Raw genomic sequence first — 56,016 nt, forward strand, 5'->3', positions numbered from 1 at the left:
CTGTCGACATTCCAGAAGGGTTGATCACCATGCCCGAAGTGTCGCTTCACGATGCCCAGAGCCCGCCGGTCCCGGCAGTCACCACCTCCCACATCGGTCACGCGACAGCCGTGGGGGCGGCGGGATTCGCGTGGTGCTCGCTCATCCTCGGCCTGCACACTGCCGGCATCATCGACGCGGCCGACGGCACGATCGTGCTGGCGGGGACCTTCTTCTACGGCGGGATCGTCCAACTCGTCGCGGGCTTCTTCGCGTTGGCGTCCGGCGCGTCGTTCGCCGCAGCGTTCCTGACGGCGTACGGGGCGTTCTGGCTCGGCTACACCGTCATCGAGTTCTGGGCGGCGCCCCACATCGCGGGAGCCGCGGCAGCCGCGGCGAAGGCGGGCGGGGCGTCGGCGGAGGCCTCGGCGGCCGCGGGCGGACACGCGGTGATGCAGTCGCTGGGTCTTTTCCTCATCGCGTGGCTGGTCGTCACGCTGGTCTTCGCCGTCGCGAGTCTGGGCACGAACGCGGTGATCGTGAGCGCGTTCGCCCTGCTGACGCTGACGATCGTGCTGCTGGTGACCGCCTACCTGGGCGCTTCGAGCGCGGGTGTACCGAGCGATTCGGTGCTGCACACCGCCGGCTACGTCGAGATCGCGCTGGCCGCCGTCGCCTTCTATCTGGTCCTGGCGGAGCTGACCAACGACATCCGCGGACGCGACGTGTTCCCGCTCTTCGCCCTGAACCGCGACCGTCAGGCTGCCGCGCAGACGGCCTGACCCGGACAGCATGACGACGAACCCCCCACCCGTCTCCAGGAGCCGCATGAAAACGCCCAAGGCAACAGACCACCGGATCAAGCTGCCGCACAGAGTCACCGTACTGAGCAGTGCCTCCGCGGTACTCCTCCTGGTGGCCGCAGGCCAGACGACAGCCACCGCGCTCCCCGCGCACGCAACCAACTGGACCCCACCTGCGGCGAGTTACGCGGCGAGCGCGCCCGTCCACACCACCGTCACCATGGACGACGGCGTGCAGATCGCCGTCGAGGTCGTCCATCCGACCGACCCGAGCACCGGCGCCCGCGCGGCGGGCCCGTTCCCCGTGCTCCTGACCCAGAACCCCTACGGCGCCCAGCGCTCCGACCCCACCGACAACGGCACCTACTTCGTGCAGCGGGGCTACATCTACGTGGCCTCCGCGGTGCGCGGCACCGGTGACTCCGGCGGCCAGGTCGACTGGTTCGGGGACCGCCAGGGCAAGGACGGGGCCGACCTCGTCGACTGGGCGGCCCACTCGCTGCCGGGGTCCAACGGCAAGGTGGGGCTTGACGGTTGCTCCTACCTCGGGGTCGACCAGTGGTTCACGGCGGCGGCCGTGGGCAAGAACTCCGCGCTGAAGGCCATCACGCCGTTCTGCACCGACTCGGACTTCTACAACGACCTCACCGGCAACGGCGGTGTCCCGACGCCCTTCGTGGCCGGCATCGCCCAGGCCGAGCCGCGCGGCCCCGAGGACGACCCCGCCACCGACCCGCAGTCGGTGACCGTCGCCCAGCAGGCCTCGGGCGGTTCACGCTCGTACGACGACGCCTACTGGCAGTCCCTGAACGTCCAGAAGAAGCTCGTGCCGAAGATCGTGGGCAACGGCATTCCGGCACTGACCGAGGCCGGCTGGAACGACCTCTTCCCCGGGGGGAACCTCGGCGCCTATGTGTCCGCCCAAAACGCCTACTACCAGCGGCCGTTGACCGATCCGATCGCGTCGGACGACCGCGTCACCGGGCGGTACCAGGCGATCGTCGGACCCTGGACCCACGGCGAGCACGTCAACGAGGCGACGCTGCAGGGCATCCGCCTGGAGTGGTTCGACACCTGGCTCAAGAACGCGCCCACGGGGATGGCGAACACATCGACTCCCTTGCACCTGTTCGAGAACGGCGCGAACACCTGGGTCGACAGCGCCGCCTGGCCCCTGTCCTCCGACGCCCGCACCTACTACCTCGGCAACGGCTCCCTCACCCCCGGGGAACCGACGGACGAGGGCAGCGACACCCTCTCCTGGAGCACGGCGACCACAGCCGACACTCTGACCTACACCACCGCCCCGCTCACCAAGGCGGCCCTGCTCAACGGCCCGACCGACGTCACCCTCTACGCCAGGTCGACGACCCCGGAGACCGAACTCTCGGCCAAGCTGAGCATCGTCGCGCCGGACGGCACTACAACCAAGCAGGCCGACGGAATCCTGCTGGGCAGCCGACGCGCCCTGGACACCCAGGAGAGCTGGTACGGCGCCAACGGCACCCTGCTCAAGCCGAGTCACCCCTTCACCCAGGCGTCACAGCGCCCGGTGACACCCGGTCGGACCACGCGCTACGACATCTCCCTGCTGTCCAACTTCACCAGGATTCCGGCCGGTTACCGGATCCGGATCAGCGTCAACAGCCAGCCCCCGGCCGACTTCCACTTCCCCGTCGCACCGACCCCGCAGGAACTGGCGAACCTGGCCGGTGGCATCTACACCGTCGAACGCTCCCCGCGGGCGGCGTCCTTCGTCAACCTGCCTCTGACGACGCCGAGTTCGGCCACGCCCAGCGACACCGACTGGGGACCGTCCTCCTGAACCACGAGGGTGCGAGACACGGGTGGCAGGTCTGCGCGTACGGCAGACCTGCTACTCCTGTGTCGAGGCGGGCCTGACCAGACCCATCACCTGCTCCACCGTCTCGTTGCTCAAACTGGGTGTCGTCAGCGGGAGGTTGTCGGGACGCTGCCGGATGCCGTTCAGGATGATCTCGAAGTAGCGGCGCCAGACATCGGGCCGCTTGCCCTGGGTGAACTGACTGGCGGCGCTGAGCATCTGCACGATGACGGGGATGTCGGAGGGAGTGACCTCCGCACGCAAGTCCCCGCTCTCCTGCGCCCGTTGGATCAGAGCCTCCAGGAAGGGGAGCATCCCGCCCCGCATCGTCTCCATGGGCTCGGAGCTGTGACTGCCCAGCATGATCACTTCTTGGAGGCCACGGTTCTCGGCGAGGTCGGCCCCCATCTCCGTCAGGAAGTCCACGAACCCCTCCCATGGATCGGGATGCGTGAGCGCGCGCTCCGCGGACGCCTGCCGCATCCCGAGATCCTGCTCGAACAGGGCCCGTACGAGGGTGTCTTTGTCGGGGAAGCGCCGGTACACAGTCCCGACCCCGACCCCCGCGTGCCGGGCCACGTCGTCGAGCGTGACCTTCAGGCCGTGCCGGCCGAAGACCTCCCGCGCGGCACGCAGGATCTTCTCCCGGTTGAGGGCGGCGTCGCGCCTCAGCGGGCGGTCGCCCTCCATCGGGGTATCAACCCCGGAACCCTCAGCCATAACCTCATGTTAACTCTGGTGATCACAGGCAGGTTCGGCCACCGCACCCCTCTCTCGAAGGCACCCGGCGGAAAACGTTGCAACGACCATCGGGGTACACTGACGCCGCCCATCAGAACCGCGTCGTGCCTGGTAGCACGGCTGTCACAGCGAGGGGGTGGACGCCATTCAGGTTGGCCCCGCCCGCATTCAGGATGTCGCGGCCGCCGCGGGAGTCTCGGTCTCCACGGTGTCGAACGTCCTGAACCGGCCCGAGCGCGTCAACGCCCGCACCGCCGAACGGGTCCGCGACGCGGTCGCCGCCCTCGACTACGTGCCGCATCCGGGAGCCGCGGGCCTGCGCACCGGCCACTCGTCCTCGATCGGCCTGGTCCTGCCCGACGTCGCCAACTCCTTCTACTCCCGCATCGCCCGCGGTGCCGCCGACGCGGCCTACGACCACGGCTACTCCCTCGTGCTCTGCGACAGCGGCGACGCTCCCGAGCGGGAACAGGGCTACTTCACGATGCTGATCGAGCAGCGGGCCGTGGGCGCGGTGGTGGTCCCCCTCGGCGCCGACCCCACCCGTCTCACCCGGCTGCGCGAACGCGGCATCCCACTGGTCCTCGCGGACCGCGCGCTGTCGGCCCAGGACGGCTGTTCCGTCTCCGTCGACGACATCGCCGGCGGCCGGGTCGCCGTGCGGCACCTCCTGGACTGCGGGGCGCGCGACATCCTCGTCGTGAACGGCGAGCGCGGCATCGTGCAGTGCGCCGACCGCTACCAGGGCGCCCGCCAGGCCGTACGCACCCGCCGCGAGGCACGGGTCCGCCAGGTCGTCGCCGACGAGATGACGATGGCCTACGGCCTGGAGATCGCCCGCGCTCTCGACGACCTGCCCGACGGTGTCTTCTGCACCAACGACTTCCTCGCCGCCGGACTGTGCCGAGGCCTCGGCGAGCGAGGCGTACGAATACCCGAGGAGATTCAGGTGGTCGGCTACGGCGACCTCGACATCGCCAGCTTCGTCGGTACGACCGTGACGACAGTCCGGCAACCCGTCGAGGAACTCGGCAGAGCGGCCGTGGGAATGCTGCTCGACGAGGTGGAGGCCCGCGCCGAACACGCCCACGAGACACGGGTGTTCGCGCCCAACCTCGTCCTACGGGACTCCACTCGACCCCCGTCAGTCCCGAATCCGTAGCGTCACCGGCCCCAGCAGCCCCGACGAGCGCTGGGACGGGAAGGCCCAGGCGGTGGGGGTGGCTTCGGCGAAATACGGGGCCAGGGTGTTGTTCACGGTCACTTCCAGACGCACCAACCGCCCTGCGGTGCCCGGGAGTTGTAAGCGGTACGGAGGACAGAACGCCTCGCCGAGGCACTCCCCGTCGACGACGACCGACACGCTGCCGCGTACCCGCCCGAGGCCCAGCACCGGGTCCGGCCCGGCAGGAACCTCGACCTCCCCGCGTACGTCACACCACCGCTCCAGCCACCCAACCCGAGCAACTGCCAGTCACCCAAAGGCAGTTGTGCCGGAGCAGTGCGGACGCGCACCGGTCCCCGCCAGGCCGAGCCACCCCGTAGTACGGCCGTTGGTGCGGTGACGACCTCGACCTCCGTCGGTTCCGGGAGCGGCTGAGCCAGTGTCAGACTCGGGCCGTCGGGCTGTGTCTCAGCGCTGTCGCCGACCTGCACCGTCGCGGGCAACTCCAGTGGCAGTTCCAGCGATTCGCTGCCCGGCGGCAGGGTGCAGCGGAAACGCTGGGCGCGTTCGTGGACGGTGTCCGTGGATCGCAGCGGCAGTACGACGGTGCCGAGCACCGGTGCGCCGGTGAGCCACTCGGTGTCCGGCAACGGGTGGGGTCGTACGGCCGCGTAGCAGTGCTACAACTCTGCCCACCGGTCCTCGTGTTCGACGGTGCGACCGCGCCACTCCCCCGTCTCGGCCTCACAACCGGCCCCGCTCACGAGGGAGTTCACGGCCGACTCCGCGCGGGCCACGCAGTCGACGAACACCGCGTCGGCGGGTGACCGCGCTCTGGACGTTGGCGCCGGAGAAGCCGATCTGGTCGTAGAACCACAGGCGGGTGCCGATGTCCCGGGCGATCCGGCAGGTGTCGGTGAAGCGGTCCCACCACTCCTCGCCGAACCACGGCGGGTCGTCGGTCCGGGCGCCGAAGGCGGGGCCGGCCGGGGCCAGGTTGATGACGACGAGGTTGTGGACGCCGCCGTCCGCGAACCGGCGCAGCTGCCAGGCGAGTTGCTCGCGGGTGACCTCGGCGCCGGACCACCACCACAGCGGGGTGGGGCCGAAGTCCTGGGGCGGGGCGTCGAAAAGCTGCTGCAACGCGGGTGAGATCACGGTGTTGGTCCTTCCGGGTGCGGCTCGGTCACCCTCACGGATCAAAAAACGTTTTATGTCGGCTCTGTTGGCCTCCACCTGCGATGTTGGCACCGGATCCGAAGCTCGGGAAGGAGGCCGGCTCTGCTTGCCCCAAATTCCTTCGGATACCTGCAAGAAGGCTTGTTGGAACGTTTTTTGAACTCTATATTCACCGCGACCCCGGCCCAGAGCCGCGAGGAGCCGCATCATGATCCGATTCTCGTCTGCACCGGAACACGCGGAACAACCGCCCATCCCGAGGCACCTGTGGAAGGTCGCGGCCCTCTCGGGCATGGCCTCCTACCTCGACGCCGCGCTCATCGTCAGCATCGCCGTCAACCTGGCGATCTACCGCGACCACTACGACATGGGCGTGTGGATGGCCGGGGCGATCAGCGCGATCGTCACCGGCTGCATCGCCGTCGGCTCCCTCGTCGGCGGCCGGCTCGCCGACATGTTCGGGCGCCGCCGCGTCTACAACCTGGACATCGTCTGCTACGCGGTGGGCGCGATCGTCATCACCCTCGCCCCGAACGACATCGTCCTCTTCGTCGGCGTGCTCGTCGCGGGACTGGCCGCCGGCGCCGACCTGCCCACGTCCCTGGCCGTCGTCTCGGACGCCGCACCCCTGGACGGCCGGGCGCGGCTCGTGTCGTTCACCCAGGTCCTGTGGGTGCTGGGCATCGTCGTCGTCATCTTCCTCGGCTACGTCCTGTCGGACACCGGCATGGTCGGCGCGCGGATCATCACCGGCCATCTGATCGTCGCCGCGCTGGTCACCTTCCTGCTCCGCGCCCGGCTGGAGCTGGCCGAACCGTCCGAGGCGGTACAGCAGGAGGAGGCCGCCGCGCTGGACGCCCCACGCGGCATCGAGCTGAAGAACGTCTGGAACCGCGCCGCGCTGCTGCCGATGGTCGCGACCTTCGTCTACTACGTCACCTGGGGCATCGGCGCCAACACCTTCGGCCAGTTCGGCACCTACCTCCTGGTCACGGTCAGCGGCGCCTCACAGAGCCTGGCCACCGGCGTCAACCTGGCCTTCCTGCCGATCGCGCTGGTCCTGACCTTCGTCTTCGTCCGGGTCGCCGACACCCCCTGGCGCGACCGGCTGTTCTACGTCTTCACCGTCGTGCAGGTCGTGGCCTTCTGCATCGCCTCCCTCTCGGCGGGCGCCCTGGTCGGCATGCTCGTCTTCTTCGTGCTGTACCAGATCTCCAACCCCTTTGCCGGGGAGGCCAGTTACAAGGTCTGGTCGCAGCTCACGCTGCCGCCGGACACCCGCGGCACCACCCAGGGCCTCACCTACGCCCTGTCCCGCGGGGTCTTCGCGGGCGTCGCGTTCGTCACGCCCGCGCTGATGGACCACAGCGCGTCGCTCCTGCTGTGGCTGATCACGATCTGCATGGCGGCGTCCGGGGTCGCGGGTGTGTACGTCATCCATGTCCTCATCCGGCGCTCCCCCGAGACCGCCGTCGCCCCGGCGCCGGGTCTGGGCGTGGCCCGGACCTGATCCCGCGTCGGACACCGGAAGGAAGAGCACGCACCGCACACCCGAAGGAACGCCGCCCATGGCAACGACCGAACCCGCGACCGTGACCACCGAACCCACGACCATGACCGCGGAACGCGCCGCCGCCCTGCGCGAGTTGCTCCCCCCGGCGCCCCGCCGCCGCACCCGGATCGGGCTCGTCGCGGGCGGACTCGGCGCCTACTGGCCCCAATTCCCGGACCTACTACCGCAGTTGAGGGAGTCGTCGGCGTACGTCGCCGAGCGCTTCCAGCGGATGGACGCGGAGGTGACCGACGTCGGCTTCATCTCCGACGCCCAGGAAGGTGCGGTCGCGGCGGAGCAACTGCGGCGCGCGGACTGCGACTTGATCGTGCTGTTCCTGACCACGTATCTGACCTCGTCGATGGTGCTGCCGATCGCCCAGCGCTCGCACACCCCCGTCCTGGTCATCGACCTCCAGCCGTCCGAACGGATGGACCACGTCTCCTTCGACACCGGCGCCTGGCTCGCCTACTGCGGACAGTGCCCGGTGCCCGAGGTCGGCAACGTGTTCCGGCGGGCCGGCATCCCCTTCCGGTCGGTGTCGGGCTGGCTGCGCCAGGAGTCGGCCTGGCGGCGCATCGAGCAGTGGATCCGGGCCGCCCACGTACGCGCCTCGCTCCGGCATGCCCGGCACGGGCTGATGGGGCACCTGTATCCCGGCATGCTCGACGTGTCGACCGATCTGACGCTCCTCCCCGCGACGTTCGGCTCGCACGTGGAGGTGCTGGAGTTCGACGACCTACGGCACCGGGTGGAGCAGGTGAGCGAGGCCGAGACCCGTGAGCGCACGGAACTCGCCCGGCGGATCTTCGCCGTGGACGACAGCGTGGTCGACGAGGACTTCGCATGGGGAGCGACGGTGTCGGTCGCCCTCGACCGGCTCGTCGAGGACTTCGGCCTCGACACCCTCGCCTACTACCACCGAGGACTCGACGGCGAACTCCACGAACGGCTCGGCGCCGGCATGATCCTGGGCGCCTCCCTGCTCACCGCCCGGGGCGTGCCGGCCGCCGGCGAGTACGAACTCCGCACCAGTCTCGCCCAGTTGGCGACCCAGAGCATCGGCGCCGGGGGTTCCTTCACCGAGATCCAGGCCCTCGACTTCGAGGCCGGCGTGGTGGAGATGGGCCACGACGGGCCCGCCCACCTCGCGGTCAGCGCCCGCGACCCGCTCCTGCGCGGCCTGGGCGTCTACCACGGCAAGCGCGGCTGGGGCGTCGGCGTGGAGTTCGACGTCCAGCACGGTCCCGTGACCCTCCTCGGTCTCGGCCAGGACGCCGACGGCACCCTCTCCTTCGTCACGTCCGAGGGCACCGTCGTCCCCGGACCGCACCTCGCGATCGGAAACACCACCAGTCGCGTCGACCTCGGCCGCGATCCCGGCGAGTGGGTCGACGCGTGGAGCGCGACGGGCGTAGGCCACCACTGGTCGCTGGCGCTGGGCCACCACACGGCGGACTTCCGGGCGGCGGCGAGCCTGTTGGGGATCGAGCACCGGGAGGTGTGAGCGCGGGCTCCTGAAGGACACCCCGTCAGTAGGGCAACTTGATCCGGTGCTCCTCCAACGCCACGGAGTAGCGGCTCAGCAGCGCGTCGAAGCCCGCCAGCAGCAGCCCCGCCGCCTCCCCCGCCTCGGCCAGGTCGCCCCGCTCGCAGGCCTCCACCACCTCGGCCACATCGCCGCGGAGGATGTGCAGCGAGTCGCCCTGGATGAGCACACCGGGCAACCGGCGGCCTGGCAACCGGACCACGGCGTCGTTACCGCCGTCAGTGAACAGCTCTGCGTCTATGCGCTCCATGGAGCCATCCAACCCGACATCCCCGGCCGACACCAACGACTTGGCGCGCGACGGAACTTGGGCATCGCGGAGCGGCACCCGTGAAAGGACCCCCGTCGCATTCGGCTCGACTCCCGCCGCCCCCGTCATGCCCGCGCCCGAACCCTGGCGGCCGGTGCTCGACAACAGGACCTCTGTCGGCGGCCTGCTCGGCATCGGTTTTCGCCACCGATCCCGGCACCGGGCACGATCTCGCGATGGTGGTCTCGACCGACGGTCACGGCCTGTTCGACGCGTTCACCGGTGAGAAGATCGCCCGTGACCGGGACCCCGATCCCGGAACAAGCACGCCCGACCGCCACCCGGATCTCGTCTGCCCCGGCCTCGGACCGATCACGGGCGTCCCGGTACGGATCGCCGGTCTCTTCGGCGGCGGCCTGCGCGGCGGGTCGTCCGACGGCTGGACCGTGGACCTCGTCAGCCCCGAGTGGCCGCACGACCGGGTCGTCCTCTCGACGGGCCAGGGCATCCACAAGGGGCAGGCCGGAGAGCCCTGGCGGCCCGTCCTCGACACCGACTACTCGGAACTGCGTGCTGCGGGCTTCTCGCCCTCCGGTCAGACCCTCGCCGTCGCCACGAGCAGCGACCTCACCCTGTGGACCCGCCGCGCCCCGCACTGACGTAGGGCCGCCTCCCCGGCTCCCGGTCGCGGCCGTTCACCCAGAGGAGCAGGACCACCGAGGACACCGCGGCGACCGCGCACCACGTCGAGACGAACTCCAGCTCCCACAGCGTCCAGCAGACCATCGCGCCGGCCGTGACCAGGATCCCGAGCACCACCAGTCCGCGCTCACCGGACAGGAGCAGCGAGCCGATCGTCGCCACGAGGTAGCCGGCGATGACCAGTTGGGCGTAGGGAAGGTCCACGACGTAGCCGAGAGTGTGACCGCGGATCTCGGCCGTCACGGGGTGCACGGCGAGGGCGTGGGCGAGGGCCGCCGCGGTCGCCGCGCCGAGCGCGACGAGCACGCCGATACGGGGCCGGGCCCGGCGTGGCGCGGCGCACCACACGCCCACCGGGACCCACACCGCCAGCAGGGGCATGGCGATGACGGCCCAGGCGAGGGTGGCGGGCCCGCTGCCCCCGTCGGCGGCCCACACCGCCGACTCCACGATCTGATGGGCGCCGAGCAGCAACGGCAGTGCCGCCATCGGGAGATCGGTCCGCCGGCGCGCCCGGACCACACAGGCCACTCCTACGGCGGCGACCGCCGCGCCCGCCACGAGGTCGGCCTTCGCACTCCAGCACATGGCACCTCCACGGGATCCGTTCGCGTACGCCTCGCCACGCTACGTCTCCGCCGCGCCGCGTCCCGGGTGACACGACGGCCGCAGCGCGCGGTCACGACATACCCGCGAGCCCGCCTCCGGCGCCCGGACCGGACAACACACCGCTCCCCGGGCCCAGTTGACGGCCCTGCCACGAAGCCACCCCCGGCCTGCGCGGGAACGTCCCCCCATGATTGGCTGACCCCGCCCACCGCACACCGTGCGCACGCACAGGAGGACACCGCAGCCATGAGCAACGCCTACACGTTCGAGTACAAGGTCGTCAGCTTCCGGGAGTCGCTGATCGGCGACGCGCTGGACAGCGACAAGCTGGAGAAGGTCCTCAACAAGCACGCCGAGGACGGCTGGGGCCTCAAGGCCATCACCGCCGCCGACGTCAAGGGCCGCATAGGTCCCGGCGCGGTCGAGGGCCTGCTCCTCACCTTCGAGCGGCCTCGCGCGTAACGACCGATGCCGTACGCGGGACGGGGGACGGGACTCAGCGCCGATGCGTGAACGGCCTACCGGGGCCCGGGATCTCCCCCGACCCGCGCGGGATCAGCTCGGTCGGCATGACGACCCTGCGCGGCGGTGACGTGTCCCCGTGGATGCGGGCGAACAGCAGATGCGCGGCGCTCGTCGCGAGGGCGACCGGGTCCTGCGCGATGACCGTGACCGGCGGCGTCAGCTGCGCGGCCAGCGCGAAGTCGTCGAAGGCGATGAACGCGACGTCGGCGGGCAGCACGGCCCGCACGCCGAACGCGAGGACCTCGTTGCCCGCGAGGACGGCCGTGGGCGGCTCCGGCGCGGAGAGGATAGCGGTGACAGCCCGGGCGGCGTCCGCGCCGGACCCCAGCCCGTGCCGCACGAGCGCCGGATCGGCATCGATGCCGGCGGCGTTCAGGGCCGCCAGATAGCCGCGGTGCCGTTCGCCGAAGGTCCAGATCTCCGGCTTGTCGCCGAGGTAGCAGATGCGGCGGTGGCCGTGCCCGATCAGATGGCGTACGGCCTGCCGTACCGCGCCGAAGTTGTCCACCACCACGGTGTCCACGTCCAGTCCGGGCGCCACCCGGTCCACGCACACGATCTTCGTGCCCCGGGCCTGCGCCGAGCGCAGAACGCGGTGGTCGCCCGCGACCGGGGTGAGAATCAGCCCGTCGACCCTGCGGGCGGTGAAGGCCGCGATGACCTCACGTTCGCGCCGGAGGTCGGCGCGGCTGGAGCCGATGAGGACCATGTTGCCGCGCCGGTGGGCGACGTCCTCGGTGGCCGAGGCGACGGCGGCCATGAACGGGTCGGCAACATTGTCCACCATCAGTCCGATGGTCTGGCTCCATCGGTCCGTACGGCGTAACTGCCGTGCCACGTCGTCGCGTTGATACCCCAGCTTGCGGACGGCGGCCTCCACGCGGGCGGCGGTGAGGGGAGCCACGCCCGCCTCGCCGTTGACCACCCGGGACACCGTCATCACGCTCACGCCCGCTTCCGCGGCTACGTCTTTCATCCTGGGACGGCTGGCCACGCCGCGTCCTCCAGATCTCGCCCAGCGCGACCGGACCGGCGGACCGACAGCGTCCGCCCGAATCCCTGTCCGTCCCGACCCTTGACGCCCACTCATGGGCCTCCCAGAATCGACGAACTGTTAACGATACCAACCAGAAAGCACAGCATGGCCTCTGCAAGGGAACCACTTCTCGCGGCACACGGCGTGGTCAAGCGTTTCGGCCATGTCCAGGCGCTCTCGGGCGCGGACTTCACGGCGTACGCCGGCGAGGTCGTCGCACTGATCGGTGACAACGGCGCCGGCAAGTCGACGTTGGTGAACGTACTTTCCGGCGTCCTCACCCCGGACGAGGGCGAGGTGCGCCTGGACGGGGTGCCGGTCCGGTTCACGGGGCCGATGGACGCGCAACGGCACGGAGTCGAGACCGTCTACCAGGATCTCTCCCTGGCGCCGGATCTTGACGCAGCGTCAAATCTCTATCTGGGAAGGGAACTTGTACGCGGAGGCCTGCTCGGCCGACTGGGCGTGCTCGACCGTCCCACCATGCGCCGGCAGGCCATCGCGGCGTTCGGTGAACTGGGCGTGGAGCTGAAAGATGTGACGGCTCCTGTGACAACGTTGTCAGGAGGGCAACGGCAGTCCGTGGCCGTGGCACGCGCGGTGGCCTTCGCCAACAAGGTCATCTTCATGGACGAACCGACCGCCGCCCTGGGCGTCGTGCAGCGCGCCCGGGTCCTGGAGACCGTCCGCAGGGTCGCCGACCGGGGCATCTGCGTCGTCCTCATCAGCCACAACATGCCCGAGGTGCTGTCGGTCGCCGACCGGATCGAAGTACTGCGGCTGGGGCGCCGGGTCGCCTCGTTCAGCGCGGCCGACGCCACGATCGAGAAACTCGTCGGCGCCATGACCGGATCACTGGACGAGCCCGTGCACAACGGCGACGACGGCCCGGTCGGCGCGACGGAAGCGGAGGACGGGCGATGAGCGCCAACAGCCAGGACATCAAGCCGGCCGCCCCGGCACAGGGGCCGCCCCCGGCCGCCGACGGACGCCTCGCGATACCCCCGTGGCTCCGACGGGCCGCCGGAATCAGCGAGTTGTGGACCTTCGTGATCCTCGTCGCGCTGGTCGCGTTCTTCACCATCGCGGCACCGGGCAAGTTCTTCACCACGTACGACATCACGCAGATCGCCGTGAACGCGGCCATCTATCTGGTGCTCGGCGTCGGCATGACGTTCGTGATCATCACCGCGGGCATCGACCTGTCGATCGGCTCGGTGCTGGTGCTCGCGGCGGTGGCCGCGGGCGAGTACAACATCCACCACGGCGGCCCCACCGCCGGCTGGTTCACGGTCGCGGTCTGTGTCGTCATCGCCCTTGCGGTGGGAGCGGGTTGGGGCGCGCTGCAGGGTGCGGTGGTGGCGACCGGGAAGGTGCCGCCGCTGATCGTGACCCTGGGCGGACTGGGCGCGGCGCTCGGCATCGCCGAACTCGCCACCGGCGGCCAGGACCCGTCCGGCGCGTCCGCGGCGCACCTCCAGAACAGCCTGGGATTCGGCAAGTTGCTCGGCATCCCCTGGATGGTGATCCTCGCCGCGGTGGTCACCGCCCTGTTCGGCGCGGTGCTCGGCGCCACCAAGTTCGGCAGCCACACCCTGGCGATCGGCTCCAACCCGACCGCGGTCCGCCGCGCGGGCATCCCGGTGGGCCGCCACCTGATCAAGGTCTACGGCCTGATGGGCCTCCTCGCCGGTCTTGGCGCGGTGATGTGGCTGGCGTCGTACGGCACGACGTCGATCGCCGGGCACTCCACCGACAACCTGAAGGTGATCACCGCGGTGGTCCTGGGCGGTACCAGCCTGTTCGGCGGGCGGGGTTCGGTGCTGGGCACCGTGATCGGTGTCTTCATCCCCGCGGTGCTGACCACCGGGCTGATCGTCATCGGCGTTCAGCAGTACTGGCAGGACGTCGCCGTCGGTGTCGTGCTGGTCGCCGCCGTCTACATCGACCAGATGCGCAGGAAGACCCGGGAGCGCGCATGACCGCGACCCCTGCCGCAGCCTTCGCCCCAACCCTCGTATGACCCAGGAGGACACCCTTATGTCGAGCATCCGCATCACGCGCAAAGTACTGGTCGCCGCGGGCACCGTGCTGGTCCTGACCGGCGCCGCCGCTTGTAGTTCGTCGAGCGACAGCGGCAGTTCGGGGTCGAAAGGAGGGGCCTCCGGCAAGAAGGTTCGGCTGATCACCGGTGTGAAGAGCGACCCCTTCTACATCACCATGACCTGCGCGGCACAGACCGAGGCCAAGGCCAAGGGCATGGAGTTCAGCGCCGACGGCTCCGCCCAGTGGGACGTGTCGGTGCAGCGCCCGCTCATCGACTCGGTGGCCGCGACCCGGCCGGACGGGCTGCTGATCTCGCCGGTCGACACCAGCGCGCTCACCCCGTCGCTCAAGCAGATCCAGTCGTCCGGGACCAAGGTCGCGCTGGTGGACACCACGGTCTCCGACTCCTCGATCGGCATCACCCGGATCTCGTCCGACAACGAGAAGGGCGGCCGGGTGGCGGCCGACGCGCTCGCCAAGCTGATGAACGAGAAGGGCTCGGCCATCGTCATCAGCGTCAAGCCCGGCGTCTCCACCACCGACGCCCGCATCAAGGGCTTCACGGAGGAGATGAAGAAGTACCCGAACATCAAGGTGCTGCCCACGCTCTACGACAACGACCTGCCGGCCACCGCGGCCTCCCAGATCCAGTCGACGCTGGCGGCCCACCCCGACCTGGGCGGTGTCTTCGCGGGCAACACGAACACCGGCCAGGGCATAGCCACCGGTCTCAAGCAGGCGGGCAAGGAGGGGAAGGTGCAGGTCGCCGCGTTCGACGCCGAGCCGGACGAGATCGCCTCGCTCAAGGCCGGCACCCTTCAGGTCCTGGTCGCGCAGGACCCGGCGGCGATCGGCAAGGAGGCCGTCGACCAGCTCGCCGACGCCTTCGAGGGAAAGACGGTCCAGAAGTCGATCGGCACCAACATGGTCGCCATCACCAAGGCCAACATGAACCAGCCCGAGATCAGCAAGTACTTCTACAAGGCGGGGTGCTGAGCACAGTCCCACCGCCGCCGCTGCCGGGTGCCCTCCTGCGTCACGGGTGCCCGGCAGCGGCGTACCAGAAGAGGGATCGAGTCGTATCGAAAAAGGGGATCAGAAAGGGGACTTTGCATGACCATGCGCGAGGGTGCATAATCTTCCCATGTCTAAGGTCCTCACCTCCCTCCCCACCGGCGAGCGCGTCGGCATCGCCTTCTCGGGCGGACTCGACACCTCCGTCGCGGTCGCCTGGATGCGCGACAAGGGTGCCGTCCCCTGCACCTACACCGCCGACATCGGCCAGTACGACGAGCCCGACATCGCCTCGGTGCCCGGCCGCGCGCAGGCCTACGGCGCCGAGATCGCGCGGCTGGTCGACTGCCGTGCGGCGCTGGTCGAGGAGGGCCTGGCCGCGCTGACCTGCGGGGCGTTCCATATCCGCTCCGGCGGGCGCGCCTACTTCAACACCACCCCGCTGGGCCGCGCCGTCACCGGCACGCTGCTGGTGCGGGCGATGCTGGAGGACGACGTCCAGATCTGGGGCGACGGCTCGACCTTCAAGGGCAACGACATCGAGCGGTTCTACCGCTACGGCCTGCTGGCCAACCCGCATCTGCGGATCTACAAGCCCTGGCTGGACGCGGACTTCGTGACGGAGCTCGGCGGCCGCAAGGAGATGTCGGAGTGGCTGCTCGCGCACGAGCTGCCGTACCGGGACAGCACGGAGAAGGCGTACTCCACCGACGCCAACATCTGGGGCGCCACCCACGAGGCCAAGACGCTGGAGCACCTGGACACGGGTGTGGAGACCGTCGAGCCGATCATGGGCGTGCGCTTCTGGGACCCGTCGGTCGAGATCGTCACCGAGGACGTGACGATCGGCTTCGACCAGGGCCGCCCGGTGACGATCAACGGCAAGGAGTTCTCCTCCCCCGTCGACCTCGTCATGGAGGCCAACGCGATCGGCGGCCGGCACGGCCTGGGTATGTCCGACCAGATCGAGAACCGGATCATCGAGGCGAAGAGCCGCGGCATCTACGAGGCCCCCGGCATGGCCCTGCTGCACGCGGCCTACGAGCGGCTCGTGAACGCCATCCACAACGAGGACACGGTCGCCCAGTACCACAACGAGGGCCGGCGCCTGGGCCGTCTGATGTACGAGGGCCGCTGGCTGGACCCGCAGGCCCTGATGGTCCGGGAGTCCCTGCAGCGCTGGGTCGGCTCGGCGATCACCGGTGAGGTCACCCTGCGGCTGCGGCGCGGCGAGGACTACTCGCTGCTCGACACCTCGGGCCCGGCGTTCAGCTACCACCCGGACAAGCTCTCCATGGAGCGCACCGAGGACTCGGCCTTCGGCCCGGTCGACCGCATCGGCCAGCTCACCATGCGCAACCTCGACATCGCCGACTCCCGCGCCAAGCTGGAGCAGTACGCCGGCCTCGGCCTCATCGGCACCGGCAACACCGCGATCGGCGCCGCCCAGGCCGCCGCGACCGGCCTCATCGGCAGCATGCCCGAGGGCGGCGCCGAGGCCATCGCCTCCCGCGGCGAGGTCTCCGAGGACGACGCGCTCCTGGACCGCGCGGCGATGGAGTCCGGCACGGACTGATCGACTCCGGGGATCAGCATCGCCGTTGGGCCGGTTCGACGCGTTGGGCGTCGGGCCGGCCCCTCGTCGTTCGGGGCGGGATCGGACCGGTCACCGAGGCCCACGTACCCTTCCTCCGTGACCACGCACAACACCATCGCCGTGAGCGTCGACGCGATGCTCGACGACCTCCGGACCCTCGTCGAGGTCGAGTCCCCCTCCCGTGACCTGGATGCCTTGCGGGAGTCGGCCAAGGCTGTCGCCGCTGTCATCGAAGGGCGGCTCGGTGGGCGGGCCGAACTGGTGGAGAGCGAGGGCGGACCGCATGTCCACTGGTCCGGTGGTGGGACGCCCCGCGTGCTGGTCCTCGGTCACCACGACACCGTGTTCCCGCTCGGCACCCTCGCGCGTCGGCCCTTCCTGGTCGAGGACGGGCGGGTGACCGGGCCCGGTGTCTTCGACATGCTGGGCGGTCTGGTGCAGGCGATCCACGGACTGGCGGCGCTGGACGACCTTTCGGGCGTCGAGATTCTGGTGACCGCCGACGAAGAGGTCGGTTCCCGCTCCTCCCGGGCGCTCATCGAGGAACGTGCCCTCGCCTGCGGTGCCGTGCTGGTGGTCGAGGGGGCCGCCGACGGCGGGGGTGTGAAGACCGGCCGTAAGGGATGCGGCACGTTCGAGGTCTCCGTCGCGGGCCGGGCCTCGCACGCGGGCCTGGAGCCGGCGGCCGGGGTCAACGCGCTGGTCGAGGCGGCGCATCAGGTGCTGGACATCGCGGCGTTGGCACGGCCGGAGGTCGGCACGACGGTCACGCCGACCGTCGCGTCCGCCGGGACACTGGACAACGTCGTTCCCGCGCGGGCGACCCTAGTCGTGGACGTGCGGGTCGAGTCGGCCGGCGAGAAGGAACGGATCGAGGCCGCGTTCGCCGCCCTCGCGCCGCATCTCGACGAGGCGGTGATCACCGTGGAAGGAAGCGTCGGCCGGCCGCCGATGCCCGAGTCGGCCGCGGCCGAACTGTTCGCGGTGGCGCGGGAGTTGTTGCCCGGACTCGAAGGACGGGCGGTCGGCGGCGGGAGCGACGGGAACTTCACGGCCGCGCTGGGGGTGCCGACGCTCGACGGGCTGGGCGCGGTCGGGGGCGGGGCGCACGCCGACCACGAGTATCTGCTCGTCGCGTCGATGGCCGAGCGGGCGCACCTCGTCGCCGGGCTGGTGGACGCGATCCGGAGCGCCTGACCCCCGGGTTTGTCGGGTCCGTTCCGGCGGCATCAACAGGCCGTCGGAGAGACATACTTGACCATGCGGGGGATCATCCCGTGATGGCCTGATACGGGAGCGGCATTCAGTGAGCAGTGTCAGCACAGTTGCGGGGAAGGTCGAAGTACGGCTCCGTTGGGATCCGAGTCCCTGGGGGCAGCAGCCGCGCCATCTGGACATCGTCGCGGCGACCTACTCGGCCGAGGCCCCGCACGGACACCCGGTGTATGTCGTCAACTCCGAGAGCCGCTCGCCGGACGGCACGATCAACATGAGCCGGCACAGCGAGAGCGGCCAGGGGTACGGCTACATGGAGGTGATGGTCCTCGAACTCGACCGGCTCGCCGCGTCCTTCGCTCGGGTGGTCGTGGGGGTGGCGATCCACCAGAACGGCGGGCCAAGGACCTTCGGTGATCTGTCGCACGCCAGGACCCTGGTCGTGGAGGGGTACAAGGAGCTGCTGTCGGACGACTTCGCGGGGGTGGCAGGGTCCACCGCCGCGACGGTCGCGGAGTTCACCAAGGACGCCTCCGGAGCCTGGGAGTTCCGCGCGATGGTGCGCGGGTTCGACAGCGAACCGGCGGGGTTCACCGCGGAGATGGGCAGCGTGTCTCGGCCCTGACCTGCTGCTCCGCCTCGAACTGCGGAAGCAGCGCCGTGACGGTCGGCCGCCGGTGGCGCACCTCGTGGACCACGCCGAGGACGACGGCGGTGGCCACCGCCACCAGGTGCTCACGCCCGGCCAGGTTGGGTTTCACGATCGACTCCCACACCATCGACCCGCCGGTGAGGAAGAACACGACGGGCGCGCGCCGGACGACGGCGAGATACGTGAACAGTCCTACGACCGCCGCGGACGGCCCGGTGTCGAGGACGTGCCCGATCTCGGGCCGCAGCCCGATGCCGCCGCAGCCGGGCCCGATCAGGAGCATCACGCGCACCGTGAGCGTGCCGGCCAGCGTCGTCGCGTAGGCGACGACCAGCGTGCGGGCGCGGCCGAGGGCCAGCTCCGCCAGCGCGAAGGCGAGGAACAGCTGGGTGATGCCGGCCCAGACGGGCAGGTCGAGGGCGGGGACGTACAGCGATATGGGGGTACGCAGCAGGGCGAGCCACAGCGGCAGGTCGCCCTGGACTCCGCCGATGTCCCGCACGATCACGGCACCGGTCGGGTTCTGGGCGAGGGCGTGGAAGAAGATGACGCCGAAGGCGGCGACGAACGCCAGGGACACCCCCATCAGTCCGCGCCGCAGCAGCTGTCGTACCGGATCGACGACGATGCCCTGCCATTCACCCCGCAGTGTGCGCCAGATGAACAACGATCCCCAACTCCCCCATCATCGGCCAAACATACGGATCGGAATCTAGCCCCCTGTGCGCTTCTTGTGCGTCCCGGGTCGGCGGGAGCCGTTGGCGCGGCTCGCGGACGGTACGGGTGGGGCTGATATTGAAGAGTGGGAAGCTTTCCCGACGGTTGTTCGACGACTGAAGGAAGCGGAGGGCCGGTGCGCACCTCAAGAGATCCGGCCGGCTCCACCGTGGTAGACGCAGGGCAGCGCTCCACACCTCCGCTCAGCTGGGCCGTGGTCGTGCTCTGGCTCGTCTTCGTCACGCTGGTGGTGGCGGTGACCGGTATCGCGCTGGGCCGGGACACCCGGCCGGCCCCCTTCCTGGTGGTGCTGCCGGCGCTGCTCGCCGGGCGCGGAACCGTGCGGCAGACCACCGTCGCCTCCGCGTGGGTGACACTCGTCATCATCGGCTCCCTCGTCGACACCCCGCTGGGCACGGCGGGCGCCGACGCGGCGGTCGTCGCCTTCACCCTGGTGTTCAACGGCCTCAGCGTGGCGCGGGCGGCGCAGCGGATCCGCTGGGAGGGCGAGATCGCCCGGCTGCGGTCGGCGGCGGCCGCCCTGCAGCGCCAGATCCTGCGCCCGTTCCCCCTGATGACCGACCAGCTCCTGGTCCACGGCCTCTACCGGCCCGTGGAGGAGGACAGCCGGGTGGGCGGCGACGTCTACGAGGTCGTCTCCTCGCCGTACGGCAGTCGCGTCTTCATCGCCGACGTCCAGGGCAAGGGCCTCCAGGCGATCAGCGCCGCGTTCGCCGTGCTGAGCGCCTTCCGCGAGGCGGCCGTGGCCGAGCCCACACTCACCGCCGTGGTCGACGCCCTGGAGGAGGCGGTGCTACGGCACAACTCCTTCGCGGCGCAGACCGGTGAGCGGGAGCGGTTCGTGACGGCGCTGGTCCTGGGCGTCGACGGTGAGCAGGAGGTGCAGGCGATCAACTGCGGTCATGTGGCACCGCTGCTGCTGCACAAGGAGCGGGCCGATCCGGTGCTCCGGCAAGAACCCTGCGTGCCGCTGGGCCTCGACTCGCTGGCCCCTGAGCCTCGTACCGTCGAATGGTTCGACTTCCCTTCGGACGGCACGCTTCTGCTCTGCACGGACGGCGTCACCGAGGCACGCGATCCGTCCGGCGCGTTCTATCCCCTGGAGGAGCGGGCGGCGACCTGGGGCGAGGTTCTCCCGAAGGACGTGCCGGCCACCGTCTACGGCGATCTGCGCCGCCACACGGCGGGCATGCCCCGGGACGACACCGCGCTGCTGGTGCTGCGCAGGCGGGGCGACGCGGGCCTCGCCTGACGGAGTGGGCCGGTCAGGGCCGACCACCCTGGCGGGGGTCGCCCGCGGTGAGGTGTTCGAGGACCTCGGCGAGTTCCTGGCAGGCCTTCTCCACCGAGAGTCTGGTGTTGCGCTGCTCGGTGATGACCGAGGACAGCAGCAGGGCGGTGAGGGCCATCGTGCCGTTGAAGGCCTGCAGTTTCATCATGACCTCGACATGGGTCAGCCCGGCGAACGGGCCCGTCTCCTCGGTCGCCGCGATGGTGGCCATGACGGAGGCGAAGAGGGCGCACAGCATGCTGCCCGCGAAGCGGAACCGCAGTGCCGCCCAGATCAGCAGCGGATAGACCAGGAACAGCAGACTGACGCGGTTGTGGGTGACGAGGGGGACGATCACGCCGATGGTCGCCGCGAGCAGCAGGGCCTCCTTCCACCGGTGCAGGTCCAGGGGCAGGCGCACGGTACGCAGCATGAGCAGGAGCGGGGTCACGATCAGCACGCCCATCGCGTCGCCCACCCACCAGCCCAGCCAGACCGGCCAGAAGGAGTGCGCGGCCAGCTTGTCGGTGAGGACGAGCAGCCCGACCCCGCAGGTGGCGCTGATCAGCATGGCGGAGAGGGCGCCCAGGAACACCAGGGCGAGGCCGTCCCGCAGTCGGCCGAGGTCGGTGCGGAAGCTCACCCGGCGCAGCATGAGGTAGGCGCAGGCGGGTGCCACGGTGTTGCCCGCCAGGACGACGAGCACGGTCGGCTGGAGCGAGGTGATCGACATGATCACGAGGAGCACGCCGAGGGCGATGCCGGGCAGCACCCGCGGCCCGAAGATCAGCAGGCAGGCGACCGCGACACCGGTGGGCGGCCAGACGGGGGTGAACACGGCACCCTCGACGACGAGCTCCCGCAGCAGGCCGAGCCGCCCCGCCGCGAAGTAGCCGCCGGCGACGGCCAGCGTCAGGAGGGCGTACCCGGCCGGTCGCCGCAGATCCTCGAAACCCACCACAGCTGCCATCAGACACTGAGGCGGCCGTGTCGGCGAGGCGAGCGGGGCGGGGCCGGGCGGCGCGGAAGGGCATCGACGGCTGACCTGTGCCGGTGAGCGGGCGCCGGAGCGGACGGCCGTAATTCCATCAAGGCGCCCCGGGTGCGGCGTAGCGGGCGTAGCGGGCGTAGCGGGCGTAGCGGGCGTAGCGGGCGTAGCGGGCGTAGCGGGCGTAGCGGGCGTAGCGGGCGTAGCGGCAGCCGGGTCGTGCCCCCGCCGGACCGGCCCTACGCCCCGGTGTCGGGTCGGCGAGGCGAGCGGGGCAGGCAGGGCGGCGCGGGAGTCGGCAGCTGACCTGTGCCGGTGGCGGGGCGCGGGCGACCGTAAGCCCGTCCAGGCGCAGCGGCAGCCGGGTCGTGCACCCGCCAGGCCGGCCCTACGCCCCGGTGTCGGGTGCGTCGTGGCCCACGACCAGGACCGCCGCGTCGTCCTCGTGTCCCACGCGCTCGGCGCCCTTGATCACGGCTGCCGCGAGGGAGCCCGCCTCCATGCCCGCCACGGCGGCGACTCCGGCGAGGCGCATCACCTGGTCGAGGCCCTCGTCGACGCTCATCGAGGGGCCCTCCACGACGCCGTCGGTCACCAGGACGAAGACGCCGCCGGTGGTGAGCCGGTGCTCGGTCACGGGGTACCGCTGTCCGGCGACGATGCCGAGGGGCGGGCCGCCTTCGTCGTCGGTGATGCCGGAGCGGCCGTCGGCGGTGGCCCAGACGGAGGGTATGTGTCCGGCCCGCGCGCTCTCCAGCACCCCGGTGATCGGGTCCAGGCGCATGAAGGTGCAGGTCGCGAAGAGTTCGGTGCCGAGGGACAGGAGCAGGTCGTTCGTCAGGGAGAGGAGTTCGCCGGGCTCGCTGGTGACGGAGGCGAGGGCGCGCAGACCCACCCGAACCTGGCCCATGAACGCGGCCGCCTCGATGTTGTGGCCCTGGACGTCGCCGATGGACAGGCCGATGCGCCCGTCGGGCATCGTGAAGGCGTCGTACCAGTCGCCGCCCACGTTGAGGCCGTGATTCGCGGGCGAGTACTTGACCGCGAGGTGGAACCGGGGAGTGACGGGCATGTCGCCGGGCAGCATGCCGCGCTGGAGGGCGACGGCCAGTTCGACCAGGGAGCGCTGGAGCTCCGCCCGCTCGCGCGCCTGGGCGGTCAGCGTCCCGAGTCTGGCCAGCAGTTCGTCACCGTCGTCCACGGGGTGCTTGCGGGACATTGACCACTCCAAGGGGGTTGGTACCGCTATAAGCATAAAGAACGGATTTTCTTCCCTCGGAAAAGCCCAAAAACAGGACGCAAAACAGGACGCACACGAAGAGGTACGACAACGGCCCGGCCACCGCGGGAAGCGGGGCCGGGCCGATCGGTCGTACGCGCGGGGTCAGCCCTGGCGGGCCTTGAAGCGCGGGTCCTTCTTGTTGATCACGAACGTCACGCCACGACGGTGTACCACCTGCGCGCCGGGCTTGGCCTTCAACGACCGCAGCGAGTTGCGAACCTTCATGACTGCCTCCCATACCGGCGCTCGAAGCGCTCCACCCGGCCCGCGGTGTCCACGACACGCGTGTTGCCGGTGTAGAACGGGTGGCTGGCCGACGAGATCTCGACGTCGATCAGCGGGTAGGTGTTCCCGTCCGCCCACTCGATCGTGCGCGCCGACCGCGCGGTCGAGGTGGTCAGGAACTCGGTGTCCGCCGCGCGGTCGCGGAAGACGACCGGACGGGACACGGGGTGGATGCCAGACCTCATGGTGCTTCCTTCCTCAGGCCGTCCGTTGCCGGACGGCCGCTCTGCCGTGTTCGTGGGACAGTCGCTCGGCTTGGCTCGCGGGACTGCCGCTCAGCTTGGTTCGTGGGACTCCCGCCGCGCTGGGCTCAACGCTCCTCGCGGAAGTCGACGTGCTCCCCCGCCACCGGGTCGTACTTGCGCAGGACCAGCCGGTCGGGGTCGTTGCGACGGCTCTTGCGCGTCACGTAGGTGACGCCGGTCCCGGCCGTCGACTTCAGGGTGACGACGGGACGGTTCGTGGTGCGTGCCATGAGGACCTCCTTCCGCCCACATCCCGGGATCTTGTCCCGAGCATGTCAGCTACGTACGTCTCAACACAGGCACCCCCCGGTCCATTCCCGGCCCCGTCCCCCAGTACGAGACGGTCTCCGACCAGGGCACGACGGCCTACGCCGCCACCACCGCCGCCCGCTCACGAGCCGCCCGTACGGCCTGCGAGAGGCCCTCGATGTCGTACGCGCCATGGTGCCTACGACCGTTCACGAAGAAGGTCGGCGTTCCCGCGACCCCGCTGAGGTCGGCCGACTCCACGTCCTCGGCGACATGGCCCGAGCCCTCGTGGGCCCGCATGTCGCGCTCGAAGCGGGCGGTGTCCAGGCCGATCTGTTCGGCGTAGGCCCGCAGGTCCTTGAAGCGCAGGGCGCCCTGGTGGCTGAGGAGCAGGTCGTGCATCTCCCAGTAGCCGCCCTGCAGCGCGGCGGCCTCCGCGGCCTCGGCGGCGAGCTGGGCGTGCTCGTGGACGTCGGTGAGCGGAAGGTGCCGCCACACATACCGCACCTCGTCCCCGAAGGAGCCGAGCAGCTCACGGACGACCGGCTCGGCCTGGCCGCAGAAGGGGCATTCGTAGTCGCCGTACTCCACGACGGTCACCGGCGCGTGTCGCGGTCCGCGCAGGTGGTCGCGGTCGGGGTCGACGGGGACGGACAGGTCGACGATGGTCTCGGCCCGGCCGAACAGGACCCTGGGCCGGATCTGCGGCGGCAGCAGTCCGATCACACCCGTGACCAGCCGGCCGACCAGGAACGAGCAGATGACGGCGCTGAGGATGCCCGTCTTCGCGTCCTCCAGGGTGGCCCCGTCGAAGGCGAGGGTGGCGATCAGCAGGGAGACCGTGAAGCCGACGCCGGCCAGCGTGCCGCCCGCGGTGACCGCGCCCCAGCCGACCGGCGGCCGGATGCGGCCCCGGGACAGGACGCTGGTCAGCGCGGTCGAGGAGATGATGCCGAGGGGCTTGCCGACGACGTATCCGATGAGGATGCCCAGCGCGACGGGCGAGGTGAAGGCTCTGGACAGCTGCTCCCCGCTGAGATGCAGACCGGCGTTGGCCAGCGCGAAGAGCGGGACCACGGCGTAGCTGGCCCACGGGTGGTAGATGCGCTGGAGCCGGTCGTTCGGGGAGATCGACGCCGCGATGCCGGCCCGCACGTCGCGTTCCAGCTCGGGGGTGGGCTGCTCGCGGAACAGTCGGAACAGGCCGGTCGCGCGCTCCAGGTCGTCGCGCCCCGCCGGGTAGGCGTACGTGATCAACCCCATGGCGAGGCCGATGACGACGGGGTCCACGCCCGACTTGAGCAGGGCGACCCAGGCGACCAGCCCGAGCAGCGCGTACAGCGGCCCGCGACGCACCCGGAACCGCCGGAGCAGCACGACGACGGCGAACATGCCCACGGCGACCAGGAGTGCCGGTACGGCGATGTGGTCGCTGTAGAAGACGGCGATCACCACGAGCGCCAGGAAGTCGTCGACGACGGTGATGGTGAGGAGGAAGACACGCAGCCCGGGCGGCATGTGGCGGCCCACGACGGCGAGCATGCCCAGCGCGAACGCCGTGTCGGTGGACATCACCGCACCCCAGCCGTCCGCCGTCCCGTGCCCGCTGTTGATCGCCAGGTAGATGGCGATCGGCACGAGCATCCCACTGGCGCCCGCGACCACCGGCAGCGCCAGCCGCCTGCGTTCGCGCAGCTCGCCCATGTCGAACTCGCGGCGCGCCTCCAGCCCGACGACGAGGAAGAACAGGGTCATCAGCCCGCTGTTGACCCACTCCCGCAGGTCGAGGGAGATCCCGTGCGAGCCGAGCCGGACGGAGAGGTGGGTCTCCCAGAACGACTCGTACGCCGACGGGGTGACGTTGGCCCAGACGAGCGCGACGAGCGCCGCCGCCACCAGGACGGCGGCACTGCCGGTCTCGGTCCGCAGGAAGTCACGCAGCGGGGTGCGGGCTTCGTCGCCGCACGTGGTCTGCCCCGTGTAGTCGGTCGTTTCGAAGGACATACGGGGTTCACTTCCGTCGTGCGTCATGGCTCACGTGTCGCCCCAACACCGGCTGCCACACCGTTCATTCCTGTGGCAGCCGGCCACACGGCCGACGGTCCGGTCAGCCGCCCAGCGCCGCCCCGACCACGGCCTTCGCCTCCTCCTGCACCTGGCCGAGGTGGTCGGGGCCGAGGAAGGACTCGGCGTAGATCTTGTAGACATCCTCGGTGCCGGAGGGCCGCGCCGCGAACCAGGCGTTGGCGGTCGTCACCTTGATGCCGCCGAGGGCCGCGCCGTTGCCCGGTGCCTCGGTGAGGACGCCGGTGACGGGCTCACCGGCCAGGGTGTCGGCGGTGACCTGCGCGGGCGAGAGCTTGGCGAGCAGCGCCTTATCCTCGCGGGACGCCGGGGCGTCGATCCGGGCGTAGGCGGGCGAGCCGAACCGGTCCGTGAGCGCCGCGTAGTGCTGGGACGGCGTCTTTCCGGTGACCGCCGTGATCTCGCTGGCGAGCAGCGCCAGGATGATGCCGTCCTTGTCGGTGGTCCACACGGAGCCGTCCCGGCGCAGGAAGGAGGCACCGGCCGACTCCTCGCCGCCGAAGCCGAGCGAGCCGTCGACCAGGCCGTCCACGAACCACTTGAAGCCGACGGGCACCTCGACGAGCCGCCGTCCGAGATCGGCGGCGACCCGGTCGATCATCGACGAGGACACCAGCGTCTTGCCCACGCCCGCGTCGGCGGGCCACTGCTCGCGGTGGGCGTAGAGGTAGGCGATGGCGGCGGCCAGGTAGTGGTTGGGGTTCATCAGGCCCGCGTCCGGGGTGACGATGCCGTGCCGGTCGGAGTCGGCGTCGTTGCCGGTGGCGATGTCGAACCGGTCGCGCTGGGCGATCAGCGAGGCCATCGCGTACGGCGACGAGCAGTCCATGCGGATCTTGCCGTCCCAGTCCAGCGTCATGAACCGCCAGGTCGGGTCCGTGAGCGGATTGACCACGGTCAGGTCGAGCCGGTGCACCTCGGCGATCCGGCCCCAGTAGGCGACGGACGCCCCGCCCAGCGGGTCGGCGCCGATCCGCACACCCGCCGTACGGATCGCGTCCAGGTCGAGGACGCTCGGCAGGTCGGCGACGTACGTGCCGAGGAAGTCGTAGCGGCCCGTGCCGGGGGCGGCGAGCGCACGGGTGTACGGGATGCGGCGCACGTCCTTCATGCCGCTCGCGATGATCTCGTTGGCGCGGTCCTGGATCCAGGAGGTGGCCTCGGAGCCGGCCGGGCCGCCGTTCGGCGGGTTGTACTTGAAGCCGCCGTCGCCGGGCGGGTTGTGGGACGGGGTGACCACCACGCCGTCCGCGAGGCCCGAGGTGCGGCCGCGGTTGTGGGCGAGGATCGCGTGGGACACCGCCGGGGTGGGGGTGTAGCCGTCCGCGGTGTCGATGAGGACCGTGACCTCGTTGGCGGCGAACACCTCCAGCGCGGTGACCTTCGCGGGCTCGGACAGCGCGTGCGTGTCTGCCCCGATGAAGAGGGGCCCGTCGGTGCCCTGGTCGGCGCGGTACTCGCAGATGGCCTGGCTGGTGGCCGCGATGTGGTCCTCGTTGAACGCGGTCGCCAGAGACGAGCCCCGGTGCCCGGAGGTGCCGAACGCGACGCGCTGCCCCGGCTCGGCGGGGTCCGGGTGCAGCGCGTAGTACGCGGTGACCAGACGGGCTACGTCTACGAGATCCTCTGCGCGGGCCTGTTCGCCCGCTCGCTCGTGTGGCATGGTGGCCCGCTCCTCCGTATCGACAGACTTCGCGTACGGCCCCATCTTTCCTCGTCAGGGGCGCGTTTAGCGAGTACACCCCCTCCGCCTGTGGAAAACTCCGGCCGCCGCTGTCCGTCAGTACCGGTGGCGCCGGTCCAGCTGCTTGAGCACCGCGCGCGCCATGGCCGCCTCGCCCTTCGCGTTGGGGTGCGCCGGAGCCGCCGGGGACGCGGGTTGCAGCGGCTCTATCCAGCGGTCGGCGGGCGCCTTGCACATGTCGTGGCCGACGGTCGGGCCGTAAGTGTCCACGTACTCCGCGCCGTTGAGCGCGGCCACCACGCGGAGCATCAGGTTGAGGCGCTTGCCGGTGTCCCGCAGATAGGGGAAGTCCTTGGCGGCGAACGGCGCCGACGGGTAGCAGCCGCTGCCGTCGTCGGGCAGCAGGTCCGGGTAGCCGACGACGAGCACGCGCGCGTGGGGTGCCTGCTTGTGCACCGCACGGAGGACCTTGGTGACCTTCGGCGCGGTGTTGAGGACGGCCAGCGCCAACTGGTCGACGCCGGAGGAGGTGTAGTAGCGCTGGCACGGATTGCCGGTCAGGTCCGTGGCGCTGAGTTTGGCGCAGGTGCCGATGATGGTGCTGAACCCGATGTCGTTGCCGCCGATCTGCACGGTCACCAGGTCCGTGTTCCGCTGTACGGCGTCCAGTTGGGGCGGGTTGGTGCCCTGCGCCTTCCACATCTCCGCGGTCGTCGCGCCGCTGCAGCTCACGTCCTTGAGGACGGTCCCTCTTTGGTCCGCCGTCACCACGGAGGGGTAATTGTGGTCGGAGCGCGCGCAGTTGGCGTCCACCTGGGTCGGTATGTACGGGCCCGAGGTGTAGGAGTCTCCGAGCGCCACGTACTGGGTTGAACGGCCGTGCCCATGGCCCGAGTTGTGCGCGGCCGCCGGTGCCGCGGACGCGACGACGAGGGCGCAGCCGCTGACCGCCGCGGCGACCGCCACGGCCCTGCCGCGATGGTGCGCCGTCATGACCGGATGCGTCTCACGCTTCATGAGGTTCCTCCCCAGGTACGAGACGGTGCGACGGGACGGGCCCGCTGCGGTCGTCTCTCGTTCAACTGGCCTTGTATACCGGTCGGTAGGTACTCGGGGCCAGAGGTCTGGCGGGACGAGTTCGCTGCCCGAAAGGTCACGGCTCCCGCCGAAGCAGTTCGGCCGGTTTGGTGGCCGGTTCCCGTCCCCGCGCACGTGGACCACGTCCGGCGGGTATCCCTACCCCAGGCGTCAACGCGCTTGGGGGTGGGGGGAGTTGGCTCTGTTGCCGCAGAGGCTGCGGAGGCACGAGAGACGTCAGTCGTGGCGCTCGCGAAGGCGCGAGGCGATCCGTGCGCTGCGCGCCCAGGGACGCTACGGCCCCGGACTGCGCGAGGTGCTGCCGGCCCTCGTCGTGGTCGCCGTCGTCGTGTGCGGGACCGTGGCCGGGCTCGCCGTGGCGTACCGCACCCTCGGCACCGCCGCGCTCGTCGGCGGGCTGGCGCTGCTCGCCGTGATCACGGCGGCCGTGGTCCGGCACAACCGGCCGCTGGCCCGTCGCCGACTGGGCTACTACACGCCGGAGGAGATCGCCGACCTGGATGTGGAGGGGCTCGCCCTGGCCGTGTCCCGGATGCTGCGCCGGGACGGCTGGCGGGCGCTGGCCCGGCCCGACGAGCAGGGCCAGCAGCGTGTGCGGGCGCGGGACCGGCTCGGCCGCCGTCTGGAGGTGGCCTTCCGGCCGGTCGCCGAGCCGCTGCCCGGCGAGGAGACACCGACGCGATCGGCACGCGCGGTCGGCTCCGGACCGCACCTCCGTCTCGTCGTGCACCGGGGCACCTTCAGCCGCCGTGACGTGCAGTGGGCACGACGGCAGGGCGGCGTCCAGCTCATCGACGGCTCACGCCTGCGGCGCTGGGCCCACGGCACTCCCCTGCACCGGCTGCCCGAGGTCCCCTGACGTGTCGCCTGACACGCACCCCGACACGCGGAACGAGCCGCGGCCACGGGGCCCACGGCTCGTTCGCGGTACGGCTCGTCAGTCCGCGGTCTCGCAGTGGTTGCCCAACGCGGGGTTCAGCAGACCGATGACGTCGATCGAGTTGCCGCACAGGTTCAGGTCCAGGTCGATCGGCACCTGAACGACGTTTCCGGAGAGCACGCCCGGGCTGTCGCTGGCGGTACCGACAGGTTCCGGGTCCGCGCTCGCCGTACCTGCGCACAGCAGCAACGCCGCACCCGCCAGACCCACCGTGGCCGTCAGACGCTTCCTCATGAAGAACTCCTGTCACTCGGAGGGGCATGTCCCTCCACGCTGAGGGCGCGTCGGGGGGTCACGACACTCTTCGGCCGCCGAACGGGTGGCGACCCCTTGCCCAGGCCGCCCGCTCAGGCCTCCAGGCCGGCGGCGACCGTAGCCCCCAGCTCCCAGCACGCCTCGACACCAGCCCTGTCCGGTTCGCCGGTCAGCGTCACCGGATCGGCGGCGCGCCGCCAGCCCAGCCCGGTCGTGATCGACTCGATGCCGCGCACCGCGCCCGTCACGTCGTTCCCGCCGTGCACGTAGTAGCCGAAGGGCCGGCCCCGGGTCTCGTCCAGGCACGGGTAGTAGACCTGGTCGAAGAAATGCTTGAGCGCGCCGGACATGTAGCCGAGGTTCGCGGGCGTGCCCAGCAGAAAACCGTCGGCGGCCAGCACGTCCGACACCGTCGCGGACAGGGCCGCACGCCGTACGACCCGCACGTCCTCGATCTCCGGGGTCGTCGCCCCGGAGACGACGGCCTCGAACATCGCCTGGCAGTTGGGCGAGGGGGTGTGATGGACGATCAGCAAGGTGGGCACCCGCCGAACCTACCCGTCGGACGGCACCACCCTGGTCACGGTGCCCTTGGTGTTGGCCTCCATGAAGCCGCCTGAGCCGTAGTCGTCGCTCAGATAGATCGCCATGCCCTTCAACGTGCCGTCGTAGGTGTTCGGCACCCGCAGCAGCAGGTACTGGCTCGTCGGCTTCTCGACCTTCAGTTCCTTCTTCGCGGTCTTCAACAACGCGGGAACGGCGTCCCAGTTGAAGTCGTCCAGCTCCACCGGCTGATCGCCTTCTCCCACAAGCCCCTTGTTGCCGTCCGGGTCGAACCCGGTGCCGGAACGGTAGGTGTAGTTCTGGACCTTCGTCCGACTGCCCTTCACCACCACATCCGCGATGACATACCCCGGATAGACGGAGAAGTCGGTGAAACGGTCACTGCCCGACTTCTCCTCGAAGGCCTTGATCGCGGTGCGGATACCGGCGGGCGTCAGCATGTCCTGGGTCTTCACGGCGGCGCTGCTCTGACTCGCCGAGACGCTGGGCGTGGCGGTCTGCCGCTGTGTCTGACCGGTGGCCCCCGGAGACGACGTACTCGTGTCGTTCTTGTCGTTCCCGCCCGGCAGCACCTTCCACGCGAGCGTGCCGATGAGCAGTACGCCTACGACGCTGGAGGCGACCGCGACGCCTCGGGACCGCTTCGCCGCCGGGCGCCGCCGGCTGCCTGTCGCCGTCACCGGCATGCCGTCGGTGGGCGGCAGTGACGGAGGCATCGGCGGTGCGAGCCGGTACGAGGTGGTCTCGGGACGGCGGTCCTCGGGCTGTGCCGCGGCGGCGTCCAGCATCCGGCCGAACGTCCCGGCGTCCGGCCGTGCCTCGGGGTCGCGGACCAGGACGCAGGACAGCGCCGGCGTCAGCGATCCGGCCCGTACCGGTGGCGGCACGTCCTCCTGGAGTACGGCGGCCAGTGTGGCCAGGGTCGTACCGCGCTGGAGCGGGTGGTGGCCCTCGACGGCGACGTAGAGCATCATCGCGAGCGACCACAGGTCGGCGGCGGGTCCGCCGCTCTGGCCGGTGACCCGTTCCGGGGCCATGTAGTCGGGGGTGCCGATGATCGAGCCGGTGGCGGTGAGGGCGGTGGCGTCGCGGATCGCGGCGATGCCGAAGTCGGTGAGGACGGGGCGGCCGTCGGTGCGCAGCAGGACGTTGGCGGGTTTCACGTCGCGGTGCTGGACGCCCGCCGCGTGTGCCGCGTTCAGGGCGTCGAGCACTCCGCGGCCGAGCTGGGCGGCCTCGGCGGGGGCCATGGGTCCGCGGGCCAACAGGTCGGCGAGCGAGCCGCCTTGGACGAGTTCCATGACGAGCCAGGGGTAGGTGCCCACGCCCTCGTCGACGATGTGATGGATCGTCACCACGTTCGGGTGCTCGACCCTGGCCAGGGCACGTGCCTCGCGCAGGACCCGCTGGCGCAGCATCTCCGCCGCGGCGGGGTCGTACTCGGCGAGGTCGATGTCCGGCGGCCGGACCTCCTTGACCGCGACATAGCGGTGCAGCAGCAGATCCTGGGCGCGCCACACCGTGCCCATGCCACCGCCGCCGAGCCGGGACTCCAGCTCGAAGCGGCCGTCCACGACCCGTCTGTCGGGCTCCCCCTCGTTCATGCGGAGGAGCTTATGTGACGAACGTGCACGCCTGTGCCGCGAGTTCAGAAGGTGAGAAACGTCCGGGCCGACCCGTAAGGGCCGACCCGGACGTCAGTGCTGCGGTGCCGTGGAACTACTCGGTCTCAGTCTCAGTCAAGGACTCAGACTCAGACGAGGTCGAACCGGTCCAGGTTGGAGACCTTGACCCACGCGTCGATGAAGTCCTTCACGAACTTCGCCTTCGCGTCGTCGCTCGCGTAGACCTCGGCGAGCGCGCGCAGCTCGGAGTTCGAGCCGAAGACCAGGTCGGCACGGGTGCCGGTCCACTTGACCGCGCCGGAGGCGTCGCGGGCCTCGAAGGTCTGCTGGTCCGCGGAGGTCGACGACCACGTGGTGCCCAGGTCGAGCAGGTTCACGAAGAAGTCGTTGGTCAGCGTGCCGACCCTGTCGGTGAGGACACCGTGCGTGGACTGGCCCTGGTTGGCGCCCAGGACGCGCAGGCCGCCGACGAGGACGGTCAGCTCGGGGGCGCTCAGCGTGAGCAGGTTGGCCCTGTCCAGCAGCAGGTACTCGGCGGCCAGGCGGTTGCCCTTGCCGAGGTAGTTGCGGAAGCCGTCGACGTTCGGCTCCAGCGCGGCAAACGACTCGACGTCCGTGTGCTCCTCGGTCGCGTCGACACGGCCCGGCGTGAAGGGGACCTCCACGTCGACGCCGCCGTCCTTGGCGGCCTTCTCGACCGCGGCGGCACCGCCGAGGACGATCAGGTCGGCCAGGGAGACCTTCTTGGCGCCGGAGTTGAACTCCTGCTGGACACCTTCGAGGACCCGCAGCACCTGAGCCAGCTGGTCGGGGTCGTTGGCCTCCCAGCCGCGCTGCGGCTCCAGGCGGATACGGGCGCCGTTGGCACCGCCGCGCTTGTCGCTGCCCCGGAAGGTGGAGGCGGACGCCCACGCGGTGGACACCAGCTGCGAGACGGTCAGGTCCGAGGCGAGGATCTTCGCCTTGAGGGCCGTGACGTCGGCGGCGTCGATGGTCTCGCCCTCGGCCTGCGGCAGCGGGTCCTGCCACAGCAGGGTCTCGGACGGGACCTCCGGGCCGAGGTACAGGGACTTCGGGCCCAGGTCACGGTGGGTCAGCTTGAACCACGCGCGGGAGAAGGCGTCCGCGAACACAGCCGGGTTCTCGTGGAAGCGCTTCGAGATCTCACCGTAGATCGGGTCGAAGCGCAGTGCGAGGTCGGTGGTGAGCATCGTCGGGAGCTTCTTGGCGTCGCTGTGGGCGTCCGGGATGATCGCCTCGGCGTCCTTGGCCACCCACTGGTTGGCGCCGGCGGGGCTCTGGGTGAGCTCCCACTCGTAGCCGAAGAGGATGTCGAAGAAGTCGTTGCTCCACTGGGTGGGCTTGGTGGTCCAGGTCACCTCAAGGCCGGAGGTGATCGCGTCGCCGCCCTTGCCACTGCCGTAGGTGTTGGCCCAGCCCAGGCCCTGCGCCTCCAGCGGGGCGGCCTCGGGGTCGTCGCCGACCGACTCGGCCGGGCCCGCGCCGTGGGTCTTGCCGAAGGTGTGGCCACCGGCGATGAGGGCGACGGTCTCCTCGTCGTTCATCGCCATGCGGCGGAAGGTCTCACGGATGTCGCGGGCCGAGGCCAGCGGGTCCGGGTTGCCGTTCGGGCCCTCGGGGTTGACGTAGATGAGGCCCATCTGGACGGCGCCGAGCGGGTTCTCCAGCTCGCGGTCGCCGGTGTAGCGCTGGTCGTCGAGCCAGGTGGTCTCGGGACCCCAGTACACGTCCTCGTCGGCCTCCCAGACGTCGGCACGGCCGCCGGCGAAACCGAAGGTCTCGAAGCCCATCGTCTCCAGCGCCACGTTGCCGGTGAGGATCAGGAGGTCGGCCCAGGAGATGGACTGGCCGTACTTCTTCTTGACGGGCCACAGCAGGCGGCGGGCCTTGTCGAGGTTGCCGTTGTCCGGCCAGCTGTTCAGCGGCGCGAAGCGCTGCTGGCCACGGCCGCCACCGCCGCGGCCGTCGCTGATGCGGTAGGTGCCGGCGCTGTGCCAGGCCATCCGGATCATCAGCGGGCCGTAGTTGCCGAAGTCCGCCGGCCACCAGTCCTGCGAGGTGGTCAGTACCTCGGCGATGTCCTGTTTGACGGCCGCGAGGTCGAGGGCACCGAACGCCTCGGCGTAGTCGAAGTCCGCGCCGAGCGGGTTCGCGACGACCGGGTCCTTGGCAAGGATCTTCAGGTTGAGCCGCTCCGGCCACCACTCACGGTTGCCACCGCCCTGGGTCGGGTGCGGGGCGCGCCCGTGCGCGACGGGGCAGCCCCCGGCATCCTCCGACTTCGCGTCCGTGACGATTGCGTCGTGGTTCTCAGACATGGGAATCCTTCCAAAACGGGGTGGGACACGTGGCTCAGGAACTTGGGGCTGCGGTACAGGCGGGGCACAGACCCCAGTAGATGACCTCGGCCTCGTCGATCGAGAAGCCTTGGTCGTCGGCGGCGGTCAGGCAGGGCGCCTCGCCGACCGCGCAGTCGACATCGGCGACGACACCGCACGACCTGCACATGAGGTGGTGGTGGTTGTCGCCGACGCGTCCTTCGAAGCGGGCGGGACTGCCTGCCGGTTCGATACGGCGTATGAGTCCGGCCGAGGTCAGCGCGTGGAGCGCGTCGTAGACGGCCTGGAGAGATATGTGTCCTACGCGGTCACGGACCCCGGACGCGACCGCCTCGACATCGAGGTGGTCGCCGTGCCGGACGGTCTCAAGCAGCGCGACGCGGGCTGCCGTCACCCGCAGGCCGACACCGCGCAGCTCCTCGGCGGTGGTCGGTGGCTGGGATGCGGTCATGCCGCTCAACCTACAGCCATAAACACGAGTGATTCAAGAAAACAAACAGTTCAAGTTAGATGTCGTCCCGGGGTGGACGGTGCGGACCGGTCCCACGTGGTGGCGGTGACCCCGCGTTCGCGCAGTACGCCCTTGCGAACCTTCCCGGTCTCGGTGAGCGGAAGCTCACGGACGGTGTCACGGAGGAGGAGATCCGGGCCGTGGTGGACGAGTGCCGGCGCCACGTCGGCTGGCCGGTCGCCGCTCACGCCCAGGGCACCGCGGGCATCATCAACGCCATCCGCGGCGGCGTCACCAGCATCGAGCACGGCTACGGTCTGGACGAGCGGGCGCTGGACCTGGCGGGTGAGCGGGGCACGTTCGTCGTGCCGACGCTGTCCACGGTGTTCGCGGGCATCGACTAGGACCTGATGCCGGAGCACCACTACCAGAAGAAGGTCCGCTGGTCGGGTATCACCAAGGGGAACATCGCCCGCGCCATCGACCAGGGCGCCCGCATCGCGCTCGGCACCGACGCGGCGGTCTGCCCGCACGGTCAGAACCTGCTGGAGCTGAGCCACCTCGTGGACCTCTGCATGGACCCGATGACCGCGATGGTCGCCGGTACCCGGGTCTCCGCCGAGCTCCTGGGCCTGTCCGACCGGCTCGGCACCCTGACCGTGGGCAGGACCGCCGACCTGATCCTGTGCGACGGCGACCCGCTCGCGGACATCGGTGTGCTCGGCGATCCCGGCGACATCGTGTGTGTCGTCCAGGACGGCGTCGTACGCAAGGATCTGCTGCCCGCGGCGGGAACCCGCTGACGGTCTCATCCCCGGCGGAGATCCGGCAGGACCGAGGCGCCGACGGTTTCGATCAGGTCGGTGGGCAGGTCGTAGGAGCCGACGTGCTGGAGGAAGACGTCGGTCACGCCCAACTCGCGCAGGGTGCGCAGGCGTTGGGTGATCTGTGCGGCCGTGCCGATGAGGTAGAACTCCTCGGCGAAGCGGATGGCCGCCTCGTCGCTGATCCAGGCCGAGCAGATCCTGACGGCCGCGTCCCGGTCCTCGGCGTGCACGAGGTCCGGGTAGACGCCCTCCACCGCGGCCGGGACGTCCACGTCGACGCCGGCAGGGCGAGGAAGGACGCGCCGCCGTTCTGGGCGATCGAGGCGCGGATCGGTTTGATCCGGCGGGCCTCGGCCTCGATGTCGTCGGTCACCGCGCAGAACGCGGACACGGTCACCGGGAACGCCTCCGCGCTCCGGCCGGCCGCCTCGGCGCCCTCCCGCACCCGGGCGGTGGCGGCGGCCGGGGTGCGCGGCGAGACACCGCTGAACAGGATGACACCGTCGGCGATCTCGCCCGCGAGCCGCAGATTGCGCGGCCCGCTGGCCGCCAGATGCAGCGGCACGGACGGCTGGGGTCGCGCAGCCGGGACCGGACCTTGCCCTCGAAGTCCCCCTCGCGCCCGTCCAGCAGCGCCCGCAGCATGCTCAGCTCCGCCGAACCGGTCTGCCGCAGACCGACGGGCGCGACGGAGCTGTTGCCCACTCCGAGGCCGAGGGTGAACCGCCCGGGCGCGCGTTCGGCGACACCGCGCGCGGCCGACGCCACGACGGAGGGATGCCGGGTGGCGAGGTTGGTGACAGCGGTCCCGAGGCCGATCCACTCGGTGGCGAAAGCGGCCGCGGTGAGCGTGGTGAACACGTCCCGCCACAGCAACTGCGAGTCGGGGAACCGCACTTGGTCGAAGCCGAGCTCCTCGGCCCGCCGTACCGTCCGGGCCACCCGGTCCGCCCGGTCGCAGGGCGGCACACGCACGCCGATCCGCAGCGGGCCCTCGTCCGTGTCCGTACCGCGAAGAACGCTCATGGCGACGACCCCAAGGACGGGTGAGGGGGCGCCAAACATCTGCGGTCCGCTGAGCGATCCGCCGCCGGATTCAGTGACGACACCGCTGAATCCGATGAGGGGGAACAGTTGGACTCAAGATTCTCGCGCGGGCACAGTAGGCGTGTCGGCCACCCCGACGCCGACGGCACACCCCTCATGCACCTCGCGGAGACCTCCCGATGACCCACGTCGCAGATCCTGAGCGCTACAACGGCACCATGCGCTACCGCCGCACCGGCCGCTCGGGGCTCGACCTGCCCCTGCTGTCGCTGGGCTACTGGCACAACTTCGGTGACGACCGGCCGTTCGAGACGCAGCGTGAGATCGCGCTGCGCGCCTTCGACCTGGGCATCACCCACCACGACCTGGCGAACAACTACGGCCCGCCCTACGGTGCCGCCGAGGAGAACTTCGGCCGGCTGCTGAAGCAGGACCTCGCGCCCTACCGGGACGAGCTGGTGGTCTCCACGAAGGCCGGCTGGGACATGTGGCCCGGACCGTACGGCCAGGGCGGCGGCTCCCGCAAGTACGTCCTGGCCTCGCTCGACCAGTCGCTGAAGCGCACGGGCCTCGACTACGTGGACATCTTCTACTCCCACCGCCTCGACGCCGGCACCCCGCTCGAAGAGACCATGGGCGCGCTGGACACGGCCGTCCGCCAGGGCAAGGCGCTCTACGTCGGCATCTCCTCCTACGACGCGGAGCGCTCCCGTGAGGCCGCCGCCATCCTCCGCGAACTGGGCACTCCGCTCCTCATCCACCAGCCGTCGTACAACCTGCTCAACCGGTGGATCGAGGACGACGGGCTGCTCGACGCCGCGCGGGACGAGGGCTTCGGGGTGATCGGGTTCACCGCGCTGTCGCAGGGGCTGCTGACCGGGCGGTACCTGGACGGGATCCCGGAGGGGTCGCGGGCCGCGCAGGGCACGTCGTTCGACGCGGGCTGGCTGACGGAGGACATGGTTCGGCGGCTGCGCGCGCTGAACGACATCGCGGGGCGGCGCGGGCAGACCCTGGCGCAGATGGCGCTCGCCTGGGCGCTGCGCGACGAGCGGGTCACCTCGCTGGTCATCGGCGCGTCCCGCACGGAGCAGCTCGAACAGAACGTCGCCGCGCTCGACAACCTCGCCTTCAGCGCCGAGGAGCTGGCCGAGATCGACTCGTACGCCGTCGACGGCGGCGTCGACCTGTGGCAGGACGCGCGGACTGGGAAACTCGGCTGAGTCGCACAGTGCCGGCCGTCATGGCCGGCACTTCCCAGGACACCGCGGAGGCATGACGTACATGACAGTTGACGGCTCGGTCGAGCACACGGACGGCAGCATCGGCGGCGGGAGCGTCCCGACGACTCAGGCGGTGCTGGAGTCGCTGACCCCGAGCGCGACCTTCCTGGTCGTCACCGTGGAGCCGGGGGGCGAGGAGACGGCGCGCCAACTCCTCGAAGATCTCGGCGGGTTGATCCGGTCCATCGGGTTCCGCGCGCCGGACGGGCGGCTCAGCTGTGTGACCGGCATCGGGTCGGAGGTGTGGGACCGGCTGTTCGCCGGTCCGCGCCCCGCCGAGCTGCATCCGTTCCGCGAACTCGTCGGCGAACGCCACACGGCCGTCTCCACCCCGGGTGACCTGCTGTTCCACATCAAGGCCGTACGGGCCGACCTGTGCTTCGAGTTGGCCGCCGAGATCATGGGGCGGCTGAGCGGTGCGGTCTCCGTGGCCGACGAGGTGTCCGGGTTCCAGTACTTCGACGTGCGGGATCTGCTGGGCTTCGTCGACGGCACCGAGAACCCGGTCGGACAGGTGGCCCGCGAGGCGGTGGTGATCGGTGGCGAGGACCCGGAGTTCGCGGGCGGCAGCTACGTGATCGTGCAGAAGTACGTCCACGACATGGCGTCCTGGAACGCGCTGCCGGTGGAGCAGCAGGAACGGGCCATCGGGCGCAGCAAGTTGACCAACATGGAGATGGACGACGACGTCAAGCCGGCCGACTCGCACATCGCGCTGAACGTCATCACCGGCCCGGACGGCACCGAGCGGAAGATCCTGCGCGACAACATGCCGTTCGGCAGCGCGGGACAGGGCGAGTTCGGCACCTACTTCATCGGGTACGCCCGGACGCCCTCGGTCACCGAGCAGATGCTGCGCAACATGTTCCTGGGCACCGACTCGGCGTCCCACGACCGCATCCTGGACTTCTCCACGGCCGTCACCGGAAGTCTTTTCCACGTCCCTTCCGCGGACTTCCTGGACGACCTTCCGGACCTTCCCGACCGATCGGACGGGTGACGTCCGGGCCCGGTCGCCGAGCCGTTTCCGGAGTCCGGCGCAGGGGGCGCCGGAAAATTCAGCGGTGGGCCAAGGCCCGTACATCGCAAGGGTGTTGACGTGCGCACACCCGACTGCAAAGGTCTGGACCTGGCGCATCCAGTAGCGCCCCCACAGTTCAGAACTGGAGTCGGCGTGCCCGAACTGACACCCCCCACCGACAACTCCGCGAGAGCGGCGAAGCCCCGGACGCGCACCCGGCGCCTTCGCCGCTCCGCCGTCGTCACCGTCCTCGGGGCGCTGGCCCTCGTGGTCGGGCAGGCGACGGCCGCCCAGGCCTCCGTCCTGCAGGCACTCCCGCAGAACGCGGACGGCCTGGAGCAGAGCTTCTCCCCGGCCTACGACTACGACGGCGACGGCTGCTACGCCACGGCCGCCATCGGCACGGACGGCACCCTCAACCCCGGGCTGAAGCTCGGCGGCGACGTCAACGGGCACTGCCACGACCTCGCCCAGCTGAACAACTCCAACACGTACTCGCGCGAGAAGTGCAACAACGACTGGTGCGCGGTGATGTACGCCAGTTACTTCGAGAAGGACCAGGTCACCCTGGGTCCGGCGGCGATCGGTCACACCCACGACTGGGAGCATGTCGTGGTGTGGATCAAGGACAACACAGTCCAGTACGTGTCGGTTTCGCAGCACTCCGCGTACCAGGTGTCCGCGGCCTCGGGGGTGCGTTTCGACGGCACGCACCCCAAGATCGTCTACCACAAGGACGGCATCGGCTCGCACGACTTCCGCTTCGCCAACACCAACGACGAGCCCGCGGAGAACGCCACCGGCAACTGGTTCTACCCGCGCCTGGTGGGCTGGAACGGCTACCCGGCCGGCCTCAAGGACAAGCTCCTGGGCGCGGACTTCGGCTCCGCCACGCTGAAGATCAGGGACAGCGACTTCAACTACGCGCTGTCCATCGCGAAGCCGTCCGGGATCTCCTTCGACCCGAACGCGTGACGCTCAAGTAGGCGCCGGCGTCGGCGGGTTCACCGCCGACGCCGGTGTCACACTTCGGCCCTCCCCCGCCCTCTTGAGTGCGGACACTCACGGGAGGCGCTCATGACCAGGACCGAACCGGCCGCGACGACCGCACAGCATCTGATCGAACTCTCGGCCGGGCCCGTCGCGTACGAGGACACGGGCGGCGACGGTCCCGTCCTGGTGCTGCTGCACGGGCTGTTGATGGACGCGTCGTTGTGGGCCGCCCCGGTCTCCCACCTGTCCGCCACGCACCGGTGCGTGGCCCCGACCCTCCCGCTCGGCGCGCACCGCCACCCGATGCGCGCGGACGCCGACCTGTCACTGCCCGGGGTCGCCCGGCTCGTGACGGAACTCCTCGACCGGCTGGATCTGCGGGACGTCACACTCGTCGGGAACGACACCGGCGGGGCGCTGGTGCAGCTGCTGATGGCGGAGGGTTCCGCGCGCGTGGGGCGGGTGGTGCTCGTCTCCTGCGAGGCGTTCGACAACTTCCCGCCGGGCCTGACGGGCCGCACGCTCGTGCTCGCGGGGCGTCTTTCGCCGTGGCTGTTCGGGCAGTTCATGCGGCAGATGCGGGTACGGGCGCTGCGCCGCCTGCCGTTCGCGTTCGGGTGGCTGACGAAGCGCGGGGACGCGGTCACCGCGCGCTGGACGGAGCCGGTGCGGCGGCAGCCGGAGATCCGCCGCGACGCCGTACGCGTGCTGCGTGCCGCGTCGGCGGACGGGCGCCGCCTGCTGGAGCAAACCGCCCTGCGGCTACGGGAGTTCGACCGTCCAGAGCTGGTGGTGTGGGCCAGCGAGGACCGGGTGATGCCGCCCGAGCACGGGCGCCGGCTGGCCCAACTCCTCCCGCAGGGGCGGCTGGTGGAGGTGGCCGACGGTTACACGCTGCTCCCGTTGGACCGGCCGGCCGAACTCGCCCGGCTCATCGGCGAGTTCGTACGCGCGACCGCTCCGCCCGCACCGGCCTGATCTGGTGCCCGCGGCGCGGCTTGGGGGCGTCGAGCATGCTGACGCCGTTGTAGTTCCGGCCGTGCACGTAGAACGTGGGCCCGGCGACGAAGGTGACGACGACGGCGACAACGCTGATCGGGAAGAGGACCGGGAGCGACTGCCCCTCGGGAAGGGTCTTGCCGCCTTCGTGGACGGCGTAGGCGAGGGCGGCGAAGAACACGACCGCGCACACGATCCCGATGACACGCATGACGGCCGCGCGCGTACGGGTGGTGGACGGGTCACGGACCTCGGCCAGCAGGGACGCCGAGCACTCGGTGCAGGTCAGCTCCACCGTGTGCTTGCCCGACGGGGGCCGCTCGACGGTGTAGTGGGCGGAGGCCCAGGTGATCGTGCGCGTCTTCGGTCTGAGGATTCCGCCCGTGACCTTGTCACTGAGTATGTGCCGGACTGCGACCTCCGCGGTCCCCGCTGCGCTCATGGTTCCTCCGACACGCCGGCCCGACGATCATCACGAATCCCGCACAGTGTGACCTGTGGGAACCGGCCACTCAATGGTCCTGGTGATTTCTTTTCCTTCGCCTACAACTTCTCAACTCAGCCATGACGTGCGGGACTTCTCCGGTCGCACCTCTTGACGGCTTTGGTGCAGACCTTTAGGTTCACCAGCCAACAGACCTCCCATGAATGCATTCCCCGCTCACATATGTGAACACTCGTGTTCACCTCTCACCGCCCTCACGCCGGCGGCGTCCACCCCCCACCCAGGACGAAAGGCCCCTCGTCATGCAACGCCTCGCCCTGCGCTGCGCTCTCGCCCTCTCCCTCGGCCTCACCGCCGTCGGCACCCTCGCAGCCCCCTCCGCCTCGGCCGCGACCGGCACCATCACCGGCCTCGGCGGCAAGTGTCTCGACGTCGCCGGCGCGAGTTCCGCCGACGGCACGGCCGTACAGACCTACGACTGCAACGGCACCGCCGCCCAGCAATGGACGGTCGGCTCCGACGGAACCATCAGAGCCCTCGGCAAGTGCCTTGACATCACCGGCAGTTCGACCGCCAACGGCGCCCAGCTCCAGCTGTGGACGTGCGGTGGCAGCGCCAACCAGCAGTGGACGGTCAGCGCCGCGCGCGACATCGTGAACCCGGCCGCCAACAAGTGCCTCGACGTCACCGGCAGTTCCACGGCCAACAGCACCCGCACCCAGATCTGGACCTGCACCGGCGCCGCCAACCAGAAGTGGACCGCCCCCGCCGGCGGCGGCACGACCCCGCCGCCCACGTCCTCCCCGATGGCCGTGGCCCCCTACCTGTACAACGGCTGGGGAAACCCGCCCAGCCCTACGACTGTCATGAACGCGACCGGCGTGAAGTGGTTCACGCTGGCGTTCGTCCTGAGCAACGGCTACTGCAACCCGCAGTGGGACGGTGGCCGCGCGCTGACCGGCGGGGTCGACCAGCAGACCATCAACACGGTCCGGGCGGGCGGCGGTGACGTCGTCCCGTCCTTCGGCGGCTACAGCGGCAACAAGCTGGAGAGCTCCTGCTCCAGCGCGAGTGAACTGGCGGCGGCCTACCAGAAGGTCATCAGCGCCTACTCGCTGAAGGCCATCGACATCGACATCGAGGCCGACGCGTACAGCAACGGGACCGTGCAGCAGCGGACCGTGGACGCGCTGAAGACCGTCAAGGCCAACAACCCGGGCATCAAGGTGTACGTCACCATCGGCACCGGCCAGAGCGGCCCCGACACCAGCCTCATCAACCGTGCCGCGTCCTCCGGGCTGACCGTGGACGCCTGGACGATCATGCCGTTCGACTTCGGCGGCGCCGGCCAGAACATGGGCACGCTCACCCAGCGGGCCGCGGAAGGCCTCAAGACCGCGCTGAAGAACGCGTACGGCTACAGCGACGACGCGGCCTACCGGGACATGGGCATCTCGTCCATGAACGGCATCACCGACAACAACGAGACCGTCACCACCGCCGACTTCCAGACCATCCTCGGCTACGCGCAGGCGCACCACCTCGCGCGGCTGACGTTCTGGTCGGCCAACCGTGACCGTCCCTGCCCGGGTGCCTACCCGAACGACGACACGTGCTCGGGCGTGAGCCAGAGCAACTGGCAGTTCACCAGCATCTTCGCCCAGTACACCGGCTGACCGCCGCCCCCTCCGACCTTTTCTCCCCACCCCCCATCACCACAGGAGAATCCGTGCTCAGACGGAAAAGACTGACCGGCCGCCACGCCATACCGAGAGCGCTCACGGCGGTCGCCCTCGTGGCGACCACCGTGACCGGAATCGAGTTCGCCACGCAGGGTTCGGCGAGCGCGGCGAGCACGGCCGCCGCCGCGCTCCCGACCGGGTACACCACCGTGGTCAACAAGGGCAGCGGCAAGTGCGTCGACGCGCGCTCGGCCGCGAGTGCCGACGGCACCGCCGTCCAGCAGTACACGTGCAACGGAAGCACCGCGCAGAACTGGCAGTTGGTCGCCACCGACGGCGGCTACTACCGGGTGAACAGCAACCTGAACGCGGCCGAGGCCTGGGACGTCACCGGCGTCTCGACCGCCGACTCCGCGCTCATCCAGCTGTGGACGTACTCCGGCGGCAACAACCAGCAGTGGCTGCCGGTCGCCGAGTCCGACGGCGCCTACCACTTCGTCAACCGCAACAGCGGCAAGTGCCTCGACGTGCCGAGCGCCTCCACCGCGGACAGCGTGCAGTTGGCGCAGTACACCTGCAACGGCACGGCCGCGCAGTCCTTCACGCTGGGCACCGTCTCCACGAACCCGCCGGGCACCCCGGACTTCGGCCCCAACGTGACGGTGTTCGACCCGTCGATGTCGGCGTCCAGCATCCAGTCCAAGCTGGACTCGGTCTTCTCCCAGCAGCAGACCAACCAGTTCGGCTCGGCCCGCCAGGCCCTGCTGTTCAAGCCCGGCACCTACAGCGCCAACGCCAACGTCGGCTTCTACACCCAGGTCGCCGGTCTCGGCTTCTCGCCGGACGACGTGACGATCAACGGCGCGGTGCACGCGGAGGCAGACTGGTTCCAGGGCAACGCGACCCAGAACTTCTGGCGCGACGCCGAGAACCTGTCGGTCAACCCCACGGGTGGCACCGACCGTTGGGCCGTCTCGCAGGCCGCCCCGTACCGGCGCATGCACGTGCGCGGCAACCTGGCGCTGGACGACGGTGGTTGGTCCAGCGGCGGCTTCATCTCCGACACCAAGGTCGACGGCCAGATCCAGTCCGGCTCGCAGCAGCAGTTCCTCACCCGGAACTCCACGATGGGCAGTTGGTCCGGCTCCAACTGGAACATGGTCTTCGTCGGCGACCAGGGCGCACCCGCCCAGTCCTTCCCGACGTACACCAACGTCGCCAGCTCCCCCACGATCCGCGAGAAGCCCTTCCTCTACGTCGACAGCGCGGGCGCCTACCAGGTGTTCGTGCCCGGACTGCAGTCGAACGCCGTCGGTACGACGTGGAGCGGGAAGACCCCGGCGGGCAAGTCCCTGCCGATCGACCAGTTCTACATCGTCAAGCCCGGCGCCACCGCGGCCGACATGAACACCGCCCTCGCGGCCGGCAAGAACCTCCTGGTCACCCCGGGCGTCTACCACCTCAACCAGACGCTCAACATCACCCGCCCCGACACGGTCGTGCTGGGCATGGGCCTGGCCACCTTCGTGCCGGACGGCGGGATCACCGCGATCTCCACGGCCGACGTGGACGGCATCGAGCTGGCGGGCCTGCTGATCGACGCCGGCACCACCAACTCCGGGACCCTGGTGCAGATCGGCCCGTCCGGTTCGACCGCCACCCACGCGTCCGACCCGACGCAGTTGTCCGATGTCTTCGTCCGCATCGGCGGCGCCACCGTCGGCAAGGCCACCAACTCCCTTGTCATCAACAGCGCCAACACGATCATCGACCACACCTGGATCTGGCGGGCCGACCACGGCAACTCCGGCACGGTCGGCTGGACCACCAACACCGCCGACACCGGGCTGATCGTCAACGGCGCCAACGTGACGGCGTACGGCCTCTTCGTCGAGCACTTCCAGAAGACCCAGGTCGTCTGGAACGGCAACGGCGGCAGAACGTACTTCTTCCAGAACGAGATGCCCTACGACCCGCCGAACCAGGCCTCCTGGATGAACGGCTCAGGCAAGGGCTATCCCGCCTACAAGGTCGCCGCCAACGTAACCAGCCACGAGGCGTGGGGACTTGGCAGCTACTGCTACTTCAGCAGCAATTCGAGCGTGGTCGCCGACCACTCCTTCGAGGTGCCGAGCGTGTCCGGGGTCAAGTTCCACGACATGGTCACCGTCTCGCTGGGCGGGGTCGGCACGATCAGCCACATCATCAACAGCACCGGCGGACCGTCCAACTCCAGTACCAACGTCGCCTACTTGACCAACTACCCGTAGACCGCACGGAAAGGATCGATCACCAGATGAACACCATCAGATCCGGTTCCACCCGCACGGCCCTGCGGGTCCTGCTCCTCCTGGCGACGGTGCTGGGCTTCGCGGTGGCACCGCCCGCCGCCCACGCGAGCACCGCGGCGACGCCGTTCAAGGTTCTCGCCCTCTACAGCGGGACGTACGACGCGGCGCACATCGACTTCGAGAAGGAGGCGAACGTCTGGTTCCCGCAGCAGGCCGCGGCGAACGGCTACACCTACACGTCCAGCACCAACTGGGACCTGCTTGCCAACGGCGGGGTCAACGCGTACCAAGTCGTCCTGTTCCTCGACGACTTGCCGCAGACGGCCGCCCAACGCACCGGTTTCGAGGCGTACATGAGGGGTGGCGGCGGCTTCATGGGCTTCCACGTCTCCGCCTTCACGACGGACGCGGCGAGCTGGTCCTGGTACCACAACACGTTCCTCGGCTCGGGGAACTTCGTGTCCAACACCTGGGGTCCGACCGCGGTGACCCTGAAGGTCGAGGACCATTCGATCCCGCCCACCGCCGCCCTGCCGGCCACGTTCACCTCGTCGGTCAGCGAGTGGTACAGCTGGTCCAACGATCTGCGGCAGAACCCGGACATCAAGATCCTGGCGTCGATCGACCCGAGCAGCTTCCCGGTCGGCACCGATCCCAACCAGTCCTGGTACAGCGGGTACTACCCGATCATCTGGACCAACACGAAGTACAAGATGCTCTACGCGAACTTCGGTCACAACGCGATGAACTACACGACCAACACGCGCCTGTCGTCGACGTTCGCGAGCGCCACCCAGAACCAGTTCCTGCTGAACGGGCTCAAGTGGCTCGGCGGGGGCAGCACTTCGACGCCGCCGACCGACACCCCGATCTCCGAGACGTCCTGGTACTCCGTCAAGAACGGCGGCAACGGCACGTGCGTTGACGCCCGTTCGGCGGCCACGGCCAACGGGACGGCGATCCAGCAGTACGCCTGCAACGGTACGGCGGCACAGCAGTACCAGTTCCGCTCCACCGACAGCGGCTACATGGAGATCACCGCGCGCGGCAACCCGGCGCAGGCCATCGACGTGACCGACCGCTCGACGGCGGACAACGCGCCGTTGCAGCTGTGGGCCTACTCCGGTGGCACGAACCAGCAGTGGCAGCCCGTGAAGGAGACGAGCGGGGCCTACCACTTCATCGCCCGGCACAGCGGGAAGTGCCTGACGGCCGCCACCGCGGCGACGAACAGTGTCCAGCTCACCCAACGGACCTGTGACGGCTCCACCGCGCAGGCCTTCCAACTCGCCGTGCAGTCCTGAGCCTGTCCGGCGGCCAGGGGCGCCCCCGCCGCATCGCGTGTCGATGCGGCGGGGGCGCCCCTTTGTCTTCACCCTCGCCCCCGTGCTTTCGTCGCTAACAGCAGATTGTTGTCATCGATACAAACGCGTGTTATCGTCGCTTACATGAACACGAGATCGCTGATAATCGAGGCGGCGGCGGAGCTGATCGCCCAGTCGCCGAGCGGCGACGTCTCGACGCGCGCGGTGTGCGAGGCGGCGGGTGTCCAACAGCCCGTGCTGTACCGGCTGTTCGGCGACAAGGACGGGCTGCTGGCGGCGACGGTCGACCACGTGTGGGACCAGTACCTGGAGACGAAGCGCGCCGCGGAGAAGTCGGCGGACCCCTTGCAGGACCTGCTCGCCGGGTGGGACAGCCATGTGGCGTTCGCGCTGGCGCATCCCAACGCCTACAAGCTGATGTTCGCCCCGGCGCTGCGCTCCACACCGGAGGCGGCGCGGGAGGCGCTGCGGATCCTCCGCGCGGTGCTGGAGCGGCTCGCCGCGCAGGGCCGGATGCGGATCGCGCCCGCGATCGCGGCGCAGATGGTCATGACGGCCACCAACGGTGTGGCCCTGGGGCTGATCACCCGCCCCGAGCTGTACCCGGACGCCGGACTGTCGGCACTCGTCCGCGACGCGATGGTCCAGGCGATCCTGCTCGTCCCGGCGGCGGACACGACGGCCCACGACGACGCCCGTACGGCGGCGGCGACCACGCTGCTCTCGTCCCTCGACGACCTCACCCCCGAACCGTTCACCCCCGCGGAGTCGGCCCTGCTGGGGCAGTGGCTCACGCAGATCCCCGGCTCCACACAGCTCCCCGCCTCGACTCAGCTCCCCACCTCACGGAAGGGCCCTCACCATGACTGACACCGACACCCCCACCCGCGTCGCCCTGGTCACCGGCGGCTCCGGCGGCATCGGCCGCGCGGTCGCGGAACGCCTCGCCAAGGACGGCATCGCCATAGGCGTGCACTACGCCGGCAACAAGTCCCGCGCCGACGAGACGGTCGCCGCGATCACCGCGGCCGGCGGCCGGGCCATCCCCGTCGGCGGCGATGTGGCCGACGAACAGGAGATGGCCGCCGCCTTCGACACCGTCGAGGCGGAGTTCGGCGGGCTGGACGTGGTCGTCAACACCGCCGGGATCATGGTCCTTTCGCCCATCGCGACGATGAACCTCGACGACCTCGACCGCATGCACCGCACCAACATCCGCGGCACGTTCGTCGTCTCCCAACAGGCGGCCCGCCGGGTGCGCGCGGGCGGCGCGATCATCAACTTCTCCACCACCGTCACCCGCACCAAGTTCCCGACGTACGGCGGTTACGTGGCGAGCAAGGCCGCGGTCGAGGCGATGACCCTGGTGCTGGCCCGCGAGTTGCGCGGCAAGGACATCACCGTCAACGCGGTGGCCCCCGGCCCGACCGCAACGCCCCTCTTCCTCGACGGCAAGGACGAGACGACGGTCCAGAACCTCGCCAAGGCGGCCCCGTTGGAGCGCCTCGGCACCCCGGACGACATCGCCGAGTCGGTCGCGTTCCTCGCGGGCCCGGCACGCTGGATCAACGGCCAAGTGCTGTTCGCCAACGGCGGGTTGGCGTGACGGGGAGAAGAATCCAGAGATGGCGTACGAACTGCGGGCAATGATCGCCGGAGACGCACCGCTCCGTTCCGCAGCACAGCACGTGCCCGGCGCCCGAGCGGCGACTCTCGCCCAGGGGCTGGCGCTGAAGCCGATGACGGACGAGGTCTTCGACGCCGTCACGGACGGCGGCTCGACCGAGCCCCCGGGGTTCCGGCTGCTGCCCGGCGGCTTCGAGAAGACGCTCGCCGAGTGGTCCGCCGCAGGGCCGGTCGCCGATGTGGAGGCCGAGTACTTCGGTGGGGTCGGTCGGCAACGGGCCGCTCTGTGGGCCGACGGGCCACTCGCGGCGGGCCCGTGGGACAAGCCGAGGAAGCTGCGGCTCTTCCGTACGCCCAGCCCGATCTCGCACGTTCTGCGTCGACTGGGCGCGGCGAGCGGACTGGGCGAGGACGAGTTCGCGGCCGTGGGCCTAGACCGCCACCGGAACAACGACGGCTGGATCTCCGCGTCCTCGTGACGGCCCGCCCGCCCCGACTACCTCACCGCGTCCGCCACTTCCCGCCGATACGACTCCCCGCCCCCGAACAGATCCTCGGACACGGCCCGTACGGCGTTGACGACCAGCGGAGCGACAAGTTCCAGCGGCGCACGGCCGTCCCCGACGACCGAGATCGCGCCGACCGGGCCGTCGGGTCCGCGCAGGGCGAGGCCGACGCAGCCCAGGTCGGGGAAACACTCGCCCCGGTCGATCGCGAGCCCGTTGCGACGGCGCACGGTACCCAACTCGCGGTGGAGCAGGTCGAGTCGGCCGATGCTGTGCGAGGTGCGGCACTCCATCGCCTGCTGGTAGCGGGCGTCGATCTCCTCCGGGCTCAGCCAGGCCAGCATGGCCTTCCCGAGCCCGGTGCAGTGAGCGACCGCGCGTCCGCCGACCCGGGAGGGGATGTCGACCGCCGCCCGGCCTCCCACTTTGTCGAGGTAGTAGATCTCCGGGCCGTCGAGCACAGCGAGATGGACGACCATTTTCGTGCGGACGGCCAGGTCGAGGAGTTGGGGCGCTGCCGCCGCCCGCAGCGTGCTGTGCCCGATCTCCCGCCCGCCGAGACCGAGCGCCCGCGGTCCCAGCGCGTACCCGGCGACCGTGTGGTGCAGCCAGTCCAGGCGCACCAGTTGGTCGAGGATCCGGTGGGTGGTCGAGCGCGGCAAGTGGGTCCGGCGGGACACCACTTCGAGGGTGAGATGTGTCTGGGGCCGCTCGAAGAGGTCCATGATCAGCGTCACGCGCTCCATCATCGACGGCGGCAGCGCATGCCGGTCGGCCTCGTATCGCGGGTCCAGGCGAAGGGCAGACGTCATCGTCAATGCCTCTCTGCTCAAACTGAAATCAATTCTAGTTCGGCGCCGGCGTCAACGTATCAACGGCATCGGACGCGGGCCAAGAGGCGTGCACGAGTTTATTGGTACGCCCGGTCTAAACAATGCATGAAAGCGCCGCCCCCCGGGGCACGGCCGGGAAGCGGCGACTTGATGGAAAAACGCGATCAACAGCCTCGGGTCAGGTCGAGAGCGATGTCCACGATCATGTCCTCCTGCCCGCCGACCAGCCCCCGCCTGCCGACCTCCTGGAGGATGGTGCGCGCGTCGAGGCCGTACTGTCCGGCGGCGGTCTCGGCGTGCCGCAGGAAGCTGGAGTACGCCCCCGCGTAGCCGAGGGTGAGGGTCTCCCGGTCGACCCGGACCGGCCGGTCCTGGAGCGGGCGGACCAGGTCGTCGGCGGCGTCCTGGAGCGCGAACAGGTCACAACCGTGTTCCCAGCCAAGGAGGTTGGCCACCGCGATGAAGGGCTCGATCGGGCAGTTGCCCGCGCCCGCGCCCTGTCCCGCCAGGGACGCGTCCACCCGGGTCACGCCCTCCTCCACCGCGGTCACCGAATTGGCGACCGAGAGGGAGAGGTTCTCGTGCGCGTGGATGCCGATCTGGGTGTCCGGGTCGAGTACGTCACGGTAGGCACGGATGCGGTCGCGCACGCCGTCCATGGTCAGCCGGCCGCCAGAGTCGGTGACGTACACGCAGTGCGCGCCGTAGGACTCCATCAGCCGTGCCTGGCGGGCGAGTTCGGCGGGGTCGGTCATGTGGGCCATCATCAGGAAGCCGGAGACGTCCATGCCGAGTTCGCGGGCGGTGGCGATGTGCTGGGCCGCCACGTCGGCCTCGGTGCAGTGGGTGGCGACGCGGACCGAACGGACGCCCAGCGAGTACGCCTGCTTGAGCTCGGCGATGGTGCCGATGCCGGGCAGCAGGAGGGACGTGAGCGTCGCCCGGTGGATGGCGCCGGCCGCGGCCTCGATCCATTCCCAGTCGGTGTTGCTGCCGGGACCGTAGTTGAGGCTGCCGCCGGACAGGCCGTCGCCGTGGGCCACCTCGATGGCATCCACGCCCGCCTGGTCCAGGGCCGCGCTGATGGCTGCCACCTTCGCGGGTGTGATCCGGTGCCGGATGGCGTGCATGCCGTCCCGGAGGGTGACGTCCTGGACATAGAGCCTGGGGGTCATCGGGTCACCTCCGTGGAGAAGCGCTGGGCGATGCGCTCTGCGACCCGCAGGGCGGCCGAGGTCATGATGTCGAGGTTGCCCGCGTAGGCGGGCAAGTAGTGTGCGGCGCCCTCGACTTCGAGGAACACGGACACCTTGGTGGTGACCTCGGAGGCGTCGCCGGTGAAGAGTGTGTGCACCGGATCTCCGGCGGGGATCGGGGTGAACTGCACCTGCTGCTTGAGCCGGTAGCCGGGCACGTACTCGGCGACCGCGTCCACCATGCCCTCGACCGAGGCCCGGATCTGCTCCTGGTCCGCGTCCCCGATCAGGCAGTACACGGTGTCCCGCATGATCAGCGGCGGCTCGGCCGGATTGAGCACGATGATCGCCTTGCCCCGCCGGGCACCGCCCACCTTCTCGATCGCCGCGGAGGTCGTCTCGGTGAACTCGTCGATGTTGGCCCGGGTTCCGGGGCCGGCCGACTTCGAGGCGATCGAGGCGACGATCTCGGCGTACGGCACCGGTGTGATCCGGCTGACCGCGTGCACGATCGGGATGGTGGCCTGGCCACCGCAGGTGACCATGTTGAGGTTGTCGGCATCGCCCGCGAGGTGCTCGTCGAGGTTGACCGGCGGCACGACGTACGGGCCGATGGCCGCTGGGGTGAGGTCGACGAGCCGTTTGCCGTACAGGGCGAGGCGCTTGGCGTTCTCGACGTGCGCCTTCGCGGACGTGGCGTCGAAGACGATCCCGATGCCGTCGAAGCCGTCCATCCGAATCAGCCCGTCCACGCCCTCGTGCGTGGTGGGCACCTTGAGGCGTGCGGCGCGGGCGAGGCCGTCCGAGCCCGGGTCGATGCCCACCATCGCGGCCATCTCCAGGGTGTCGGACAGCCGCAGCACCTTGATCATCAGGTCGGTCCCGATGTTGCCGGAACCGATGATGGCCACCTTGGTCTTCGTCATCCCTGTTCCTTCGAAGAGTCCGATGAGTCGGATGAGTTGGCTGGTTCCGCTCCGTCGGAGAACGTCGCGGTCACGGTGCCGAGGCCCGACATCTCGGCCCGTACGGTGACTCCCGGCGGGGTGGGGACGAGCGGCCCCAGCGCTCCGGAGAGCACGACCTGTCCGGCCCGCAGCGGGTCGCCGAACTCCCGGGCGGTGCGCGCCAGCCACAGCAGCGCCGCAAGGGGATCACCGAGGCAGGCCGTGCCGTCGCCCGCCGAGGCGAGCTTCCCGTCGGCGTAGAGCCGCATGGACACGCCCCGGGTATCGAACGCCTTCAACTCGACGCGCTCGCCGCCGAGCACGAACAGCCCGCTGGACGCGTTGTCGGCGACGGTGTCGGTGATCGCGATGTCCCAGGCGGCGACCCGGCTGTCCACGATTTCCAGCGCGGCGACGGCATACGCCACAGCGGCCCGCACCTGCTCGATGTCGAGATCGTCCTCGTCGAGGTCGGCGGCGAGGACGAACGCGATCTCGGCCTCGACCCTGGGCTGCAGCAGCCGTTCGCTCGGCACGGCCGGCAGCGCGCTGACGTCCATGTCGGCGAGGAGCACCCCGAAGTCGGGCCGGTCGACGCCGACTTGGCGCTGCACCGACTCGGAGGTGAGTCCGATCTTGCGGCCGACCACCCGTGCTCCGGCGGCGATCCGGTCGGCCACGATGCGTTGCTGGACGGCGTAGGCGAGGCTGATGTCGGTGGCGCCGAGCACGTCCCGTACGGGAGCGCAGGGTTGACGGTCGCGGGCCGCGCGCGTCAGTCGTACGACCGCCTCGGCCACCGCCGCCTCACGGTCCGCCACCGTCCTCGGTTCCCAAACGTCTGTCATTCGCATCCTCACCTCGTGATGGTCTCCAGCCTGGGCATCGGTGCCCGGTCACGGTCCCGCGCGTTCCGCTCACCGGGACTCGATCCGGGGGTGGAGAGGCGGTCTCGCTCAGCGAGATGACCGGCCGGAGCGGTGGAGTTGGCTCGATACCGTCGCCCGGCACATCGCGAGAGGTTGTGGCGTGGAGCCGCGCTCGGCCGTCGAGAACGTCAGCACACCCGAGGAGGTCATCTTGGCCAGCAACGAGGACGTCTACGACGTGATCGTCGTCGGGTCGGGCGGAGGACTGGTCGGTGCCTATGCCGCCGCCTCGCGCGGCCTGCGCACACTCGTCATCGAGAAGACCGACCGGGTCGGCGGCACGACCGCCTACTCCGGTGCCGGTCTGTGGTACCCCGGCTCCGCGCCGATGCGGCGGGCCGGGCTCGACGACAGTGTCGAGGACGCCAGGACCTACTTGCGCGACTGCGTCGACGACGAGTCACGCGAACCGCTTCAGGATGCCTACCTGCGGGCAGGTGTGCGGTTGATCGACGAGCTGGAGCAGAATCCGTGGTTCCAGTCGTTCGTGCATCTCCCGGTGCCGGACTACTATCCGTCGGTCGCCGGCTCGTCCCCCACCGGGCACACCGTGTTCCCGCCGCAGGTCACCGTCGCCGAACTCGGAGCACACGCCCAACTCGTCCGCGCCTGCCTGCCCGCCCAGCGGTGGGGCCACGACGAAGGCCCGGTCCTCAGCGGCGGCCGTGCGTTGATCGGCAGGACGCTGGCGGCGTTCCTGGAGACGGGCCACGGCTCGCTCCGCCTCGACACCGCGTTGGAGAGCCTCGTCGTCGAGGACGGCAGGGTTGTCGGCGTGCAGGCCGTGAGCGACGGCGAACAGGTCACGTTCCGCGCCACGGGTGGGGTGATCCTCGCGGCCGGCGGCTTCGAGCGCGACCGCGAACTGCGAGCGAAGTACCAGCCGGTTCCGGAGCGCGGCAGCGAGTGGACCCACGGCGCCCCGGGCAACACGGGCGACGCGCTCCAGGCCGGCATCGCGGTCGGTGCCGCCACCGACCTGCTCGACGCGGCCTGGTTCACGCCCGGACTCGTGTGGCCGGACGGCCTGCCGCTCTTCCACACGGGCACCCGGGGCGGGATCTGGGTCAACGCGTCGGGCGAACGCTTCGTCAACGAGACCCGCCCCTACGACCAGGCGGGCCGCGAGATAGTCCACCTGCATGCCACCACGGGCGTCTCCCACATCCCCGCCCACTGGATCATCGACCAGCGCCAGCTCGACCGGGACAGCTTCGGCGGCCCCCACGACCAGCCGGTCCGGCCCGAGTGGTTCGAGTCGGGTGCGCTCAAGAGGGCTGATTCCCTTGAGGAGTTGGCAAGGCTGATCGACGTACCGCTCGATGCGCTGCGCGCGACCATCGAGGAGTTCAACGGCTACGCGCACACCGGGGTCGACGAGAAGTTCCATCGTGGCGAGACACCTTGGGACCAGACGGCTCAGTACGTCCTGGGCTTCCCCGCCCTGCCCGAGCTGAACTACCCGGCACCGCCACCCACGACCGACTGGCCCAACCCGCTGCTGCCCCCGCTCGACACCCCGCCGTACTATGTCGCGACCATCCTCCCGGCCGACATCGGTACCAAGGGCGGCCTCAAGATCGACGAGCACGCGCGGGTGCTGCGCCCGGACGGCACGCCGATCGAGGGGCTCTATGCGGCGGGCAACACCGCGGCCGCGATGACGGGACGCGTGTACCCGGGCGCGGGTGCTCCCATCGGTTCGAGTGTCGCGTTCTCGTACCTGGCGGTGCTGGACATCACGAGCGGCACGGACTGACGTGTCAGAGCCAGCGACGGAACGGCTCCCGGAACACGACCACGTCCGGACGCTTTCGACCTACGGCCCTTTCCGCGAGGGTCGTCGCGGAGAAGTGTGAAGCCATCAGCGGCCAGGCGACGACCACCGTCGAAAGGGCGAGCATGATCGGATACTCGGTGATGAGCTGGTCCGCGCTCCAATACGTCAGCAAGGTGAAAGCCGACATGAAAGACGCGGGCAAGGAGAACACCCCCAACACGAGGGCGACTCCCAGCGCTGTCTCCAGAAGGGGCATCGCGAAGCCGAAGAAATGCGGCCATTCCGCGAGTGTGACATCCGAGAAACTCTTGAAGTAACCCGGAACCCTGCTGTTCGACTTCGCGCTGTTCGCCACCAGCAGGATGTCCGCCGCCCCGAAGTGCGCCCGGTATTTCAGCGTTCCTTCATGGAGCCACAGGACACCGAGGGTGACTCTGATCGCGCCGGCGAGAGCCGCCGCCATCAGAGCCGGTCGTGAAAGGGACGTCCTCATGACAGTTTCGCGGCGCCGAATACCGCCTTCGCCTTGTCGCAGTGGATGACCACGTTGCTGTACATGGACGCGTCGACGCCGTTGAGCGCGAACATCTGGGACGCCTTGTCGAACTTGACGGCACCGAGCTGCTTGCCCGCCGACACGGCCGCTTCGTCCGTGCCGTTCGTGAGGTACACATGCAGGTCCGGGCCCTCGTCGGACTTGAAGCCGGAGAGCGTGACGCCCGAACCGCTCACCTTCGCGGCGCCGGTCACCTTCTTGCCGTTGAGCCCCGCGAACATTCCCGCCCTGTCCGCCGACTGCATCGCCGCCTTCGAGGCCGACATGGTGGGCGCCGCCTTCGAGGTGTTGTCGCTGTTGTCGGACCCGCCGCACGCCGTGAGCGTGAAGGAAAGAGCAACGAGGGCCACGCCGACAAACCCGATTTTCCGCATGCCGAACTTCCTGTTCTTGATTCCGCTGGGAATCGGCGGCAAGAGGAACGGGCTGCCGCCGACGGGAACCAAGCTACCTACGGAATACGGGAAATGACCCCGCGACCGGGGGGACGTAAGAATTGCTTCACATTTTCGCGGCGACCACGGTGACCACGACGACTACGGCGTGAGGAGCAGCCGTGCGGCCAGGCGCATGGTGGTCTCCGCCTCGGCGGTGGAGAGTTCCTCGGTGAGCATGGCCACGAACAGTCCCCACCAGCCGTAGATGAGCAGGCGCGCCCTGCTGCGGTCGGTCTCCGAGGCCTCTCGGACGCCGCCGCCGAGCAGGCGCAGGATGGCCTGTCCCAGGGCGCTGTCGACGAGGTCCGTGCGGGCCGGGACGACGCTCGTGTACTCGGTGAACGACGACAGTGCCACCGCCGAGGCGAGCAGGGGGCTGTCGAGCAGCTTCACGCTGAGCGTGATGAGCAGCTCCGCGATCTCGGCGGCGGCGTCCGGGCCCTCGTCGTCCGCGGCGAGGTTCTCCTGACCGTTCTCGTGTCCGCCGAGGTACTGCTCGATGTGCCACTCCAGGACGGCCATGAACAGGTACGGCTTGGACGGGAAGTAGCGGTACAGGGTGGCGATGGCGACGCCGGCCTCCTTGGCCACGTCGTGCATCTGCACGCTGGCCAGCCCCTCGCGGGCACCGAGTTCGGAGGCGGCGCGGAGGATGCGGACCCGGCGGGCGATCTGCCGGCTCGACATCGGGGCCGCCGGTTGCCGTCCCTCAGCGGG

General features: G+C 70.0%; 53 protein-coding genes and 5 pseudogenes (1 of these 58 running past the window's edge). 27 read left to right on the plus strand and 31 right to left on the minus strand.

Annotation, left to right across the window (positions count from 1 at the left end):
- Positions 1–29 precede the first annotated feature (29 nt).
- Complete coding sequence (locus OG226_RS05275) at positions 30–761, plus strand: acetate uptake transporter (protein ID WP_329348107.1); 732 nt, start codon at positions 30–32, stop codon at positions 759–761.
- A 46-nt stretch (positions 762–807) separates the two neighbouring features.
- A complete protein-coding gene (locus tag OG226_RS05280; protein WP_329348108.1) occupies positions 808–2,607 on the plus strand; it encodes a CocE/NonD family hydrolase in 1,800 nt (599 codons plus the stop codon).
- A 51-nt stretch (positions 2,608–2,658) separates the two neighbouring features.
- Here the strand turns inward: OG226_RS05280 and OG226_RS05285 are convergent, their stop codons facing one another.
- Positions 2,659–3,345: a TetR/AcrR family transcriptional regulator gene (locus tag OG226_RS05285; protein ID WP_329348110.1), complete on the minus strand. Its 687-nt coding sequence runs from the start codon at positions 3,343–3,345 to the stop codon at positions 2,659–2,661.
- Positions 3,346–3,502: 157 nt separating this feature from the next.
- Here OG226_RS05285 and OG226_RS05290 point away from each other — a divergent pair, with 157 nt between their 5' ends.
- Positions 3,503–4,528, plus strand: a complete 1,026-nt coding sequence (locus tag OG226_RS05290) for a LacI family DNA-binding transcriptional regulator (protein WP_329348111.1) — start codon at positions 3,503–3,505, stop codon at positions 4,526–4,528.
- Here the strand turns inward: OG226_RS05290 and OG226_RS05295 are convergent.
- Together OG226_RS05295 and OG226_RS05300 are read right to left on the minus strand one after the other, a co-directional pair.
- Positions 4,511–5,349: pseudogene (locus OG226_RS05295) on the minus strand (glycosyl hydrolase); the annotation flags it as partial. The gene OG226_RS05290 and the pseudogene OG226_RS05295 sit on opposite strands and share 18 nt — an antisense overlap.
- Positions 5,276–5,689, minus strand: coding sequence for a hypothetical protein (locus OG226_RS05300; protein ID WP_329348114.1), 414 nt, complete (start codon positions 5,687–5,689; stop codon positions 5,276–5,278). The pseudogene OG226_RS05295 and the gene OG226_RS05300, both read right to left, overlap by 74 nt.
- A gap of 229 nt (positions 5,690–5,918) precedes the next feature.
- Between OG226_RS05300 and OG226_RS05305 the strand changes: the two genes are divergently transcribed.
- Together OG226_RS05305 and OG226_RS05310 are read left to right on the plus strand one after the other, a co-directional pair.
- The gene (locus OG226_RS05305) at positions 5,919–7,220 is read left to right on the plus strand and encodes an MFS transporter (RefSeq protein ID WP_329348115.1); all 1,302 of its coding nucleotides are present in this window, start codon (positions 5,919–5,921) and stop codon (positions 7,218–7,220) included.
- Positions 7,221–7,278: 58 nt separating this feature from the next.
- A complete protein-coding gene (locus OG226_RS05310; protein ID WP_328675508.1) occupies positions 7,279–8,769 on the plus strand; it encodes an L-fucose/L-arabinose isomerase family protein in 1,491 nt (496 codons plus the stop codon).
- A 25-nt stretch (positions 8,770–8,794) separates the two neighbouring features.
- Here the strand turns inward: OG226_RS05310 and OG226_RS05315 are convergent, their stop codons facing one another.
- Positions 8,795–9,061, minus strand: a complete 267-nt coding sequence (locus OG226_RS05315) for a DUF6959 family protein (protein ID WP_327399095.1) — start codon at positions 9,059–9,061, stop codon at positions 8,795–8,797.
- A gap of 127 nt (positions 9,062–9,188) precedes the next feature.
- Here OG226_RS05315 and OG226_RS05320 point away from each other — a divergent pair.
- Positions 9,189–9,720: pseudogene (locus OG226_RS05320) on the plus strand (hypothetical protein).
- Here OG226_RS05320 and OG226_RS05325 read toward each other — a convergent pair.
- A complete protein-coding gene (locus OG226_RS05325; protein WP_329348117.1) occupies positions 9,689–10,351 on the minus strand; it encodes a DUF6629 family protein in 663 nt (220 codons plus the stop codon). The pseudogene OG226_RS05320 and the gene OG226_RS05325 overlap by 32 nt on opposite strands.
- Before the next feature lie 267 nt (positions 10,352–10,618).
- On the opposite strand from OG226_RS05325, the gene OG226_RS05330 reads away from it, so the two are divergent.
- A complete protein-coding gene (locus tag OG226_RS05330) occupies positions 10,619–10,834 on the plus strand; it encodes a DUF4177 domain-containing protein (RefSeq protein ID WP_019056094.1) in 216 nt (71 codons plus the stop codon).
- Between the two features lie 34 nt (positions 10,835–10,868).
- Here the strand turns inward: OG226_RS05330 and OG226_RS05335 are convergent, their stop codons facing one another.
- On the minus strand, positions 10,869–11,873 hold the full coding sequence (locus OG226_RS05335) for a LacI family DNA-binding transcriptional regulator (RefSeq protein WP_329348119.1): 1,005 nt from the start codon (positions 11,871–11,873) through the stop codon (positions 10,869–10,871).
- A gap of 165 nt (positions 11,874–12,038) precedes the next feature.
- Here OG226_RS05335 and OG226_RS05340 point away from each other — a divergent pair, with 165 nt between their 5' ends.
- From OG226_RS05340 to OG226_RS05365, 6 genes are all read left to right on the plus strand, one after another.
- On the plus strand, positions 12,039–12,857 hold the full coding sequence (locus OG226_RS05340) for an ATP-binding cassette domain-containing protein (RefSeq protein ID WP_328675530.1): 819 nt from the start codon (positions 12,039–12,041) through the stop codon (positions 12,855–12,857).
- Positions 12,854–13,915 carry an ABC transporter permease gene (locus OG226_RS05345; protein WP_328675532.1) on the plus strand — a complete coding sequence of 354 codons (1,062 nt, stop codon included), beginning with the start codon at positions 12,854–12,856 and terminating at the stop codon, positions 13,913–13,915. Before OG226_RS05340 ends, OG226_RS05345 begins: the two co-directional genes overlap by 4 nt.
- A gap of 58 nt (positions 13,916–13,973) precedes the next feature.
- Positions 13,974–14,975 carry an ABC transporter substrate-binding protein gene (locus OG226_RS05350; protein ID WP_328675534.1) on the plus strand — a complete coding sequence of 334 codons (1,002 nt, stop codon included), beginning with the start codon at positions 13,974–13,976 and terminating at the stop codon, positions 14,973–14,975.
- 148 nt (positions 14,976–15,123) lie between these two features.
- Entirely contained in the window at positions 15,124–16,569 is a 1,446-nt protein-coding gene (gene argG, locus OG226_RS05355; protein WP_033280510.1) for an argininosuccinate synthase, read from the plus strand.
- A 156-nt stretch (positions 16,570–16,725) separates the two neighbouring features.
- Positions 16,726–17,787, plus strand: a complete 1,062-nt coding sequence (locus OG226_RS05360; RefSeq protein ID WP_443044913.1) for a M20 family metallopeptidase — start codon at positions 16,726–16,728, stop codon at positions 17,785–17,787.
- A gap of 109 nt (positions 17,788–17,896) precedes the next feature.
- Positions 17,897–18,430: a TerD family protein gene (locus tag OG226_RS05365; protein ID WP_328675538.1), complete on the plus strand. Its 534-nt coding sequence runs from the start codon at positions 17,897–17,899 to the stop codon at positions 18,428–18,430.
- Here the strand turns inward: OG226_RS05365 and OG226_RS05370 are convergent.
- A complete protein-coding gene (locus OG226_RS05370) occupies positions 18,396–19,124 on the minus strand; it encodes a hypothetical protein (RefSeq protein WP_328675539.1) in 729 nt (242 codons plus the stop codon). The genes OG226_RS05365 and OG226_RS05370 overlap by 35 nt on opposite strands.
- Before the next feature lie 186 nt (positions 19,125–19,310).
- Here OG226_RS05370 and OG226_RS05375 point away from each other — a divergent pair, with 186 nt between their 5' ends.
- Positions 19,311–20,447, plus strand: a complete 1,137-nt coding sequence (locus tag OG226_RS05375) for a PP2C family protein-serine/threonine phosphatase (RefSeq protein ID WP_329348121.1) — start codon at positions 19,311–19,313, stop codon at positions 20,445–20,447.
- Positions 20,448–20,460: 13 nt separating this feature from the next.
- Here the strand turns inward: OG226_RS05375 and OG226_RS05380 are convergent, their stop codons facing one another.
- The 8 genes from OG226_RS05380 to OG226_RS05415 all read right to left on the minus strand — a co-directional run bounded on the left by OG226_RS05380 (position 20,461) and on the right by OG226_RS05415 (position 28,300).
- Positions 20,461–21,426 (minus strand): MASE1 domain-containing protein, encoded by a 966-nt coding sequence (locus OG226_RS05380; protein ID WP_443066984.1) that lies wholly within the window; start codon positions 21,424–21,426, stop codon positions 20,461–20,463.
- Positions 21,427–21,841: 415 nt separating this feature from the next.
- A complete protein-coding gene (locus OG226_RS05385) occupies positions 21,842–22,672 on the minus strand; it encodes a PP2C family protein-serine/threonine phosphatase (RefSeq protein ID WP_328675543.1) in 831 nt (276 codons plus the stop codon).
- 165 nt (positions 22,673–22,837) lie between these two features.
- Positions 22,838–22,960, minus strand: a complete 123-nt coding sequence (gene ykgO / locus OG226_RS05390) for a type B 50S ribosomal protein L36 (protein ID WP_329348123.1) — start codon at positions 22,958–22,960, stop codon at positions 22,838–22,840.
- Complete coding sequence (locus OG226_RS05395) at positions 22,957–23,205, minus strand: type B 50S ribosomal protein L31 (protein ID WP_329348124.1); 249 nt, start codon at positions 23,203–23,205, stop codon at positions 22,957–22,959. The genes ykgO and OG226_RS05395 overlap by 4 nt, the downstream gene beginning before the upstream one ends.
- Before the next feature lie 125 nt (positions 23,206–23,330).
- A complete protein-coding gene (gene rpmG, locus OG226_RS05400; protein WP_200690819.1) occupies positions 23,331–23,495 on the minus strand; it encodes a 50S ribosomal protein L33 in 165 nt (54 codons plus the stop codon).
- A 136-nt stretch (positions 23,496–23,631) separates the two neighbouring features.
- A complete protein-coding gene (nhaA, locus tag OG226_RS05405) occupies positions 23,632–25,518 on the minus strand; it encodes a Na+/H+ antiporter NhaA (RefSeq protein ID WP_329348125.1) in 1,887 nt (628 codons plus the stop codon).
- A 103-nt stretch (positions 25,519–25,621) separates the two neighbouring features.
- Positions 25,622–27,262, minus strand: coding sequence for a phosphoglucomutase (alpha-D-glucose-1,6-bisphosphate-dependent) (pgm, locus tag OG226_RS05410; RefSeq protein ID WP_329348126.1), 1,641 nt, complete (start codon positions 27,260–27,262; stop codon positions 25,622–25,624).
- Positions 27,263–27,379: 117 nt separating this feature from the next.
- Complete coding sequence (locus OG226_RS05415) at positions 27,380–28,300, minus strand: SGNH/GDSL hydrolase family protein (RefSeq protein WP_328675547.1); 921 nt, start codon at positions 28,298–28,300, stop codon at positions 27,380–27,382.
- A gap of 265 nt (positions 28,301–28,565) precedes the next feature.
- Between OG226_RS05415 and OG226_RS05420 the strand changes: the two genes are divergently transcribed.
- A complete protein-coding gene (locus tag OG226_RS05420; RefSeq protein ID WP_329348127.1) occupies positions 28,566–29,240 on the plus strand; it encodes a hypothetical protein in 675 nt (224 codons plus the stop codon).
- Between the two features lie 78 nt (positions 29,241–29,318).
- On the opposite strand, the gene OG226_RS05425 is transcribed toward OG226_RS05420, so the two are convergent.
- The 5 genes from OG226_RS05425 to OG226_RS05445 form a co-directional block, all read right to left on the minus strand.
- Positions 29,319–29,555 carry a chaplin gene (locus OG226_RS05425; RefSeq protein WP_329348128.1) on the minus strand — a complete coding sequence of 79 codons (237 nt, stop codon included), beginning with the start codon at positions 29,553–29,555 and terminating at the stop codon, positions 29,319–29,321.
- 113 nt (positions 29,556–29,668) lie between these two features.
- Positions 29,669–30,121 (minus strand): flavodoxin family protein, encoded by a 453-nt coding sequence (locus OG226_RS05430; RefSeq protein ID WP_328675550.1) that lies wholly within the window; start codon positions 30,119–30,121, stop codon positions 29,669–29,671.
- A gap of 9 nt (positions 30,122–30,130) precedes the next feature.
- The gene (locus tag OG226_RS05435) at positions 30,131–31,744 is read right to left on the minus strand and encodes a serine/threonine-protein kinase (protein ID WP_329348129.1); all 1,614 of its coding nucleotides are present in this window, start codon (positions 31,742–31,744) and stop codon (positions 30,131–30,133) included.
- A 149-nt stretch (positions 31,745–31,893) separates the two neighbouring features.
- On the minus strand, positions 31,894–34,104 hold the full coding sequence (katG, locus tag OG226_RS05440) for a catalase/peroxidase HPI (protein ID WP_329348130.1): 2,211 nt from the start codon (positions 34,102–34,104) through the stop codon (positions 31,894–31,896).
- Between the two features lie 34 nt (positions 34,105–34,138).
- Positions 34,139–34,576 (minus strand): Fur family transcriptional regulator, encoded by a 438-nt coding sequence (locus OG226_RS05445; RefSeq protein ID WP_328675553.1) that lies wholly within the window; start codon positions 34,574–34,576, stop codon positions 34,139–34,141.
- Positions 34,577–34,746: 170 nt separating this feature from the next.
- Here OG226_RS05445 and OG226_RS05450 point away from each other — a divergent pair.
- Positions 34,747–35,379 (plus strand): annotated as a pseudogene (locus OG226_RS05450) (amidohydrolase family protein); the annotation flags it as partial.
- 5 nt (positions 35,380–35,384) lie between these two features.
- Here the strand turns inward: OG226_RS05450 and OG226_RS05455 are convergent.
- The 3 genes and pseudogenes from OG226_RS05455 to OG226_RS05465 all read right to left on the minus strand — a co-directional run.
- Positions 35,385–35,675 (minus strand): hypothetical protein, encoded by a 291-nt coding sequence (locus OG226_RS05455; RefSeq protein ID WP_329353749.1) that lies wholly within the window; start codon positions 35,673–35,675, stop codon positions 35,385–35,387.
- A gap of 101 nt (positions 35,676–35,776) precedes the next feature.
- A pseudogene (locus tag OG226_RS05460) lies at positions 35,777–35,968 on the minus strand (LLM class flavin-dependent oxidoreductase); the annotation flags it as partial.
- An 89-nt stretch (positions 35,969–36,057) separates the two neighbouring features.
- Positions 36,058–36,468 (minus strand): annotated as a pseudogene (locus OG226_RS05465) (LLM class flavin-dependent oxidoreductase); the annotation flags it as partial.
- A gap of 161 nt (positions 36,469–36,629) precedes the next feature.
- On the opposite strand from OG226_RS05465, the gene mgrA reads away from it, so the two are divergent.
- The 4 genes from mgrA (at position 36,630) to OG226_RS05485 (ending at position 40,725) form a co-directional block, all read left to right on the plus strand.
- Complete coding sequence (mgrA, locus tag OG226_RS05470; protein WP_329348131.1) at positions 36,630–37,673, plus strand: L-glyceraldehyde 3-phosphate reductase; 1,044 nt, start codon at positions 36,630–36,632, stop codon at positions 37,671–37,673.
- Between the two features lie 61 nt (positions 37,674–37,734).
- Positions 37,735–38,733 (plus strand): Dyp-type peroxidase, encoded by a 999-nt coding sequence (locus OG226_RS05475; RefSeq protein ID WP_443044915.1) that lies wholly within the window; start codon positions 37,735–37,737, stop codon positions 38,731–38,733.
- Positions 38,734–39,021: 288 nt separating this feature from the next.
- Complete coding sequence (locus OG226_RS05480) at positions 39,022–39,729, plus strand: NPP1 family protein (protein WP_443044916.1); 708 nt, start codon at positions 39,022–39,024, stop codon at positions 39,727–39,729.
- 102 nt (positions 39,730–39,831) lie between these two features.
- Positions 39,832–40,725 carry an alpha/beta fold hydrolase gene (locus OG226_RS05485; protein WP_329348132.1) on the plus strand — a complete coding sequence of 298 codons (894 nt, stop codon included), beginning with the start codon at positions 39,832–39,834 and terminating at the stop codon, positions 40,723–40,725.
- Here the strand turns inward: OG226_RS05485 and OG226_RS05490 are convergent.
- Complete coding sequence (locus OG226_RS05490) at positions 40,679–41,188, minus strand: hypothetical protein (protein ID WP_329348133.1); 510 nt, start codon at positions 41,186–41,188, stop codon at positions 40,679–40,681. The genes OG226_RS05485 and OG226_RS05490 overlap by 47 nt on opposite strands.
- A gap of 305 nt (positions 41,189–41,493) precedes the next feature.
- Here OG226_RS05490 and OG226_RS05495 point away from each other — a divergent pair, with 305 nt between their 5' ends.
- The 6 genes from OG226_RS05495 to OG226_RS05520 all read left to right on the plus strand — a co-directional run bounded on the left by OG226_RS05495 (position 41,494) and on the right by OG226_RS05520 (position 48,594).
- Positions 41,494–42,867: a ricin-type beta-trefoil lectin domain protein gene (locus OG226_RS05495; RefSeq protein WP_328675558.1), complete on the plus strand. Its 1,374-nt coding sequence runs from the start codon at positions 41,494–41,496 to the stop codon at positions 42,865–42,867.
- 53 nt (positions 42,868–42,920) lie between these two features.
- Positions 42,921–45,143: an RICIN domain-containing protein gene (locus tag OG226_RS05500; RefSeq protein WP_443044577.1), complete on the plus strand. Its 2,223-nt coding sequence runs from the start codon at positions 42,921–42,923 to the stop codon at positions 45,141–45,143.
- A 26-nt stretch (positions 45,144–45,169) separates the two neighbouring features.
- Positions 45,170–46,468, plus strand: coding sequence for a ThuA domain-containing protein (locus OG226_RS05505; RefSeq protein WP_329348134.1), 1,299 nt, complete (start codon positions 45,170–45,172; stop codon positions 46,466–46,468).
- 144 nt (positions 46,469–46,612) lie between these two features.
- Positions 46,613–47,359, plus strand: coding sequence for a TetR/AcrR family transcriptional regulator (locus tag OG226_RS05510; RefSeq protein ID WP_329348135.1), 747 nt, complete (start codon positions 46,613–46,615; stop codon positions 47,357–47,359).
- Complete coding sequence (locus OG226_RS05515) at positions 47,352–48,095, plus strand: SDR family oxidoreductase (RefSeq protein ID WP_329348136.1); 744 nt, start codon at positions 47,352–47,354, stop codon at positions 48,093–48,095. The genes OG226_RS05510 and OG226_RS05515 overlap by 8 nt, the downstream gene beginning before the upstream one ends.
- A 19-nt stretch (positions 48,096–48,114) precedes the next feature.
- On the plus strand, positions 48,115–48,594 hold the full coding sequence (locus OG226_RS05520; RefSeq protein WP_329348137.1) for a hypothetical protein: 480 nt from the start codon (positions 48,115–48,117) through the stop codon (positions 48,592–48,594).
- 17 nt (positions 48,595–48,611) lie between these two features.
- On the opposite strand, the gene OG226_RS05525 is transcribed toward OG226_RS05520, so the two are convergent.
- From OG226_RS05525 to OG226_RS05540, 4 genes are all read right to left on the minus strand, one after another.
- Positions 48,612–49,433 carry an IclR family transcriptional regulator gene (locus tag OG226_RS05525; RefSeq protein ID WP_443066865.1) on the minus strand — a complete coding sequence of 274 codons (822 nt, stop codon included), beginning with the start codon at positions 49,431–49,433 and terminating at the stop codon, positions 48,612–48,614.
- A gap of 185 nt (positions 49,434–49,618) precedes the next feature.
- The gene (gene dmpG, locus OG226_RS05530; RefSeq protein WP_329348138.1) at positions 49,619–50,629 is read right to left on the minus strand and encodes a 4-hydroxy-2-oxovalerate aldolase; all 1,011 of its coding nucleotides are present in this window, start codon (positions 50,627–50,629) and stop codon (positions 49,619–49,621) included.
- Complete coding sequence (locus OG226_RS05535; RefSeq protein WP_329348139.1) at positions 50,626–51,576, minus strand: acetaldehyde dehydrogenase (acetylating); 951 nt, start codon at positions 51,574–51,576, stop codon at positions 50,626–50,628. The genes dmpG and OG226_RS05535 overlap by 4 nt, the downstream gene beginning before the upstream one ends.
- Positions 51,573–52,445 carry a 2-keto-4-pentenoate hydratase gene (locus OG226_RS05540; RefSeq protein WP_329348141.1) on the minus strand — a complete coding sequence of 291 codons (873 nt, stop codon included), beginning with the start codon at positions 52,443–52,445 and terminating at the stop codon, positions 51,573–51,575. Before OG226_RS05540 ends, OG226_RS05535 begins: the two co-directional genes overlap by 4 nt.
- 232 nt (positions 52,446–52,677) lie before the next feature.
- On the opposite strand from OG226_RS05540, the gene OG226_RS05545 reads away from it, so the two are divergent.
- Positions 52,678–54,285 (plus strand): FAD-dependent oxidoreductase, encoded by a 1,608-nt coding sequence (locus OG226_RS05545; protein WP_329348142.1) that lies wholly within the window; start codon positions 52,678–52,680, stop codon positions 54,283–54,285.
- Positions 54,286–54,289: 4 nt separating this feature from the next.
- Here OG226_RS05545 and OG226_RS05550 read toward each other — a convergent pair whose 3' ends face one another.
- From OG226_RS05550 to OG226_RS05560, 3 genes are all read right to left on the minus strand, one after another.
- Positions 54,290–54,769 (minus strand): hypothetical protein, encoded by a 480-nt coding sequence (locus tag OG226_RS05550; RefSeq protein WP_329348143.1) that lies wholly within the window; start codon positions 54,767–54,769, stop codon positions 54,290–54,292.
- 26 nt (positions 54,770–54,795) lie between these two features.
- On the minus strand, positions 54,796–55,236 hold the full coding sequence (locus tag OG226_RS05555; RefSeq protein WP_328675568.1) for a DM13 domain-containing protein: 441 nt from the start codon (positions 55,234–55,236) through the stop codon (positions 54,796–54,798).
- Between the two features lie 162 nt (positions 55,237–55,398).
- Positions 55,399–56,016, minus strand: partial view of a TetR/AcrR family transcriptional regulator gene (locus OG226_RS05560; RefSeq protein ID WP_329348144.1) — the 3' portion only. The gene runs 9 nt beyond the window's last position; only the last 618 of its 627 coding nucleotides appear in the window; the start codon falls outside the window, past its right edge; its stop codon occupies positions 55,399–55,401.

It is taken from the genome of Streptomyces sp. NBC_01261 (assembly GCF_036226385.1).
GTDB lineage: Bacteria > Actinomycetota > Actinomycetes > Streptomycetales > Streptomycetaceae > Streptomyces.

What these genes read in the sequence shown, in the direction of transcription:
- OG226_RS05275 (WP_329348107.1), top strand. Translation starts at nt 30, where the DNA reads ATGCCCGAAGTGTCGCTTCACGATGCCCAGAGCCCGCCGGTCCCGGCA.
- OG226_RS05280 (WP_329348108.1), top strand. Translation starts at nt 808, where the DNA reads ATGAAAACGCCCAAGGCAACAGACCACCGGATCAAGCTGCCGCACAGA.
- OG226_RS05285 (WP_329348110.1), bottom strand. Translation starts at nt 3,345, where the DNA reads ATGGCTGAGGGTTCCGGGGTTGATACCCCGATGGAGGGCGACCGCCCG.
- OG226_RS05305 (WP_329348115.1), top strand. Translation starts at nt 5,919, where the DNA reads ATGATCCGATTCTCGTCTGCACCGGAACACGCGGAACAACCGCCCATC.
- OG226_RS05310 (WP_328675508.1), top strand. Translation starts at nt 7,279, where the DNA reads ATGGCAACGACCGAACCCGCGACCGTGACCACCGAACCCACGACCATG.
- OG226_RS05315 (WP_327399095.1), bottom strand. Translation starts at nt 9,061, where the DNA reads ATGGAGCGCATAGACGCAGAGCTGTTCACTGACGGCGGTAACGACGCC.
- OG226_RS05325 (WP_329348117.1), bottom strand. Translation starts at nt 10,351, where the DNA reads ATGTGCTGGAGTGCGAAGGCCGACCTCGTGGCGGGCGCGGCGGTCGCC.
- OG226_RS05330 (WP_019056094.1), top strand. Translation starts at nt 10,619, where the DNA reads ATGAGCAACGCCTACACGTTCGAGTACAAGGTCGTCAGCTTCCGGGAG.
- OG226_RS05335 (WP_329348119.1), bottom strand. Translation starts at nt 11,873, where the DNA reads ATGAAAGACGTAGCCGCGGAAGCGGGCGTGAGCGTGATGACGGTGTCC.
- OG226_RS05340 (WP_328675530.1), top strand. Translation starts at nt 12,039, where the DNA reads ATGGCCTCTGCAAGGGAACCACTTCTCGCGGCACACGGCGTGGTCAAG.
- OG226_RS05345 (WP_328675532.1), top strand. Translation starts at nt 12,854, where the DNA reads ATGAGCGCCAACAGCCAGGACATCAAGCCGGCCGCCCCGGCACAGGGG.
- OG226_RS05350 (WP_328675534.1), top strand. Translation starts at nt 13,974, where the DNA reads ATGTCGAGCATCCGCATCACGCGCAAAGTACTGGTCGCCGCGGGCACC.
- argG (WP_033280510.1), top strand. Translation starts at nt 15,124, where the DNA reads ATGTCTAAGGTCCTCACCTCCCTCCCCACCGGCGAGCGCGTCGGCATC.
- OG226_RS05360 (WP_443044913.1), top strand. Translation starts at nt 16,726, where the DNA reads ATGCTCGACGACCTCCGGACCCTCGTCGAGGTCGAGTCCCCCTCCCGT.
- OG226_RS05385 (WP_328675543.1), bottom strand. Translation starts at nt 22,672, where the DNA reads ATGTCCCGCAAGCACCCCGTGGACGACGGTGACGAACTGCTGGCCAGA.
- ykgO (WP_329348123.1), bottom strand. Translation starts at nt 22,960, where the DNA reads ATGAAGGTTCGCAACTCGCTGCGGTCGTTGAAGGCCAAGCCCGGCGCG.
- OG226_RS05395 (WP_329348124.1), bottom strand. Translation starts at nt 23,205, where the DNA reads ATGAGGTCTGGCATCCACCCCGTGTCCCGTCCGGTCGTCTTCCGCGAC.
- rpmG (WP_200690819.1), bottom strand. Translation starts at nt 23,495, where the DNA reads ATGGCACGCACCACGAACCGTCCCGTCGTCACCCTGAAGTCGACGGCC.
- nhaA (WP_329348125.1), bottom strand. Translation starts at nt 25,518, where the DNA reads ATGTCCTTCGAAACGACCGACTACACGGGGCAGACCACGTGCGGCGAC.
- pgm (WP_329348126.1), bottom strand. Translation starts at nt 27,262, where the DNA reads ATGCCACACGAGCGAGCGGGCGAACAGGCCCGCGCAGAGGATCTCGTA.
- OG226_RS05415 (WP_328675547.1), bottom strand. Translation starts at nt 28,300, where the DNA reads ATGAAGCGTGAGACGCATCCGGTCATGACGGCGCACCATCGCGGCAGG.
- OG226_RS05425 (WP_329348128.1), bottom strand. Translation starts at nt 29,555, where the DNA reads ATGAGGAAGCGTCTGACGGCCACGGTGGGTCTGGCGGGTGCGGCGTTG.
- OG226_RS05435 (WP_329348129.1), bottom strand. Translation starts at nt 31,744, where the DNA reads ATGAACGAGGGGGAGCCCGACAGACGGGTCGTGGACGGCCGCTTCGAG.
- katG (WP_329348130.1), bottom strand. Translation starts at nt 34,104, where the DNA reads ATGTCTGAGAACCACGACGCAATCGTCACGGACGCGAAGTCGGAGGAT.
- OG226_RS05445 (WP_328675553.1), bottom strand. Translation starts at nt 34,576, where the DNA reads ATGACCGCATCCCAGCCACCGACCACCGCCGAGGAGCTGCGCGGTGTC.
- mgrA (WP_329348131.1), top strand. Translation starts at nt 36,630, where the DNA reads ATGACCCACGTCGCAGATCCTGAGCGCTACAACGGCACCATGCGCTAC.
- OG226_RS05475 (WP_443044915.1), top strand. Translation starts at nt 37,735, where the DNA reads ATGACAGTTGACGGCTCGGTCGAGCACACGGACGGCAGCATCGGCGGC.
- OG226_RS05485 (WP_329348132.1), top strand. Translation starts at nt 39,832, where the DNA reads ATGACCAGGACCGAACCGGCCGCGACGACCGCACAGCATCTGATCGAA.
- OG226_RS05490 (WP_329348133.1), bottom strand. Translation starts at nt 41,188, where the DNA reads ATGAGCGCAGCGGGGACCGCGGAGGTCGCAGTCCGGCACATACTCAGT.
- OG226_RS05495 (WP_328675558.1), top strand. Translation starts at nt 41,494, where the DNA reads ATGCAACGCCTCGCCCTGCGCTGCGCTCTCGCCCTCTCCCTCGGCCTC.
- OG226_RS05505 (WP_329348134.1), top strand. Translation starts at nt 45,170, where the DNA reads ATGAACACCATCAGATCCGGTTCCACCCGCACGGCCCTGCGGGTCCTG.
- OG226_RS05510 (WP_329348135.1), top strand. Translation starts at nt 46,613, where the DNA reads ATGAACACGAGATCGCTGATAATCGAGGCGGCGGCGGAGCTGATCGCC.
- OG226_RS05515 (WP_329348136.1), top strand. Translation starts at nt 47,352, where the DNA reads ATGACTGACACCGACACCCCCACCCGCGTCGCCCTGGTCACCGGCGGC.
- OG226_RS05520 (WP_329348137.1), top strand. Translation starts at nt 48,115, where the DNA reads ATGGCGTACGAACTGCGGGCAATGATCGCCGGAGACGCACCGCTCCGT.
- OG226_RS05525 (WP_443066865.1), bottom strand. Translation starts at nt 49,433, where the DNA reads ATGACGTCTGCCCTTCGCCTGGACCCGCGATACGAGGCCGACCGGCAT.
- dmpG (WP_329348138.1), bottom strand. Translation starts at nt 50,629, where the DNA reads ATGACCCCCAGGCTCTATGTCCAGGACGTCACCCTCCGGGACGGCATG.
- OG226_RS05535 (WP_329348139.1), bottom strand. Translation starts at nt 51,576, where the DNA reads ATGACGAAGACCAAGGTGGCCATCATCGGTTCCGGCAACATCGGGACC.
- OG226_RS05540 (WP_329348141.1), bottom strand. Translation starts at nt 52,445, where the DNA reads ATGACAGACGTTTGGGAACCGAGGACGGTGGCGGACCGTGAGGCGGCG.
- OG226_RS05550 (WP_329348143.1), bottom strand. Translation starts at nt 54,769, where the DNA reads ATGGCGGCGGCTCTCGCCGGCGCGATCAGAGTCACCCTCGGTGTCCTG.
- OG226_RS05555 (WP_328675568.1), bottom strand. Translation starts at nt 55,236, where the DNA reads ATGCGGAAAATCGGGTTTGTCGGCGTGGCCCTCGTTGCTCTTTCCTTC.